Consider the following 57,671-nt stretch of genomic DNA (forward strand, 5'->3'; position numbering starts at 1 on the left):
CCATAGGGATTTACGCTGGTAACGCGGGGTGGAGCAGCCCGGTAGCTCGTCAGGCTCATAACCTGAAGGCCGCAGGTTCAAATCCTGCCCCCGCAACCACTGATACCGACACTCCCGTGAGTCCAGCTCCGGGAGTTTTCGTTTTTTGAGCCTTTTCAATAGTTTGCCGTTCAATCCAGTTCAGGATCGTACCTAGTTCTCCGTACAAGAGAGCGTCGATTTCGCCCCTTGCTTTACCAGGTGAAAGGATGATCTTTTCGATTAAGGTCCGCAGGACTTCTGCAGCCTGCACTCTGTCCTCCGGCTGATTGAGTGTTGCGGTGAGATCCGCTACTTTTTTCGCGTAGATTGCCGAAGCACTTGGCAACAAGTCGGGCACATCTTGCGGACTCTCAGCCAGAAGCTCTCTCAGTTCGTCCTTACGAGCTTCAAGCGCGTCCATCTCGCACTTCATACTGGGATGGAACATGCCTTCCTTGATCGCCTCGATCATTCCTCGGATTTGCTTGTCGACCTTGGCCTGTTCCGCTCGCCAAACCTCTGCATTCGACCGCCGCTCGCGGTTGAGGCGATTGATCTCTCTGGCATAAGCGCGCATCGCTTCTGCAGCGACTTCCGGCGCCATCATACGATCTTTAAGACCGGCGAGGACGCGTCGCTCCAGCTCATCGCGTGGAATTGTTCGGCTGTTGTCGCACGTCCCCTTACTAATATGGTTTGAGCAGGCGAAGCGGTCGGCGCCGCGCAGTGAGTAGGGGCCTCCGCAGCAGGCGCAGAATATTAGACCAGAGAGCAACGACTTCGGGCGCCGTGCGCCGTTTAATCGGTTTTCAGCGTGGTGCTGACGGACCGCCTCGGTAACATTGGCGGATCGGCTGGCGATCAATTCCTGTCGCGCGCGGACGGCCTGCCACAGCACGTCGTCCACGATGCGAAGTTCAGGCACCTCGGTGATAATCCATTCGGACTGCGGGTTTAGCCGGGAGACACGCTTTCCCGTAGAGGGATCTTTGATGTAGCGCTGCCTGTTCCAAATCAGCTTGCCGATATAGAGCTCGTTGTTAATCAGGCCGGTTCCGCGCTTGACGTGTCCTCGGATCGTCGTATCGCTCCATGGCCTCCCGTCCGGACCGGGAACGCCTTCCTCGTTCAAAGTCCGCGCAATTGTCCGCGGCCCGACCCCATCAGCGAAATCCTGGAAGATGCGCCGAATGGTGTTTGCTTCTTGCATATCGATCTCTCGATCACCTCGTACCGGCTCCCCGCGACCGTCTAGTTGCTTGACGACTTTGTAGCCATAGCAAAGACCGCCGCCTGATTTACCACCTTCAACCCGGCCTCTAATTCCACGATGGGTCTTTGCGGCGAGATCTTTGAGGAACAAAGCGTTCATTGTGCCTTTGAGGCCGACATGTAATTCATTGATTTCACCCTCAGCTAGCGTCACGATCAGCACGCCAGCGAACTTGAGATGTTTATAGAGGGTGGCAATGTCGGCTTGATCGCGAGATACTCGGTCTAGTGCTTCCGCTAGTATGACGTCGAAACGGCCGGACTGCGCGTCTTGCAGCAGAGCCTGAATACCCGGCCGCAAAATCATGCTCGCGCCTGAGAGGCTCGCGTCCTTGTAGGTGCCAACGATAGTCCAGCCATCGCGCTTTGCTTGTTCGCGGCAAATCCGAAACTGATCTTCGATAGAGGCTTCTCGCTGATTATCTGAAGAGTAACGGGCATAGATTGCAACACGTGTCATCGGGTGCTCCAATTCATGCAGAAGGTTCTAATCGGCTTGGCCGGATCAGAACATCAGCCGAAATGCCGAGGCGCTCATGTAGTTGACGGATCATTTCTATAGAGAGACCACGCCGGCGGTTCAGTATCTCGGACGTGCGATTACGCGTGCCAAAAATCGGCTCCAGGTCTTTACGCGTTAGGCCTTGCTGCTCCATTCTGAACTTGATTGCCTCTACCGGATCCGGTGGATCAATAGGGTAGTGCTTTGCCTCGTACGCGTTGATAAGAGTGGCCAACACTTCGAGTCTATCGCCTCTGGTTGTTCCGCTTTTTGAACCCCATAACTTATCTACTTCGGCAAGCGCCTCAAGATAGTCCGTCTCCGTCCGGATCGGTTTAAGTTCAGCAGGCATCTTAGTTCCCCGTACCGTATGTCCGATTGTGTTCGTCGGGTGTTCCGATCCACCTGATCCACACAATTCCCTTCTCGAAATCGACCTTCACATCAAGGCAGTAATCAGTTCCGAGGATGTTGAAGACGATGTGCCCGGCACTCAATGTCCGCGCCGTGGGATACAAACTCTTCACTTCTCCGATACTGGTCCAGCTTGCTCTGCCAACTTCTTCCACCCAGGCGCTTAGAGCACTGCTTGCGGCCAACTGACCTCCCATTTCATCGAGACTGTCGACAAACTGCTGCAGGACCCGACGGTCGATAACTATCATTTCCACCTCAATGATGATCCCGATTTGGGATCGTGTCAAGCATCGATGTTGCCGCGCGTTCTGGCGGGCGCGCGGCGGGAGGATTTATCTTTGGGAGCCCGGATCCGTAGCTCTGGATGGGGAATGTGAAGGGTACAGTCATCTAGACGCGACTGTAAGGTTATTCGCGACGGAATTCGATGCCCCAAGGTTCACGCGATCGAGTATGTCGCGGCGGAATATCAATCCACCCTGCGCTTCACCTCTACACGATTCTTCTCCGCCCGAAGATGGGCAATGTGTTCCCTTGCAATCTGTCGCCCAATCAGGCGGGCTATCTGCAAAACCGCGTCATGGCTCGCGTGGAATAAGTGACTCCCGCCGTTTTGTATTTCAGCGGTTTGGTCCTCATCGGTCCCTATCTGGTTGCGCTTCGGTGCCATCACTTAACAATCCAACTTTTCCACTTCATGGGCCATGAAGCCTTTCGGCAGATTGCTTGAGAAGAGGTCTGACGCTTGCGTGCGGAGATTGGCGCTTCGATCGCGTAAAAAGGACTGTTTTCTCTCGCACACGAGCTTGTGCCAGTTGAGCGCGGGTCCAGCACAAGGCCACCGTCCAGCGGGGCCGACCAACGACGCGTGCCGAGTTTTTGATCGCGTAATGGAGATCAGGATGTTCGACGTCAGCCTCAATATTCGGGCATATCCTGATCCGGTCCTTTTGCCCCGCGGTCGCTTTCGCTTATGCGAGGCGGGTGGCTTAGGGGTCTCCCCCCAGCGCGGCGCAAGGGATCGCTGACGCTCGTCCAGGACGGTATCCCCGACCTTCCGCGCGATTGTACCGGAACAACTATCAGCATTAGCTGACTTTCGCTTGTGCAGGACGGGTGATCCCCCTCCGTCCCGGCCGCCCTTGCACCTCGCACCCCCCGGTCTCGCCGACGGGCAGGGTTGCAGCGCAGCGCTGCGCTTCAACCCAAGCCCAAGAGGATTAAGACCATGAAGAATATCATCACAGCTGAAACGACAATCACTGTTCGCGAGGCTCCCGTAAATGAGAACGGCGAGGTTCTCCTGATCCCGTTAAACAAGCTCAAGAAATCGCCAAAGAATGCCCGCAAGACCGCGCATAGCCACGCCCATATCGAAGCTTTGGCGGCGAGCATCGGTGCAAAGGGGATGCTCCAAAACTTGGTCGTTGAGCCAGACACGAACGCCAAGGGCGAGCCGACCGGTTCCTATCTCGTCACCATCGGTGAAGGCCGAAGGCTTGCACAATTGCTTCGTGTGAAGCGCAAACAGATCAAGAAAACGGAGCCGATCCGTTGCGTTCTCGATATCGAGAATGATGCAGCCGAAATCTCTTTAGACGAAAACGTGACCCGTGAAGCGATGCACCCCGCTGACCAGTTCGAGCGTTTCCGCGAGTTGGCCGAGAACCGTGGGTGGGGCGCGGAGGAAATCGCAGCGCGCTTTGGGGTCACAGCTCATGTTGTAAAACAACGGATGCGTCTCGGCGCAATTAGCCCAAAGCTGATGCAAGTCTATCGCGAAGGCGGTCTGTCGTTGGACCAGTTGATGGCGTTTGCGATCACCGATGACCACGATCGCCAAGTGCATGTGTTCGAAAACCTCTCCTACAATCGAGATCCATCCTATATTCGGCGAGACCTGACGAGAATGAATGTAGCCGCGTCTGATCGACGCGCGCGCTTTGTAGGAGTGGAAGCGTACACGGAGGCTGGCGGGAGCGTTATCCGTGATCTCTTCACGGAGGATCAGGGAGGATATTTCGAAGATGCCGCACTACTGGACAGACTCGTCGCTGAGAAGCTGGAGAGCATTGCTGCCAAAGTGCAGGAAGCCGAGGGTTGGAAGTGGACCTCCGTCCAGATTGATTTTCCCCATGCACACGGCATGCGCCGGACTTACCCGCACGCAGTAGCCCTATCCGAGGAAGATGAGGCCGCCTACGCTGTTGCGCAAGACGACTACGTGCGGCTTTCGTCGGAATACGAGGGTTACGACGAACTTCCGGACCATGCGGATCAACAATTTGGCGAACTCGAAACGCTGATCGAACGGCTCGAAGCGAAACGCCATGCCTACGATGCAAAGGACACCATGCGCGGCGGCGTATTCGTCATTCTCAACCATGATGGCACCGCGCGGATTGAACGTGGCTTTATTCGCCCCGAGGATGAGGCGGCGGAGCTCAGCGAGGATGGTGAGGCAGTGATCGACGGTGTTCGCGTCAACGGCGACGGCGAGATTATTGAGGACGAAGACGCTGACGAAAGCGAGGAATCGGACACGTCAATGGAGGCCGAGGATGCAGTAGACGACACGAAGCCATTGTCGGACCTGCTAATTCGCGATCTGAGCGCGCATTATACGCTTGGCCTTCGCCTTATCGTAGGAGAGCAGCCGGAAATGGCATTGGTCGCCGTGGTCCACACGCTAGCGGCGCAGACCTTCTATAGGGGTTGCGGCGAAGCGCATTGCCTCGAAATCCGTCCCACTAGCGCCTACCTTGCTACCTACGCCGACGGTATCGAGGACACGGCAGCCGCGAAGATGCTCGCAGATCGTCATGCGGAATGGGCGGTGGATATGCCACGCGATATTGCTGACCTTTGGTCCTTCGTCGCCGGTCTTGATCATGCCAGCCTCATGGCGCTGCTGGCCCATTGCGCTTCGCTCACGATCAACGCTGTCAGGTTGCCTTGGGAGCAAACGAAGCGCCGGACCAACGATACGGCCGCAAAACTGGCAAGCGCGGTCATGCTCGACATGTCAACCCATTGGACCCCCACTGTTGGAGCCTATCTTGGTCGCATCACCAAGGCTCATATTCTCGCTGCGGTGAAGGAAGCGCATGGCGATGGCGTGGCGGACCGACTGAGAGGCATGAAGAAAACTGAAATGGCTCAGGCCGCCGAACATCTTCTTGCTGGAACAGGTTGGCTCCCGTCGCTTCTGCGTACAGAGCGCCCCGAGTGGTCACAAGCGAACGAAGAGCTTATCGAGCCAGAACACGACGCGTACATGCAAGCCGCTGAGTGAGCATCGAGCCGGGGCCGCGCAGGCGGCCCCGGTCTTACTGTGTCCATCCCGCCAAAATTTTCGGTCGCACGGGCGATCCCCGCGCGACCGGACCGACGGCCACGAAGGCCATCGGCGAAGGAGTGATATGCCATGATAGTGCTTCCATTATTGGCTCTCGTTTTGCTGATCGGTCTGTGTTTCGTTGTGTGGAGACTTGCGGTTTACGCGCTGCCATTCATGCTCGGTCTACAGGTGGCGCAATCCGCCTATGCTTCCAGCTCCTCATTCGTCGGTTCCTGCACTGTCGGCTTTGCGGCAGGAATCGCGACCTACGGGTTGCTGGTGACACTCATCCTGGTGCTACGTCCGACAATCGTGCGCATCGGCTTGGCGCTCGTCTTTGCTTTGCCTGCTGGTGCAGCCGGTTTTGCGCTTGTTCATGGGATGACCACCGAGGCGGTGTCGTCTGACGCCTGGCGCATAGGTTTTTGCCTGCTCGGCGGCGGCCTCACTGGTATGTCTGCACTGATGCGATTGGCTTCTGACATTTGCGGAGATCGCGGAGCTTGCCGCATGTTCAGGCCACGCTTTCGGGCATGATGGCACGGAAGTCACACGGCGAGACAATCAGCAGACAGGAAGAACCCGGGTTTCTCTCTCCGGCACGACCGAAACTCGAACCGGCCTATCCGCAAACTGAGAATGGCGAGCTTCGAGGCCGCCAAACGAGTCGCGCTCAATTCCACTGATGGTTCTTCCAGCTGACCTTGAGTACTTTAGGCACAACTGGTGAAGAGAATGGAACAAGCATTTGGCGGCTTGCGTCATATTCTGCGGCCCGCTGAGCTGTCTCTTCTGCATCATGTTGTGGAGAGGGACCCTTAAAAGCAACCCTTCTAAGCCGTTCTTCTTCCAACTTGAGAGAGCTGTCCAATCGTTGCCACGACGCGATTTCCCCACAACCAGCTGTCAGACCCACGTCCACGCAGGACTCGATAGAGCTGGTCTGACCGAAGAACGATCTCGCGAGAGCTCAATCTCGATCTTGATCCCGCAACGTTCGCTGGCTGCCTTTTTCCCCTGCCGCTACGCGGCATTCCTTGCCCGCCAAAAAGGCCGCCTTCGGCCGCCCTCCACTCCGTTACGGCCCCGCAGGGGTGCAGGCCGATCGTCCCCGGTCGAACGACCGCTATCGAGGCCGCGATGGGCGCGGCTCGGAAAGCAGAAGGACATCACATCATGGCAACGATCGGAACATTCACCCGCAATGAAAACGGCTTCACTGGCTCGGTTAAGACCCTCAACCTCAACGTAAAGGCAGTCAAATTTGTCCCGGCCGAGGGCGAAAACGAAAGCGGCCCAGATTTCCGGGTCTTCACCGGAACCATAGAATTCGGAGCCGCATGGAAGAAGCAATCAGACAAAGGTAATCCTTATCTCTCGGTGAAGCTGGACGATCCTTCATTCCCAGGTCCGATCTACGCAAGCTTGGTCGAAACAGAGGGAGAGGAACTGGCCCTCATCTGGTCGCGCCGCCGCTCGACCAACTGACACCGGTTCCAAGGGCCCCGCGAAAGCGGGGCCTTCCCATGCTCTGAACCGCACCTCTGGTGGCTGCGACGGCTGGCGCCAAACGCGGCACCCGCCTTACACAGCAGATCAAGTTGGTTGCAGTTTCCTGGTTTGCATTGCGATCGCCTCGTGCTGGAATAACGCTGCAGATCGAATGAGCGCTTGCTCCATTAGAGAGCGATAAACCGGGGGGTGTTGAGACGAGACGGCCGACTTCGTCTGTGGCCGAGAACAAAGGCGCACATGTTCCTTGCTTCCGAAGTGTCGTGAGCGGTGCGAGAACGATATCGAAAGCGAACTACCGACGAAAATTTCACGAGGGATTGGCGTCCTCTACGAGACGCGCTCTCGGCTGCGCCGGAACCACGCCATGGTCGCGTTTCCGCCATTCGGCTTCGATCACTGACGCACAAAGCTTGGGGGTTCTGCCCCCAGGCGCGGCGCAAGGGATCGCTTCGCTCGACCGGAACGGTATCCCCAACCTTCCTCCACGTCGTTCCTCCGTTCCGTGCAGGTCGGGCGATCCCCCTCCGTTCCGGTCGCCCTTGCTCCTTGCACCCCCCGGTCTCGGCGACGGCCAAGGTTGCAGCGCAGCGCTGCGCTCCAACCCAAGCCAACAAGGAATAGGACCATGACATTTCATCACCTCGCCACTCGGTTCGGCCGAAACTCCCATCAGATCAGCGGCCGTGAAGCTCTCGACAACGAAGCGCTTTTCCGCCACGTACCGTCCGTGTTCGCCCGCGAAGCACATGGCAGCAGGTCCGAGCGCTACGTTTATGTTCCCACCATAGACATTGTGGAAGGCCTTCGACGTGAAGGGTGGTTCCCATTCTTCGCCGCACAGGCGGTGCCTCGCGACGGCGACCGCATCGGTCACGCCAAACACATGTTGCGCCTGCGCAGGGATGACGGCATCGGCAAGCCGGAGGCGGCAGAGGTCATCATCGTCAATTCGCATGACGGAACATCGAGCTACCAGATGTTTGCAGGCATACTCCGTTTCGTCTGCACAAATTCCATGATTGCTGGTGAGCGTTTTGAGGAGGTGCGCGTTCCCCACACAGGTCGCATTCAGGATCAGATCATCGAGGGTGTTTATACCGTTGCGGAAGATTTCCCCAGATTGATCGACGCCACCGAGACCATGAAGGAAACCGTTCTTTCTCCCGCTGAACAGATTGTGCTTGCCGAAGCGAGCCTCGTCGCCCGCTATGGCGAAGAGGAAAGCCCAATACGTGCAGACCAGATCATCCAGCCGCGCCGTCGAGAGGATATCGGGCAAAGCCTTTGGCAGACCTTCAACGTCATTCAGGAAAACCTCGTTCGCGGCGGCTTGCAGGGTCGTCGCCAGACCGCTGACGGGCGCATCCGACGGAGCCAGACCCGCGCCATCAATGGGATCGATCAGAACGTTGGCCTCAATCGTGCCCTATGGACGCTGGCCGAAGGTATGGAGCGGATCAAATCCGCCTGATTTCAGAAAGAGCCGTGAAGCCGCACTTCGGTCGGACGGCTCTGGACCTCGCAGTGATTGTGGATGCCAACATTCGCGCCGATCCGCACGTGCGGATCGGCAAGGCTTAATGCGTTGAAGAAAACGCCGCTCGCCGGGCTCCGCCCGGCTCGCGACACACTCTCACGGATTGCTGAGAGTCCTTACCGACATTGATTGTGTTGCACGATCAACGTATCGGAAAACAGTATCTCCTAAACTGACCCATGGGTGTTCAAGATGCTTCACTCCAGCGCCGCGTAACAGGTGCAGGAGTGAAAGGTGACGCCATGTCGAGTTCTAATTGGCGCGCGCCGGCAGCTTATGCCGATAATGAGCATATCTCCGCTGCTGGCTTTGCTTGGGAATATCTCCGGCGCGATCCCGAATACCAGCGCGCCTTCCGCCTCGTAAGCGCTACTGCCAGCCTTGACGAGGCGACCCGAAATGCATTCTGCGAGCGCTGGGGGTTACGATTTCCCGGCTGATCCAGCGCAACCGGCAAATCTTGGCTCCCCATTCTGGCGACCCGACCTAATGCCAGCCGCTCTCCAGTTGCGTGCGGATTTATCCACAGTGGACGACCCAGCCGCAGTACCCATAAGCCTCGCAAATCTACGCGATCTCGATGTTCGCAATGACCTCGACGAAACCTGGCACGCGATCTGGCGCGTCGCCGATGCAACGCACCAGTTCTGGAGCGCAAGTGCGCCGCCAAGCGAAGCGATCCGATACTTCGTCATGCTGCCCCTCGACGCGCTCGTCGAGCTTCGCATTGAAGCGCTTTTGCGTTTATGGAGAGCACTGACCGGTCGGCCCGTCGGGAAACGTTTACACGATCTTCCAGCTCAGACCCGCGACCGCCATATCCTCATCTTGCGAGCCATGGATGGCCGTAGCGACGGTGCAAGCCATCGTGAGATCGCCGAGGCGCTCCTCGGCTTTCGAGGAAGTAAGGCGGATTGGGAAAACGATCCACGCCGAAACCGGACGCGGCGCTTGATCAACGACGGCGAATACTACAGGCGCGGCGGCTATCGTGATCTTCTACGCTATCCGCTCCGCGTCCCAACCCCCAAGCCTGACCTTAAGAAAGCGCCGTCGCTTCAAGCTCCGCTTTGAGGGCCGGAATCGCGACCCGGCAAATCCGGCCCGCTCGCATCTGCCGGTTCTCCGCCATGGTTCGCCATATCCCGCCGTCGCAGCCGACGGCCCGATACAAACGAACGGAGAACCGATGATGATTGACCCCAAAACGGGACTTCCACCCAGATACCTGCGCACACCCGACGCCGCGCGGTTTCTTGGAATTTCCATCCGCACCCTGGAAAAGCACCGTACCTACGGTACCGGTCCGCTCTACCGAAAGATCGGTGGGCGTATCGTTTACTCTTTAGACGACATTCAAGCCTGGACGTCAGCGGGCATTCGCAAGTCGGCTTCAGAGATAACCGCGACACGCGTTTTCCCAGCCCGCCCGCTCACGGCAGCCGAAAAGGCGTCCCGGTGAATGGCAGGCTTTCCTCATCAGAGCCGCCATCGCCTCACCAGCGACAGCGAGCGCCATCGGCTCGATCCTTTTGTGATTGCCACCGGCGACGCAAGCCCTCGCGATCAGCGTGACCTTATGGAGCGTCCTTTCTTCTCACTCGCCAAAGCCAGACGCGTCGCTCCCATTCTTTACGAAGTCGGTGATCAACGCGTCGAGGTTCACGCGCTTCCCGAACACGGGATGGCCACCATATGGGATGCCGACGTGCTCATATGGGCGGCGTCGCAGATTGTCGAAGCCGAAAACCGGGAACTGCGGACATCACGTTTTTTGCGCTTCACACCCTATCAACTCCTGCAAGCGGTCGGCCGCGCAACCGGTGCGCGCGAATATCGGTTGTTGAAAGGTGCTCTGGCCCGTCTGCAATCGACGGTAGTTCGCACCACGATCCGCCATGGGGAGCATTGGCGTCGGCATCAATTCTCCTGGATCAACGAATGGGAAGAGCTGACTACGCGTAATGGAAGGGTCGAGGGCATGGAGTTTGTTTTGCCCGACTGGTTCTATCGCGGAGTCGTTGACCGGTCTCTGGTCCTCACAATCGATCCGCTATATTTCAAATTGACCGGCGGCATTGAACGTTGGCTCTATCGCGTCGCTCGCAAGCATGCCGGCCACCAGAAACATGGTTGGTTGTTCGAGATCGCTCACCTACACCAGAAGTCAGGTAGCCTTGCGCGCATCTCCGATTTCGCATTGGATTTGCGCAGAATAGCCTCCCGTCAGCCGCTTCCCGGTTATCGCATCGACATCTGGCGCGACGGACGTGGTGAAATGCTGCAAATCTTTCCTTCGAACTCCCGCACAGTGCCTGTGAACAACGCTGTGGAAACACTCGTGACTTCCGGCGCAAAGGGTATCGTGACTTCGGGCGCAGCACCGTCGGGATTTCAGGCGCACGAGCGGCAGCTAAGGCTCTGGCCGGAAACGGAGATTTCGGCCGCTAACTTAGAATCTAACAAAGAATATAACTCTTCTTCTTTGACGCGCGCACGCACGAAGGCAAGTGCCGGTGCTAACCGGCGAGGTGCGTGATGGTCGTCCCGCACCCCAATCAGATCTGCAGTTTAAGCAGGTCACTTCTCACGCAAATTACCTTTGGAGAATGGGCGCAGACATCGGCGGACTCTGTGCCAATGGCTGAGGACCGTGCCTCAACAGAATTCACTAACTCGGTAGGTGCGATCAACGCTCTCAGGGCCGGAAGGACGTTCCAATGAAGAGGGATTGCCCCAAACACGACGGCAGGTCGATGCCCGCGAAGCAGCCATTGCACGACACCGAAAACGCCAACTTTGCCGCGCGGCTCACGATCGACGTGACACCAGAATTGCGCGGTCGGATCAAGATCGCAGCATTCCGGCAGGGTCTGACGGCTTCAGCTTTGCTGCGTGAGCTCCTCGAGCGAGGAATCTCTGCGGTTGAAGGAGAGCAATCATGAGAAGCAATTCAGCTTCCAGCGCGTCCGCAGCACTGCAGCGGAGCGAGCCAGCATCCAATGACTTCACGCGTGTCGAGTTGACCCACATCCAAAAGCGTGTCGAACACTGGATCAGGTTCGGTCGTCCTGCTGACGAAAAGGTTCTCGACCGGCGTCGCCGCGTTCTTGCCTTTCGACCGGACAGCGTCTTCGCCTTCGTCCGGTGGGCGGCCAATGACTACGGCACGATCATCTCCAGGATCGATATCGTGCGCGCCGTCGCGTCAGGGGAGCCCCATCAAACGCTGCCGTTCGTTCGCCCTGGCGGCGACATACTTCTGAAAATCACCGGCTGGCCGAAGGTAGAACAGGTACTTCGCCATATCGATGCCGTGGAACGTCTTGGTCTCGACGCGTGCGACGTTGCGCCAGACCACTGGCGACATGTTGGCAATCGAATTGTCGCTGGGGAAACGCCGAGACCGTACACACTCGACCGTCATCAGGCTTGGCTCAAGCGCTGCGCAGTGTTGCTCCAATCACAAAAAGGACCACAAGGACGTGATGACAAATCGGACGAGGCGATGCGATGAGCCGCTTCTCCTATTTTTTGATGACGTCTGCCTCCGTGATGGGCGTTTCTATTCCCGCTTACCTTCCAACGTCGCACCATCTCATTTGGAACGCGTCGGCCAGTGTACCGATCGGGCTATACGTCATCAATTCGCCGAGCGCTTTGAAGGTCGGCGACCTGGTCGCATTCATGCCCGAGGAGTCGCTAGCCGCTTTCATGGTGGGACGCGGATATGTCGGGCGCGACATACCCTTGATCAAACATGTGGCTGCTCTTCCAGGTCAGCAGGTCTGCCGGGCCGACAGCACCGTAACCGTAGACGAAATGTCGGTCGGCGATGCTCTCGACCGCGACCGACAAGGTCGACCGCTGCCTGTCTGGCGCGGCTGCAAACGCGTCGCGGAAGGGGAGATATTCCTGATGAACGGCAGCGTGCCGGACAGCCTGGATGGCCGTTATTTTGGCACGATCCGGTCTCGCGCCATCCTCGGTAGGGTAAGCCCCGTTTACACCGTCGATGACGGTGACGGCAGGTACATCTGGCGCGCAGCCGCACATTAAACCGCTTCGCCATCGGTGCGAGCGGTGCGCGCCGAGGCTACTCCCTGTCACCGCCGGAGCAGTCATCATGCCTCAAATCGGTAAGTTCATTCGCATGCAGTCCGGGTTTTCCGGTCGCATCCAGACGCTCACATTCGTGCGCGACATCGTCATCGCGGCGGCCGAGGCTTCCGACGCTGAAAGCGCGCCGGACTACCGTGTTCACATCGCTGCCAGCGAAGGCATGGAACTCCTTCAGGAGATTGGGGCTGCGTGGAAACGCACTGGCGAAAGGGCAGGAGACTACATCTCAGTCGTCATTGACGACCCCGCCTTGCCGCAGCCAATCCGCGCAAACCTGTTCTGCGATCGTGACACTGGCAATGAATGGTCTCTTCACTGGACACGCCCGGTCAAGCGCGACGCGAAGGACTGAAACCATGCGGAATTTCAGCCCTTCCGCCTGTGTGAATACACTGAAAAAGCTCATCCCTCTGTTCGCGACTAAGCCGTATCATCCCTCCGCCCCGCTCGACTTTCCGTCGGTCGACGCGCGCAGCGAAGGTCAAGGACGATCGAAGATCGGTGCGGCGTACGCATCCTTGACGGCAGTGAGCACGCTGGCAAACTCGCCTTTATTCGCGAAGGGATCGCATGTCAGAAGCGCTACGATCGTACTTGCGTGCGCTCTGCACTGTACGACGATACCGGATTTCGTCCGGGCAGAGGCCGCGCCCATCACCCGCGCATCAGGCGGCAACCTCTACCTCGATCATATAACAGTCGCGGCGAAGCGTTTTGATGTTCCGGTCGGATGGATCGCGGCAATCCTCCATGCTGAAAGCCGCGGGCGACATCGCGCAATATCCCCCAAGGGCGCAATTGGGCTGATGCAAATCATGCCCGCCACCTGGCAGTATTTGCGCATCCGTCACAGTCTCGGCAATGATCCATTCGATCCTCATGACAACATTCTCGCTGGCGCTGCTTATATTCGTGAATTGTTCGACCGCTACGGTTCGCCCGGTTGGATTGCCGCCTACAATGCTGGCCCAGGCCGTTACGAGGCGTCACTCAAGGGTCGTCAGCTTCCTGCAGAAACGAGAGCCTATCTCGCCAGTGTCGCGCCGAACATTGACATCGGCAATGCGGGCGGCAGCGTCACCACCGTGACGGTTGATCAATTTTCCTGGACCGGCGCACCGTTGTTTATTGCACCATCGGAGCGCGGTCCCGGTGCCGATCGCGAGCAGCACATGCAATCATCTCACGACAATCCGCAGGCTATTGATTCAGCACTTCCAACAGCTGTCGTTCCGTCGACGAACGCGCGCGACGTTTCAGCCATTGTACCACGCTCCGAGGGACTGTTTGCGGACCGGGCGAGAGCAGGCTCCAATCCATGAAGCCCACAATTCTGTCATTCGTGATGCCTTTCGCTCCGCAACTAGGGGCGACGAGTGGATAACTTTCAATGAGGGGAAGGGCGCAAAGGGTGCGGGAAGGGGAGGGCAAGATAAAGGGAACTGGCACTGTGCCAGGCCCCGTTCCGGGACAAGCCCTTGTCTGCACACTGTTTAGGGAAGCGTGTTGCGGCACCACGCTCTCCTTAGTTGGAGTGCCGCAATAGTCTGCAATGCCAACGCCCGCCGGGCTTTCGATGGCACTCCGGGAGGTTGTTCTGCAGTTTTTGCTCATTCTTGCAGGATCGATGCCATGAAAAACAACGACGACCCCAAGTTCAGAGTGAGACCCGGCCGCATCCGCACCAACGGCGACAATGTGGGCCGAACAAAAAGCTTCTTGACGAAAGCAAAGGCGCTTTCCCGCCAGCATGGAAAGAGCGCTACAACGCTCACGTCTCCCTCGTTATCGCGCCCCTCCAAAGACAGGAGAACAATCGCGCGAAGGCAGGCCGGCCCCCGCGTCAAACGGGGTCGAGGCTCAGCTTTTGTCCGGTCGCGTCTCCTCGCTGGTGGATGGCGTCACAGCGCACCGGGAATGCGCCGCGTAGTGGTCAAGGCGCGCTACGTCGAGAATGCTGGGCGCACCGGGAAAGCGGCTGCACATCTGCGCTATATCCAGCGTGATGGCACCTCGCGGGAAGGTGAGCGGGGTCAGCTCTATTCTGCGCGCGAGGATCAGGCAGACGAACGAGCCTTCCTCGAAAGGGGAAAAGGCGACAGACGGCAATTCCGTTTGATCGTCTCTCCCGAGGACGCCACTGATCTAGTTGACCTCACGAGCTATACGCGGGAACTGATGGCGCAAGTCGAACTCGACCTCGGTACCTCACTCGATTGGGTAGCGGTCAATCATCACAACACCGGCCATCCCCACGTCCACGTCATTGTTAAAGGCACAGACGATCGGGGCGAAAACCTCGTCATCAGCGGTGACTATCTTGCGAACGGTATCCGCGAACGCGGCAGCGAACTGGCGACGCTGGAGCTCGGTCCCGTCACGGAAATCGAACACCGCCGCAAGCTGATCGCTGAAATCGATCACGACCGCTTTACGAGCATAGACCGGGCGTTGATCGATGTGGCGGATTGCCGCTTCATCGACCTGCGTCCCTCGCCGCATGATCTCGCCAGCCAAGCGGAACGCACGCTGCGACTGCGGCGCCTCAGCAAGCTCGGCCAAATGGGGCTTGCCACAGAGCACGCTCCGAACGTTTGGGAGCTTGGCGAGCAAATGGAAGCGACCTTGCGCGAGCTGGGTGAGCGAGGCGACATTATCCGAAACATGCAGAAAGCACTGCGAGCGGAAGGCAGGGAGTGCGACCCGCTAAGCCTTGTCATCCACGATGCTGCACCGCCAACGCAAATCATCGGTCGTGTCATCGACAGACACCTGAACGACGAGCTCGGCGAGAGCCTGTCGCTTGTGATCGATGGCACCGACGGGCGGACACACTATGTTTCTGGATTCGATGCGGCTCGCCAGGAAAGCGTGCGCTTGGGCAGCATCGTTGAGATCAGCTCAACGAAGCTCGGCCGCCCGGTAGATCAAACGATCGCCGGAATGGCCGAAAACGGCGTCTACCGGCCGAGCCTGCACGTCGAGCAAGCTCGCTTCCACGGAAAAGTCCCAGGTGGAGATGACAAAGGTTTTGTTGACGCGCACGTGCGGCGTCTGGAAGCTCTGCGTCGCGTCGGTATCGCTGAGCGCATCGACGCAGATACGTGGCGTATCCCCCACGATTTTGCGGCAAGGGCCGCCGATTACGACGCTGGTCGTGGCCGCGCCAATATCCGTCTTCTCTCCAATTTCGATCTCGAGCGGCAGATCGCGTCGGACGGTCCCACTTGGCTCGACCGGCGTCTCATCGGATCCCACACCGCCGAACTCTCCAATCACGGTTTCGGCAGCGATGTGCGTGAGGCCATGATACGGCGACAGGAGAGACTGATTGAACGAGGGGATGCTGCTCGGCAACAAGACGGGACCGTTCGCTATCGAAGCAACCTGATCGCTACCCTTCAAGAGCGCGAGGTCGCTCGGATCGGCGCAGCGCTCGCGATAGAAAAACAACTGTCGTTCCGGGCGGCAGTCGATGGAGAAACCCTGACGGGAACGTTCTCCGGCACTCTCCAACTCTCCGATGGGAAGTTCGCGATCATCGAAAGGAGTCACGAGTTCACGCTCGTGCCCTGGCGCCCTGTAATTGACCGCCAGCTCGGCCGGGAGGTTGTCGGAATTTTCGATAGAGGCTCGGTGTCCTGGCAACCAGGGCGGCAGCATGGGCTGAATCTCTGACTGCAGCTTTCCTGCAAACTGACCCAGGTAACGACGGAGGGTCCGCTCCGACACGTCGAACCGCTCTGCAACCTTGCGGATGTTTGCGTTGTAGAAGTGCATTGCTTGCAGAACTTGCGCGAGTTGGTTTGCCTGCAAAGCCTTGGGTCGACCCAATGCCGCACCTCGAGCCCTCGCCTGCGCAAGTCCTGCGCGGGTCCGTTCACTGATAACCGCTCGCTCAAACTCGGCAAGCGCTGCCATCATGTGAAACATCAAGCGTCCACCGGGCGAGCTGGTGTCGATGTTTTCCATGACCGACCGGAAATGAACACTGGACTTGCCAAGCCGGTCAATCAGGTCGACCAGTCCCGAAAGCGAGCGGCCGAGCCGATCGAGCCTCCATACGATCAGCGTGCCGCCGGGCTTGAGGCTCGCGAGCGCCGCATCAAGCCCATCTCGATCAAAGCGTGATCCTGAGCAACCGTGGTCCTGGTAGATCCTGTTGCAACCCAATGTCCGCAAGGCCTCGACCTGCATGTCGAGACGCTGCTCCTCTGTTGATACCCGTGCATACCCTACGATCATGGTCCTCCTAACCCCAACCATCGTGCGGCGACGGTCGGGATCGAGACACTGTTCAAGGGCAGGCGTGAATGCCGGCACGTTGGTGCTGATCGACCGTGCCTGTTCCATTTCTACCCTGTCGGAGGTGGGATACTGATCTGTCGGTCACCATTTCCGGCACCTGGACAGGCGACCAGCAGATAATCATTTCTCTGGGTGCGTGGTAAGAATAAAAATCCGTATCGTAAAATTTTTACTTCGGGAGGGGGCGCTTTTTAAAGGAATCTATTGTCGACTTCTAAAGACTTTCTGCCGCCTGCATGCACCCGATACGGGCCTAGCCCGGATTATGGGGTGTAAGCCTGTTGATGTGGCGTTGGAGCGTACGAGGCGAAACCTTGAGTTCGCGTGCGATCCTTTTCCGGCTGGCGCGACCGCGCTCAATCTCTTTCTTCGCAACGTGGACTTGTTCGGGTGTGAGGACAGCAGGACGCCCGAGTTGCCGACCATCCGCCTTCGCCGCGGCCATTCCCGCACGAGTACGCTCACTGATAATCGAGCGCTCGAATTCCGCCAGCGCCGCCATCAGATGAAACATAAATCGGCCTCCAGGTGAGGTCGTGTCGATCTTCTCCATCACAGACTGAAAATGAACCTGCCGATGACCCAGCTCGTCCACAAGTTTAACGAGGCCTGACAAAGACCGGCCAAGTCTGTCCAGCCGCCATACAACAAGCGTATCGCCGGGATTGAGCTCACTCAGCGCATTCTGCAAACCCGTTCGACCAAAATGCGAACCCGTTTGACCCAAATCTTCGCAAATCATGTCACATCCGGCCTGTTCGAGCGCCTGAACCTGCAGATTGAGTTTCTGATCTTCCGTCGAAACGCGCGCATATCCGATAATCATTTGAGACCTCTTTTGTCTGTGTGAGAAGATGAAGACGGTTTAAGAGCTGCAGACCCCACGCCTTACGCGGCAAAAGGGGTGAATCTCCCGTCTCAAATGTTGACATTAAGGTTCCTTTTTGCCGGTACGTCCGCCCAGCAGCTCATCGAGTTAAAAACCTAACGATTCCAATGGCCGAGAAGTCGGAAATACGCGGAATCGTATAATCATCTTCTTATTGCCCAAATCGAACGTTTTTGACTGGCAATATATTCATCAAAAACAACAACTTAATTTGCTCCAGGCGATTTCGTTTCGGCCGTTCTGCCGTCACGATTTCCCGAGTTAAAGCATACGCGTCATTGTGGCTTCGCGTTGAGGTGTCGCTATGACCCGGCACGTGCCAAAATTTCCAGTCGATGAGGTGGAAAGCCGGCATCACGGGCGGTCCGAGGTTGTCATCTCAATCAGCGCAGGCGGTGTTTCCGGCGCTATAATTGGATTCTTCCTGGCAGGTGAGCTCAGGCTGGCGGTGGGCGTCTTTGCGGCCCTAACCTTGGGCCTGCTCGCGGGCTGGTGGGCGCGCGGCGTTTCGATCAAGGGCACGCGCGAGGGTGTCGAATGACGATCGACACCGTTTCATCGATGTATTGTCAGCCCGACAGCAATCTTGCGACGCGGTTGAGTGTCGAGGTGAGAAACCATCCCGACATCGTCAACGCTTATGGCTGGCACTTTGCTGTCCGGGCGGTACGCGCGTTGTCCGCCTCGGTCGCTGAGGCTTTCGGCCAAGGCAGCACATCTCTCCGAGCGGATGGTCTTCGGCGCTTCATCGATATCGATCTTCCTGTTGCCGAGAAAGAAATTGGCGCTCGCGTCGAGGCTTTGCTTGTGGCGCTGGCAAGCGAGCCTGTTGTCATCGAGGGAGTTGCCGTACTCCTCGCGCTTTGTGTGAGCTCTGAATGTTCGCAGACATACAGCCCGGCGGATCGAATTGTTGGTTTCGTCTTCCGGCAACACATGGAAAAGGCTGTCGCGGCCCATGAGGCGATACGGTCGGGTCGCCTCACGTTCGAATTCGAGCCGGTTCGCGCCGCTGATGCCGAAAGCGTTCTCTACTGGGAAGCGCTCGCACGGATGATTCCATCCGATGGCAGTAACCGGCATATCTCTCCGGGCGCCTTCATACCCTCTCTCGAAACACTGGGTCTGACGCGCATCTTTGACCGGCATGTGGTGTTGATGGCGATCGATGTGCTGCACACCAATCCCGCAGTACGGATCGGATGCAATATTTCGGCACTAAGCGCGGTCGACGATGAATATTGGCAATCGGTCTACACTGCGCTCGCGGAGCGACCACACGTCGCTTCACGCCTCGTCATCGAGATCACCGAAACGGCGAGTATTCCCAATCTGTGGTTGGCGCAGTCGTTCGCCTCATGCCTCAAGCAACTTGGATGCCAAGTCGCGCTCGACGACTTTGGTGCAGGCCACACGTCAATCGCGCAAGCGGTGGCCCTGCGGCCTGACGTCATCAAAATTGATCGGTCCTGCTTGCGCGAATCCCGCAGCCAGGTCTTTGGCTGCGAGCTGTTTGTCCGTTTAATTCAACTCTGCGCCCACCTTGCAGCGCAGGTCGTCGTTGAGGGCGTTGAGGATGAACATGATGTTTCCTTCGCTCACCTGTCAGGCGTCCGCTGGGTACAGGGTTATCACATAGCCGCATCTGTAGCACGCACCCCCTCAAATTTTGGGGGTTCGCAGCCATGAGGTCGCACACTCTTCCCAACTGGTCCGTGCTCTCGGGTTCGTCAGTTCTTTGTACGGGCACCTCACTGGCAGGCCTCGCTCATAAGTACGAAAGGCTCCCGACTGACGATGCTCAAAGCGTCATTCGGTGGTTGTCTTTGATCCGCCCCCTTCAGGCGCCGAACGACTCTCCCTGGATGCAGCTCCATCACTGCCGGATGCGCGCGAGGGAGGTTCTAGACCATCCGGAGATTGGCCTTCCGTCCGATCCAGCGTGCGACTTGGTGGCGATTTATGAGGCTGCGCTTTCGGCCGGTTTCGACGACCTCTTCTACTGCGTGCCAGAGGGCGTGGGCGAGTTGTTTGGTTGTGACGTGCCGGAACATGCAGCAGCGCTCGGTTGGCGTCATGGCGCAGCAATACGGGAATGGTGGGCCAGCTATGCAAGGCTTGTCGATGTCTTACTCGGCAAAGGTCAATTCATGAGCGAGACTCCCGAAGCCGAAAGTGACGAGACGTGCGACCGCTTGAAACGGCGGGACTCGGTAACTCCGTCATCGCACCAGCGCGCTTTCCTTCTCGCGCGCAGGCTCCGCCATTTCTCGCAATCGGTAATCGTGTTGACGGTTTTCCTAGGCGGCGCGCTGTTCGCTCTGGGGTTGACTGTCATCGCCGCTCATCTGGTCGTGCTCTGGATTGCAGGCTCCGTCATTTTACTCGCGCTCAGCAAGCTCTTCGGTGAACCCCAGGAAAAACAATCTCCATCACGCAGACTCCGTCCGATAGGCGCACTCACCTGCGTCGCCATCGCTGGCGTGGCAGCAGTTGCCGGTAGTTTTTTCCTTGTCGGCGTGCCTTACGCCGGTGGATTGGTGTTCGCGGCCGCAGTCATCTCGGTCACTCTCGTTCTTTTAGCGGGCGCGCAATGACGATGGTGCGACCCTTTGGAAGGCGAGGAAATAGAACTCTCAGCGCAGGACTGCCGCGCGTCTCGCGGCCATTTGGAAAGCTTGGTCTGAGCGGCCTCGAAACGCCTGACCAAACCGCGTCAAAGTCGCAATCCTGCAAAAAGCCGAATTGCAGACAAGCCGTTGATACCGAGCACCATCTGCAGGGCGGCGACAACGCGGTTCTAAGCTTTGATGAGGCGGCCGGGCTCTATGTCCTGACAATTACAGCTCGAACATTGTCCTACACCGTAACCACGGCTGATGAAGGAGTGCTGCTCGATCAGCTCATCGTTCATTGTGCGTTTAGTCACAGCTGCCCGCTCTGGTCTTTAGCCCAACGCCATTCCGCCCTGATTCTGGAAACGCTCCGCCAGCATCGGTTCAACCGCGACCGAATGGCGGAAGTGCTCGGCGTGTCGGTTCGCACGATCCAAAGCAAAATCCGGGGCTTTCGCGACGAAGTCGCTGACGGAGGAACGGCGGGTGTCGGCCCCTCGTGCGGCTCGCCGCCTTGAACCCGACCACTCAGGATCGTCCTGCACAACACACTCATTTCGAAATTCAATCAAAGACTAAATCAAGGTAGACACACATGAAAATCAGTACAGATGGTCAAAGCCGTTCCCACTCCCTAAAAGATCTGCTGCTTTCAAGTGTGTGTGCCAGCGTTTTGGCTCTGTCCTGCGTTCCTGAGATCGCGCGTGCGGATGAAAACGTTGTCAATGCCATCGGTACGACGATCAACGTAACCGGAGGTGACATTTCAACCACTGGTGACGGAGATCCAACGGTCACGGCAGACCATCAGGGCACGGTGACCCTATCTGACGTCACGATCACGACGCAAGGACATAGCTCCCACGGGCTTTACGCTAACGATGGTTCCACCATTTCGATCACCGATAGCGCGATCACCACAGAAGGATACAATGGACGTGGTGTTTACGCCATCGGTGGATCCTCGATTACCCTGACAGATACGAATATCTGGACGTTTGGCGGTGCAGCTGCTGGTATCTTTGCGGTTGGAAGCGGTACAAATGTTGACGCAACGAACGTGAATATCTCGACCACAGGAAGCTCTGGAAATGGAGTTTTCGCTTTTGAAGATGCTGTAGTCACGATCGACGGCGGGAAGCTGGATGTGGCGGGTGATGGTGTCCCCTTAAACTTTATTGATGTTGTCGGTTTGAGAGCTTCATTTGGCGGGCAGATTAGCGCCGAAGATCTCGAAATCAATATGGCGGGCCAAAACGTCATAGGGCTTTCGGCTTCCGGTGTATCGGGAAGCCTAGTGTCGCCCTCCGTTACACTAACCGGGAGTAGCGGCACTTTTACCGGGATGAATAGCACGGGCGGAAAAGTTGCCGACGGCGGTTCCATTACACTAACCGGGAGTAGCGGCACTTTTACCGGGATGAATAGCACGGGCGGAAAAGTTGCCGACGGCGGTTCCATTACACTGGATCACTCGAAGTTGACGGTGGAAAACGGCGTTGGTTTCGTCATGATCGACGATGCTTCGGCGACTTTGATCAACTCAACGGTCACATCGAGTGCGCGGACTTTTGATACCACGTTTTTCGAAAGCGGGATGTCCCAGCAAATTATAGTCGATGGCGAGTCTCGTATCATCAACACAGAGGATCTTACGCTTCTCCAGGTAGGTCGCCTGAATGATGGATCGGACGGTGAGGTGAAACTTACGATCCGGGGCGGTTCTTCAGTTGAAGGGAGCGTTTTTGATGAAGATTATAGAGACGGGAATGGAAATACGACCGTCGTAATCGAAAATGCTTCTCTGACCGGTATGATGAAGGGCGTTCAAAACTTGGAACTGTCCAAAGGTGGTGCGTGGAATGCCACATTTGACAGCACTGTCGACCAGATTTCGCTCGGAGAAGGGGGCGGAAAGATCGGTGCCACAGGTTTCGATGTAACGCTAGCGGCGCCTATTTCCGGCCCTGGTGGGCTCACCACGACGGGAGACAAAATATTAACGCTCACCGGAAACAGCACTTTCGAAGGCGGCCTAACAATCGAGTCGGGCACTGTTCGTTTCGGCAATGGAGGGACCAGTGGAGCCTACGGCGGCAACATCGTCAATAATGCAACCCTGGTGATCGACCGCTCCAATGGCATCATCTACAACGGTGAAATTTCTGGGAGCGGGAACGCGATCAAGAAGGGTTTGGGCACTCTCACACTGACCGGCGAAAATTCATCCGACGGAGTTTTAACCATAGAGCGTGGCACAGTAAGGGTCGGGGACGGTGGCACCACTGGCTCGATCGCGGGCGACGTTATCAACAATTCTAGCTTGGTGTTCGATCGGTCTAACGCCGTTAACTTCGCCGGCGATATATCGGGCGACGGGAAGGTTATCAATCAGGGCGATGGCAATGTGACGCTAGGAGGTGCCAATACCTACAAGGGCGGCACGACGATCAAGACCGGTGCTCTGACCGGTACGGTCAAGAGCTTTGGTTCCGGCGACATTGCCGACGATGGTCTATTGGTCATCAATCAGGCGACCGACGCCAGCTTTTCCAATGTCATCTCCGGCGACGGCAAGGTGACCAAGGAGGGTGCCGGCAATGTGACGCTGGCCGATGCCAACACCTACAAGGGTGGCACGACGATCAAGACCGGTGCTCTGACCGGCACGGTCAAGAGCTTCGGCGAGGGTAACATTGCCGACGATGGCACTCTGGTCATCAATCAGGCAACCGACGCCAGCTTCTCCAATGTCATCTCCGGCGACGGCAAGGTGACGAAGGAGGGTGCCGGCAATGTGACGCTGGCCGATGCCAACACCTACAAGGGCGGCACGACGATCAAGACCGGCGCTCTGACCGGTACAGTCAAGAGCTTCGGCGAGGGCAATATCGCCAACGGTGGTACCCTGGTGATCAATCAGGCAACCGACGCCGTCTTCTCCAATGTCGTCTCCGGCGACGGCAAGGTAACCAAGGAGGGTGCCGGCAATGTGACGCTGGCCGATGCCAACACCTACAAGGGCGGCACGACGATCAAGACCGGTGCTCTAACCGGTACGGTCAAGAGCTTCGGCGAGGGCAATATCGCCAATGATGGTGGCCTGGTGATCGATCAGGACGATGACGCCCGCTTCTCCAATGCCATCACCGGAAGCGGCAAACTCACCAAGGACGGTGCGGGCAACGTGACGCTGGCCGATGCCAACACCTACAGTGGCGGCACGACGATCAAGACCGGCGCACTGACCGGTACCGTAGCCAGCTTCGGCGAGGGCAATATCGCCAACGGTGGTACCCTGGTCATCAATCAGGCAACCGACGCCGTCTTCTCTAATGTCGTCTCCGGCGACGGCAATGTGACCAAGGAGGGTGCCGGTAATGTGACGCTGGCGGAAGCTAACACTTACAAGGGCGGCACGACGATCAAGACCGGCGCTCTGACCGGTACGGTCAAGAGCTTCGGCGAGGGCAAAATTGCCAACGATGGCACCCTGGTCATTAATCAGACGACCGACGCCAGCTTCTCCAATATCATCTCCGGCGACGGCAAGGTCACCAAGGAGGGTGCCGGTGATGTGACGCTGGCGGATGCCAACACCTACAAGGGCGGCACGACGATCAAGACCGGCGCTCTGACCGGTACAGTCAAGAGCTTCGGCGAGGGCAATATTGCCAACGATGCCACCCTGGTGATCAATCAGGCGACCGACGCCAGCTTCTCCAATGTCATCTCCGGCGACGGCAAGGTCACAAAGGAGGGTGCCGGCAATCTGACGCTGACCGGCGACAATACCTATACCGGTGGCACGACCGTCTCTGCTGGAATGCTGCGCATCGGCAACGGTGGTACGACCGGTTCGATCGTTGGCAATGTCGTTGATAACGCCAGCCTGATCTTCGACCGCTCCGACACCCTTACGTTTGGCGGTGTTATCTCCGGCGCGGGCGACCTGAAGCAGGCCGGCACTGGCACTCTAACCCTGACCGGCGAGAACACCTTCATCGGTGGCACGACGGTTGCGGCCGGAACACTGCGCATCGGCAACGGTGGCGAGAGCGGCTGGATTGTCGGGAATGTCCTCGATAACGCCAGCCTGGTTTTCGACCGCTCTGACGAACGGACATTCGGCGGGGTTATCTCTGGCGACGGTAAGGTCACGAAAGAAGGCGGCGGCACCCTGACCTTGACCGGCGAGAACATCTACGCCGGTGACACCACCGTCTCGGCTGGAACGCTTCGCATCGGGAATGGCGGTACGACCGGCTCCATCGTTGGGAATGTGATCGACAACGCCGACCTCGTCTTCGATCGCAGCGCCGATCTCGCCTTCGCAGGCGACATCTTTGGTAGTGGCCGTTTGGGTGTCAATGGCGGCATGACCTTGACGCTAACAGGCGACACCTCAATCCTCGGTGACACGACGGTTCTGGGCAGCACGCTCAAGATCGGCAACGGCGGAACCACCGGCTCGATCAGCGGCAATATTGCCACCGACGATCCGGACTACACCGGATCGGCAGGCCATGTGGTCTTCGACCGCTCCAATGCAATCACCTACGGCGGAGCCATCTCCGGCGCGGGCGACCTGAAGCAGGCCAGCATCGGCACTCTGACCTTAACTGGCGAGCACACCTACACTGGTGGCACCACTGTCTCGGCTGGAACGCTGCGCATCGGCGAAGGCGGTGTAAGCGGTTGGATCGTCGGGAACGTCTTCGATAACGCCAGCCTGATCTTCGACCGCTCTGACGAACGGACGTTCGGCGGTGTCATCTCCGGCGATGGCCAGGTGACCCAGCAGGGCATCGGCACTTTGACCTTAACTGGCGAGAACACCTACACCGGTGGCACGACCGTCTCGGCTGGAACGCTTCGCATCGGCAACGGTGGTACGACCGGCTCCATCGTTGGTGACGTTGTCGACAACGCCGACCTCGTCTTCGACCGCAGCGACGATCTCGCTTTTGCCGGCGATATTTCCGGCAGCGGTCGGTTCGCAGTCAATGGCGGCATGACCTTGACGCTGACCGGCGACAACACCGTGACCGGTGGTACGACGGTTCTGGGCAGCACGCTCAAGATCGGCAACGGCGGAGCCACCGGCTCGATCAGCGGCAATATTGCCACCGACGATCCGGACTACACCGGATCGGCAGGCCATGTGGTCTTCGACCGCTCCGATGCAATCACCTATGACGGAGTCATCTCCGGCGCGGGTGACCTGAAGCAGGCAGGCACTGGCACACTGATCGTGACCGGCGAGAACACCTTCACCGGTGGCACGACTGTTGCGGCTGGAACGCTGCGCATCGGCGATGGCGGTACGAGCGGCTCCATTGTTGGCAATGTCGTTGATAACGCCAGCCTGGTCTTCGACCGCTCTGACGCCCGTACGTTCAGCGGTGTCATCTCCGGCGATGGCCAGGTGACAAAGCAGGGCATTGGCACTCTGACCTTAACTGGCGAGAACACCTTCACCGGTGGCACGACTGTTGCGGCTGGAACGCTGCGCATCGGCAACGGTGGTGAAAGCGGTTGGATCCTCGGGAATGTTCTCGATAACGCCAGCCTGGTCTTCGACCGCTCCGACGCCCGTACGTTCGGCGGGGTTATCTCCGGCAACGGTCAGATGACAAAGCAGGGCGACGGAACCCTAACGCTCACTGCCGACAATACCTATGCCGGTGGCTCGACCGTCTCGGCTGGAACGCTGCGCATCGGCAACGGTGGTACGACCGGTTCGATCGTCGGGAACGTCCTCGATAACGCCAGCCTGGTCTTCGATCGCTCTGACGAACAGACGTTCCGCGGTGTCATCTCCGGCAACGGTCAGATGACCCAACAGGGCATCGGCACTTTGACCTTAACTGGCGAGAACACCTACACTGGTGGCACGACCGTCTCGGCCGGAACGCTTCGCATCGGCAACGGTGGTACGACCGGCTCCATCGTTGGCGACGTCATCGACAACGCCGACCTCGTCTTCGACCGCAGTGCCGATCTCGCCTTCGCAGGCGATATCTCCGGCAGTGGTCGGTTCGCAGTCAATGGCGGCATGACTTTGACGCTGACCGGCGACAACACCGTGACCGGTGGCACAACGGTTCTGGGCAGCACGCTTAAGATCGGCAACGGCGGAACCATCGGTTCGATCAGCGGCAATATTGCCACTGACGATCCGGACTACCCAGGATTGACAGGCCATGTGGTCTTCGACCGCTCCAATGAGATCACCTACGGCGGCGTCATATCCGGCGCGGGTGACCTGAAGCAGGCCGGCACTGGCACACTGACCCTGACCGGCGAGAACACCTTCACCGGTGGCACGAGGGTTGCGGCTGGAACGCTGCGCATCGGCGATGGCGGTACGAGCGGCTCCATTGTTGGCAATGTTGTTGATAACGCCAGCCTGGTCTTCGACCGCTCCGACGCCCGTACGTTCAGCGGGGTTATCTCTGGCAACGGTCAGATGACAAAGCAGGGCGACGGAACCCTGACGCTCACTGCCGACAATACCTATACCGGTGGCACCACTGTCTCGGCAGGAACGCTTCATATCGGCAACGGTGGTACGAACGGTTGGATCGTCGGAAACGTCCTCGATAACGCCAGCCTGGTTTTCGACCGCTCTGACGAACGGACGTTCGGCGGGGTTATCTCTGGCGACGGTAAGGTAACGAAAGAAGGCGATGGCACTCTGACCTTTACCGGCGAGAACACCTATGCCGGTGGCACGACCGTCTCGGCTGGAACGCTTCGCATCGGCAATGGCGGTACGACCGGCTCCATCGTTGGCGACGTTGTCGACAACGCCGACCTCGTCTTCGACCGCAGCGCCGATCTCGCCTTCGCAGGCGATATCTCCGGCAGCGGTCGGTTCGCAGTCAATGGCGGCATGACCTTGACGCTGACCGGCGACAACACCGTGATCGGTGGCACGATGGTTCTGGGCAGCACGCTCAAGATCGGCAACGGCGGAACCATCGGTTCGATCAGCGGCAATATTGCCACTGACGATCCGGACTACACTGGATCAGCAGGCCATGTGGTCTTCGACCGCTCCAATGAGATCACCTACGGCGGAGCCATCTCCGGCGCGGGTGACCTGAAGCAGGCAGGCACTGGCACACTGATCGTGACCGGCGAGAACACCTTCACCGGTGGCACGACGGTTGCAGCTGGAACGCTGCGCATCGGCAACGGTGGTGAGAGCGGCTGGATCATCGGGAATGTCGTCGATAACGCCAGCCTGGTCTTCGACCGCTTTGATGACCGTACATTTGGCGGCGTCATCTCGGGAGCAGGGCACGTTCGGAAGACTGGTTCTGGCACCCTGACGCTAACCGGCCTCAACACCTATGCCGGTGGCACCATGATTGATGCCGGCACGCTAATTGGTTCCGTTACCAGCTTTGGCTCAGGTCGTATCACCGACAACGCTGCTTTGATCATCAATCAAACAACGGACGCCACATTTGCCAATGTCATCGATGGCGACGGTTCCCTGACCAAGACAGGGTCTGGCACTCTCGAATTGACTGGGAACTCGTCATCATTCACCGGCTCGACCGACCTGTCTCAGGGCGGTCTCAAGGTGAACGGCTCGCTTGCTGGCTCCATTGTGACTGTCCGCAATGGCACGGTTCTGTCCGGTTCGGGTACGGTTGGTGGAGTTGTGGCCTTGTCCGGCTCAACGATCGCACCGGGCAACAGCCCTGGCACGCTGACAGTGGTCGGGAACTACAGCCAAGCAGTTGGCTCGACCTACCAAGCCGAGTTGACCCCCCGCACAAGCATTTCTGACAAGATTGCGGTGGGCGGCACAGCCGAGATTGTCAACGGAGCGATCCTTAACGTGTCCAAGTATGGCTCAAACTCGCCTTACGCGCTTGATGCCCATTATACGGTTTTGACTGCGACCGGAGGGGTGACCGGGACCTACATCCTGACCGGCAATACGTGGATTTCGACCTTCTATTCGATGGTTGCCGATTACGACGTGTCCAACGTCTACGTCGACGCCAAACAGACACGAGCCTTCTCAAGTGCTGGGAAATCGCGGAACCAGGTTGCCGTTGCGGACGGACTGCAGAGCCTGCCGACGGGCAATACCCTTCGCGATACGATCGCGATGTCGCAGACCGACGAGGAGGCACGCTCGGCCTTCAACCAGCTGACCGGGGAAGTCCACTCGTCGATCAAGGGAGCGGTTGTCGAGGATAGCCAATTCATTCGCAGCGCCGCGATTGATCGCCTCCGCTCAGCGTTCGAGACAGTCGGCGCGTCCGCAAACTCATCAGCGGCATACGGGGTTGACGGCCTTAGCGTTTGGTCGAACGGTTATGGATCTTGGCGCCAGACCGAGGGTGACGGCAATGCCGCAAGCATGAGCCACAACCTCGGCGGGTTTGTCGCAGGCGCGGATGCTCCAGTATTCGACAACTGGCGCCTTGGTGTTCTCGCGGGCTATGGCCATTCGAACTACAATGCCAATGAAAGGGCCTCATCAGGCAGCAGCGATAGCTATACCGTTGGCGCGTATGGCGGCACCCAGCTCGGCAATATCGGCCTTCGCTTCGGCACGGCCTATAGTTGGAACGACATCTCAACCAGCCGGAACGTCGGCTTCGCCGACCTCACCGACAGGCTCTCCGGCAAATACGACGCCGGTCTGTTCCAGGCCTTTGGTGAAGCGGGCTACCGGATGGATCTCGGCTCAGTCGCTTTCGAACCGTTCGCTGGCCTCGCTCATGTGAGCCTCGACAGTGACGGCTTCACCGAAAAGGGTGGCCTCGCTGGGTTGGCGACCAATGGCGGCTCTACTGACGTCACATTCTCAACGCTCGGGCTGCGTTCAGCAACCACCTTCGCGGTTGGCGAGTACTCCTTGACTGCCGCGGGCTCAGTCGCTTGGCGTCATGCCTATGGAAACACAACGCCGACGACCAACTTCAATTTTGCAGGCTCAGATGCATTTGGCATTGCCGGCCTGCCGATCGCCACGGATGCGGCCCTCATCGATCTGGGCCTCTCCACCAACCTCAATCCGAACGTATCGCTTGGCATCTCCTATACAGGCCAGTTTGCCAACGGCTCGCAGAGCCAGGGCGTTCGTGGAAACCTCAACGTGAAGTTCTGAAAATGACCAAAGCGAATTCAAAAACGATTGAACCCTCCAGCGATCTGCCGCTGTTTTACAAGAACCCGGTCCTGCTCCGCTTCGAGGAGCATCGGAATAAGGCGCTGAAACCGGAAAACGGTTTTGGCTTCAGCGCCGGAGCAAATGCAGTCCCGCTGCTCGTCGGCGAGTTTGCGCAGGCCGCCCGGTTCTTCCCAATCGTCTTCTCCAGCGCCGCACTTGCCAGACCTATGGCTGTGCTCGGGCTGAAGGAAGGCCAGAATCTGTTCCCCGCCCGGACCGGATTCTGGAAGGCCGGGACCTATGTCCCGGCCTACCTCCGCCGTTACCCGTTTATCGTAACCGACTTCACGGATCAGAGCGGTCAGCTGCTCGCCATTGACACAGCAAGCGACCGGTTCACCGACATCGGTTCAAGCGATGACGCCGAACCCCTTTTCGACGAGAAGGGTGGCCCGTCGCGAATGACTGCGGAAGCAATGGCCTTTTGCAACGCGTTCCACCAGGATCACCTGCGCGGCGAGAAATTCGGGGCCGCACTTCTCGATCAGGGGCTGCTGGTTCACCGCCACGCGAACATGCAGTTTCCCGATAACAGCCGTTACACACTGGATGGCTTCCAGGTTGTCGATGAAGAGAAATTTCGCTCGCTGGCCGATCCGGATCTTCTGCTCGACTGGCACCACAAAGGTTGGCTCGCCGCGATTACCCTTCACCTAGCTTCGATGAACAATTGGGAGACCTTGCTGCTCCTCAACGCCGAACAGAACACAGCCGAACAGGGAGCGGCATGAATATCATGGCCAAAATTGCTATTGCATCTCTTGCCGTCGCCACCCTTGGCGCAGCGGGAGCATTCTTCATGATAAACGTTCCAGAGGGCATGGCGAATTCCGGAACAGATACGGAGGGCGGTAAGCACATGCTGCGCCCGGCCGTCTCCGATACGGCCTCCCGCTTCGAGGTTGCGCAGGCGGCCACACCGCAAACGGCGAACCAGACATCGACACTGCCCGGCGGGGCGTCCTCCCTTCAGGAGAGCTACCAGGACTGGACAATCGTCTGCGCGACACAAGCCGCAGCGGATGGCAAAGCACCGGTGAAACGATGCGCGATGACCCAGCAGCAGACAACCCAGCAAGGTGGCCAACGGGTGTTGGCTGTTGAACTCAAGTCGGTCGGAGCCAACTTTGAAGCGTCCTTGTTTCTCCCGTTCGGCCTCGCATTGGAAAAGGGGGTGACGTTGCAGATCGACGATGGTCAGGTCACGCAGCCCTACCGCTTCCGCACTTGCCTCCCGGCAGGATGCTTGGTGCCCCTCACGTTCGATGCCGCGTACATTACTGCCTTGCAAAAGGGGATGTCGCTCAAGCTGAAAGCGGCCGCTGACGGTGGCGCTGACACACCATTTGCAATTTCCCTAAAGGGGTTTGGCACGGCGACGGCGCGATTAGCGGCGCTGGCCAAGTAAGACATAGGGAGCGCAGATGATCACACCAACTGCGCTCCAAAAACATCCAGCAGTGCCGCAATCTGAGGGAGCGTGTCGACGCAAGCGACATGCCAACGATCCCTTTGTGATCGCGATGATCTGCATTTGAAAATTTCCTTTAACAGAGACGCGCCGAGACAAGAGGTCGTCTCTGTGCGGGCAAAAAGGGGGAAGTCCATGTTGCGCATCAATCTTCTGCCGATCGCCATGTCGAGGAGAGAAAATCGGCTTAAGCGGGCATCCAGCGGCTCTCTTCGTGTTCGAGGAGGCTTCCGTTGAGGTGTGCGCAAGAAGCTGCAGTGAACCTCATTCAAAGCAGGGACGCGGAACATGACCGTCGTCTGCGGTCGGTAGCGCAGATCGTTGGGGCATTTGTTGCATCAAACCACGTGCAGGCAGAAGCTTTAGCTAATCTCATTCAATCCGTCGCGTCCTCGATCGATGCATGCCACGCGCGGATGTCACCGCACCAACAGCAAACCGTCCAGATCCCACGCAGCCCCGCCGTTCCCGTTGATCAGTCGGTCACAGACGACTGGATCATTTGCCTCGAAGACGGCGGCCGCTTCAAAAGCCTGAAGCGGCATCTTTCAAGCCACTATAATCTGACGCCTGACGAGTATCGCACCCGTTGGAAGCTACCCCCAAACTATCCGATGGTCGCGCCATCTTATGCCCGTCAACGTTCCATGCTTGCGAAGAAGTCAGGTCTCGGCAAGATCAGACAGAAAAGTCGCTCGAGTTCCCGTTTCCAACAGTCAACTTCCGGACTTGAGCCGGTGGAGGAGACCAACTGAATGCGCTGGGGCCGGTCGAGCCGTAAGCTCATGAAGCAGAACACGCCTGTAGACACACTTCGCGGAATTCCATTGATATCCTTGCGCTATGCGGTGGTGGTGTCCGAGGTGCTCAACTTTCGTCATGCAGCCAATGTTTTGGGCGCAACACAGTCGAGCGTCAGCGCGCGTATTAAGGGGCTGGAAGACGCGTTAGGGGTCATCCTCTTCGAACGCCGTTCTCGTGGCGTCCAGTTGACAGAGGCCGGACGGCGTTTTGTCGCCGAGGTCTCCGTTGGCATCGGTCATCTCGACCACGCGACTCTCACGGCAGGTGCCATTTCCTCAGGCGCCAAAGGCAAGCTTGCTATTGGCCTGATTTCTTCTCTCATGGGCAGTTTTGTCTGCGAATTGCGTTCGCGCTTCCGGGCTGCATTTCCCGACGTAGAACAAATTGTCATTGAAGGCGCCTCGGCGCAGATGGTGGCACTGGTTCGCAATGCGCGACTCGATCTGGCGCTCGTGCTCGATCCGATTGAAGCACCGGACTGCCATTCCTCCCGACTCTGGACCGAGTCTTACTTGGTCGCATTGCCGTCCTCGCACGCGCTCGCCAGGGCTGACGCTGTTAACTGGATCGATCTCGCGGCTGAACCTTTCCTATTGCGAACAGTTGGAGCTGGTCCGCAGCTTTTCGAGCATATCGTCCGGCGCATGGCCGAGCGAGGAAGGTCGCCTCATGTTCGCCGCTGTGAGGTCGGACGAGACACACTTTTTCACATGGTCGCCAATGCCGAGGGTGTTACGCTGGCTAGCGAATCTGTCCGTCGCTTGAACTGTCCTGATATCGTTCTCCGAACAATCGACGATGAAACCGAACGCGCTTGTTTCAGTGCGATATGGTCGCCCAATAACCATAATCCCGCATTGCGAAACATGCTTGATATTGCTTTCGCTCAGAGCAAGGCACACCCGTCCCACTAGCCCGAGCGGCTGTTTCGTTGCTGGTAGTCGCATAAGCTAAGGCTTCACGCTCACGCGACCTCCGGGCGCTTCTTCGGTGGGTTCGGCTCAATCTTAGCAAGGAGATCGCCGGCTGAAACGCTAAGAACTGAGGTGACATCTACAAATTCGACGACATCGAGACGCCGCTCGCCACGCTCATACTTGGCAACGAAGGATTGCGGTTTGCCGAGTGCGTCCGCCAACTCAGCCTGTGTCAGCCCTTTGGCCTTGCGCGCGTCCACGAGTAGAGATTGCAATAGGATCTGTCGGGGCGTACGCAACGATTTTTGCATCCAGGGCGGCTCTCCGTTGAAAAGGGGAAACCGTTCCGCTAATCCTGTTTTAGGATTATCCCATTTTGGGATTTAGCGGGACCAAACGTCCCTGGAGTGCCGTGCAATGCGGGAGCGTCCCGAGCTTGACCCGGATGTAGATGACCATGCGCCAACCGCGGACGTGATCACGGCTTATGACGAGGCACATTTCATAACTTATCTGCGCCTCCTGGACGCCGAACAGGAGGGGGCCGATTGGCAGGATGTCTCAATGGTTGTGCTCCACCGTGACCCGATCGCAGAAGCAGAGCGCACACGGTCCTGTTGGTGCAGCCATCTAGATCGCGCGCGCTGGATGACATCGACAGGCTATCGCAAGTTGCTCGAGCGGGCGGCAGCTAAGGCGCGACCTAAGGTACGCTGACCTTCCGTTTTCCGCTCAATTGTAACCGATACCCGCATGGCAGATATCGTCTCTTGCATCTCCATCTAACAGCTATTGTCTGATCGGCTCCGCATCGTTAGCGATTGGAGTTCTCTATGTCCGGAAGCCGTGTCCTGTGGGGACAAGTCACCACCGTTCTGTTGATCGTGCTTGCGGCGATTTGGATCGCTACGGAATGGACGGCGTGGCGCTTGGGCTTTCAGACCCAGCTCGGCCCGCCATGGTTTTCGATTGCACGCTGGCCGATCTACTATCCGCCGATCTTCTTCTGGTGGTGGTATTGCTACGATGCCTATGCGCCGTCGATTTTCGTAGAGGGCGCTTGCATCGCGGCATCCGGCGGTCTGATCGCAATCGTTGTCGCCATCGGCCTTTCGGTAATTCGCGCGCGAGCGGCGAAGAACATCACCACCTATGGCTCTGCACGGTGGGCCGAACACGATGAAATAAGTGCTGCTGGTTTGCTGGGTTCAGATGGCGTCGTGCTCGGGCGTCTGGAACATGAGTATCTCCGTCACGATGGGCCAGAGCATGTGCTGTGCTTCGCTCCGACCCGATCCGGGAAAGGCGTCGGCCTCGTCGTACCCACCCTACTCACTTGGCCGGGGAGCGTTATCGTTCACGACATCAAAGGCGAGAATTGGGGATTAACAGCGGGTTTTCGGGCGCAACATGGCCGCGTTTTGCTTTTTGATCCAACCGATCCAGGCTCCTCGGCTTACAATCCCTTGTTAGAGGTGCGGCGAGGCGACAAGGAAGTCCGCGATGTCCAGAACATTGCCGACATCCTCGTGGATCCCGAAGGCGCGCTCGATAAGCGGAACCACTGGGAAAAGACCAGCCATTCACTTCTGGTCGGCGCGATTTTGCATGTCCTCTATGCTGAGACGGACAAGACACTCGCCGGCGTCGCAAATTTCCTTTCCGATCCAAAGCGTCCCGTTGAGGCGACACTACGAGCCATGATGAGCACCCCGCATTTGGGGAGCGGCGGCGTCCATCCCGTGATCGCATCCTCGGCCCGCGAACTACTGAACAAGAGCGACAACGAACGGTCAGGCGTACTTTCTACAGCAATGTCGTTTCTCGGTCTCTACCGGGATCCGGTCGTTGCAAAGGTGACGGCTCGATGTGACTGGCGCATCGCAGATTTGGTAGGGTGTAGACAGCCGGTCAGCCTTTACCTCGTCATCCCACCGTCCGACATAAACCGCACCAAACCGCTCATCCGCCTCCTGCTCAACCAGGTCGGCCGTCGCCTTACAGAGGATCTGAGGGGGTCGGCGGACCGGCATCGCCTTCTCTTAATGCTGGACGAGTTTCCGGCTTTGGGTCGGCTGGACTTCTTTGAAAGCGCGCTCGCCTTCATGGCTGGCTACGGCATCAAGAGCTTTCTTATTGCGCAAAGCCTCAACCAGATCGAGAAAGCCTACGGTGTGAACAATAGCGTACTGGACAATTGTCATGTGCGCGTCGCATTCGCCACGAATGATGAACGCACCGCTAAACGAGTTTCTGATGCCCTCGGTACCGCGACCGAGATGCGCGATTCAACCAACTACGCCGGGCACCGCCTATCGCCTTGGCTCGGTCACCTGATGGTGTCGCGGCAGGAGACTGCTAGGCCACTACTGACGCCTGGAGAGGTCATGCAGCTTCCGTCGACTGACGAGTTGCTGCTTGTAGCAGGCGTGCCGCCTGTCCGAGCCAAGAAGGCGCGCTATTACGAAGATAGCCGCTTCCGTCAACGTATTCTGCCACCGCCAATGCCGAACGTTGCGGCAACGTCCGCGCCAGCACCGAATGATGATTGGTCCACACGGGTGATCCAAGCCACGTCGCCCAACTCTGGCCAGGTCGATTGGAATGGCACGTTCGCTGACCCGGCCAATTCCGGTATTCGACGCGAACCTGAACTCCCGGAATATGAAGAGATCGCCCCGGAACCGCGTCCTGATTTCAACGAGTTTGACGTCCTTGACGAGGATCCCGATCTCGATGCCGCCAAGGCCCGTCGCCTCCGAGTCCAGGTTATTTCGAATGCTCGACGTGCGGCGATGGACCCTGATGACGGGATCGAATTGTGAGGATCGATAGCATGCAAAACAAAACTCGTATGAATGTCTATTTCGCCCCGGACTTGCTCAAGAAGGTTGAAGGGCTGGCGCTCCGACGCAACGTTTCCAAATCGGCCGTGATCGAAGCAGCCGTTGCTTCTTTCCTCTCGGCAGACGCGTCAGAACGCCTGGAAGCGGTGTTTGCCCGCCGCATGGATCGAATGGGCCGCCAGATTGAGGGGTTGGATGAAGACCTCGCTATCCTCGGTGAGACACTTTCGTTGTTCATTCGTTTCTGGATGACTCTGACACCGCCTTTACCTGACAGTGCGGAAGCATCAGCCCGCGCGAAAGGCAACGAGCGGTTTGAGCGATTTCTTCAGTCGCTCGGTCGTAGGCTTGCGACTGGGGATCGTTTTCTCAGGGAGCGGTCGCGCGACATCGATGCGAAACGGGGAAGGGAGCCAGAATGAGTTTCGCAACTCCAGGAAACAAGATTATGGTTCCCGCCGTTGCTTCGGTGCGCCTCACCGCTTTGCTACAGACGCGCGACAGTTCGGCTGCCACATCGTTCTAGGTCTTCGTGAGAACGAGCGACGTGACACGTCAACCGGTTGGCTGACGGCCTAAAGCCAATGACCAAACTCTGAAGAATTGCTGCGGTGGCTCTAGGCGCCCGAAATTCCCAACCGCGCCGATTCTCGCCTTCTCCCGCCGGTCCCCGCAAGCCACCAGATACTTGTTGAACTAGCCCAAATTCGGGCTCTTTTAATCATCCCCATCGGGGGAGCGATTGTTTCCTCCCCGGCAAACCTTGGGGATCGGACAGTGGTGGCTCATTACAATAAGGATGGATTCACACGCGGCGCGCGGATGCTGCGCACCGCGCTTGGACCAGCCATTGCCCGCTTCCTCGAGGACCGCTCTGTTGTTGAGGTGATGCTCAATCCGGACGGGCGTATTTGGATCGACCGACTGGCCGAAGGACTTTCGGATAGCGGTGAGCGCCTCTCTCCGGACGATGGCGAACGAATTATTCGACTGGTCGCGCATCATGTTGGCGCAGAGGTTTACGCCGGAAGCCCACGCGTATCCGCTGAGCTGCCCGAAACGGGAGAGCGCTTCGAGGGGCTCCTTCCTCCTGTCGTGGCAGCTCCCGCTTTCGCAATCCGCAAGCCTGCGGTCGCCGTGTTTACCCTTGAAGACTACGTCCGCTCAGGAATTATGAGCGAACACGAAGCCAACATGTTGCGTGAGGCTGTCGCTTCCCGCGCCAACATACTTGTGGCTGGTGGCACCTCAACAGGCAAAACAACGCTCACCAACGCGCTCCTCGCAGAAGTCGCTAAGACCGGCGACCGCGTCGTCATCATTGAAGATACCCGCGAGCTGCAGTGTGCAGCGCCGAACCTTGTAGCGATGCGGACAAAACACGGTATCGCCTCGCTTTCCGACCTCGTTCGATCATCGCTACGACTTCGGCCCGACCGTATTCCGGTGGGCGAAGTGCGCGGTGCCGAAGCGCTCGACCTCCTCAAAGCGTGGGGCACTGGCCATCCCGGCGGCGTCAGCACGATCCACGCTGGAAGTGCAATCGGCGCGCTTCGTCGTCTGGAACAACTCATCCAAGAAGCGGTCGTCACCGTGCCACGCGCGCTGATCGCCGAGACGATCGATCTCGTGGCTGTCCTCACAGGTCGTGGTTCGCAGCGCCGCTTGTCAGAGCTCACTCGCATTGAGGGTCTCGGTGCCGACGGCGATTACCACGTCGTGCCCGTACGCGCTGCTGCGCTTTCTGTGGGCGCAACGGACCCTTCTCAACAACTCTTCATGCCAACCTCAATCGGAGAACACTCGTGACCCAGCCTCCGCGCGTTTTGCGCTTCCCCTCCCGTTGCCCACGCATCGCTATCGCCATGCCAGTCGCTTCATTGAGCGTGCTGGTCGTCGCTCCAGCTTACGCCTCCGGCTCGTCAATGCCCTGGGAGCAGCCGCTGCAACAGATCCTGCAGTCTATCGAAGGTCCAGTCGCCAAGATCATCGCTGTTATCATCATCATCTCAACGGGGCTCGCGCTCGCCTTTGGCGACACGTCAGGCGGTTTTCGTCGCCTCATCCAGATTGTCTTTGGCCTGTCGATCGCTTTTGCGGCGTCGAGCTTCTTTCTTTCCTTCTTTTCCTTCGGTGGTGGGGCGCTCGTCTGATGGCACGCTTCGTTGATCACACCTCCGACGTGCCGGGCTTTTCCATACCTCTCCATCGGGCGCTCAGCGAGCCAATCCTACTCGGTGGCGCACCCCGCGGCATCGCAATACTCAATGGCACGCTCGCTGGCGCGGTAGGTCTCGGACTGCGCCTCTGGTTGGTCGGCCTCGCCATCTGGCTGATCGGACATCTAGTTGCCGTTTGGGCGGCTCGCCGCGATCCCCTCTTCGTTGAGGTGGTGCGCAGGCATCTGCGCATCCCCGCGCACCTGTCGGTTTGATGGGAGCGCTCCTGATGATGAACTTCGCTGAATACCGTCGGACCGCAACCCGCCTCGCCGATTTCCTCCCTTGGGTGGCGCTGGTTGGCCAAGGCATCGTGCTCAACAAGGACGGAAGCTTCCAACGCACCGCACGCTTTCGCGGACCCGATCTCGACAGCGCAGTCCCTGCCGAGCTTGTTGCCGTCGCTGGCCGCCTCAACAATGCCTTCCGACGCCTTGGCTCCGGATGGGCGATCTTCGTGGAGGCGGAACGCCACGCTTCTAAGCATTATCCAGATAGCCGCTTTCCGGACCCTGCCTCCGCACTGGTTGACGCAGAGCGCAAGGCAGACTTTGAAGGCGAGGCCGAACCTTCTCCCGTGGATGATCGCCGGACCGGCAATGCACATTTCGAGTCATCCTACTTCCTGACATTTGTCTGGCTACCACCGGCAGAGGACGCGGCCCGTGCCGAGAGCTGGCTTTACGAGGGACGCGATCAAGCGGGAGTCGATCCTCACGAGGCGCTTTCTGGCTTCGCGGACCGTACTGACAGGTTGCTTAGGCTGGTTGAGGCCTTCATGCCTGAATGCCATTGGCTCAACGACGGCGAAACGTTGACCTACCTGCACGCGTGCGTCTCTACGCATCGCCATCGTGTTCGGGTTCCCGAGACGCCAATGTACCTGGACGCGCTCCTTGCCGACCAGCCCCTGACTGGTGGTCTGGAGCCCCGGCTTGGCGATCAGCACCTCCGTATCCTCACGATCACCGGTTTTCCAACCGCGACAACACCCGGCTTGCTCGACGAGTTAAATCGCCTGGCCTTCCCCTATCGTTGGTCTACCCGCGCAATCCTGCTCGACAAGACCGATGCGACCAGGCTGCTGACGAAGATCCGCCGCCAATGGTTCGCCAAACGCAAGTCAATCGCCGCGATTCTCAAGGAAGTTCTCACCAACGAACAATCCGTGCTGGTCGACAGCGATGCCGCAAATAAGGCCAGCGATGCCGACGAAGCCTTGCAGGAACTGGGAGCGGATTACGCCGGCATCGCCTATGTGACGGCAACCGTTACAGTTTGGGATGCGGATCCCCGCACCGCTCAAGAGAAGCTGCGGCTGGTTGAAAAGGTGGTGCAGGGTCGCGACTTCACCGTCATGGCTGAAACGATCAACGCCGTGGATTCCTGGCTTGGAAGTCTACCCGGCCATGTCTACGCAAATGTGCGGCAGCCACCTGTCTCGACGCTGAATCTTGCCCACCTCATTCCGCTAAGCGCAATCTGGGCCGGGCCAGAGCGGGATGAGCACTTTTCTGCGCCGCCGCTCCTGTTTGGAAAGACTGAAGGGTCGACCCCGTTCCGGTTTTCCCTCCACGTTGGTGACGTCGGGCACACTTTGATCGTAGGTCCGACGGGCGCGGGTAAATCGGTCCTGCTTGCGCTTATGGCACTTCAGTTTCGCCGATACAAAAACGCGCAAGTATTTGCCTTCGACTTTGGTGGCTCAATCCGTGCCGCAGCGCTTGCTATGGGCGGCGACTGGCACGATCTCGGCGGCGGTCTTACCGACAGTAGCACCGACAGCGTTTCCCTACAGCCATTCGCTCGCATCCACACCACTGTGGAAAGGGCATGGGCCGCGGATTGGATCGTCGCGATCCTCACGCGTGAGGGCGTGCCGATCACCCCGGAAGTAAAGGAACATATCTGGACAGCTTTGACCTCGCTCGCTTCCGCTCCGATCGAAGAGCGAACGATCACTGGACTTTGCGTCCTCCTTCAATCCAACGACCTGAAACAGGCGCTCCGGCCGTATTGCGTCGGGGGCGCATGGGGCAGGTTGCTCGATGCCGAAATCGAACATCTGGGGACCGCCACTGTCCAGGCATTTGAGACAGAGGGCCTGATCGGAACGGAAGCGGCACCCGCCGTACTCTCCTATCTCTTCCATCGCATCGAGGACAGACTCGACGGATCGCCAACGCTACTCATTATCGACGAGGGCTGGTTGGCGCTGGATGATGAAGGGTTTTCAGGACAGATACGTGAGTGGCTGAAGACGCTGCGCAAGAAGAATGCGTCCGTCGTTTTTGCTACCCAATCGCTGAGCGACATTGATGGTTCAGCTATAGCACCGGCGATAATCGAAAGCTGCCCTACACGGCTATTGCTTCCGAACGAACGGGCGATCGAGCCGCAGATAACCGCCATCTATCGCCGCTTCGGCCTCAACGACCGGCAGATCGAGATTGTCGCCAGGGCCATGCCCAAGCGTGACTACTACTGCCAGTCCCGACATGGAAACCGTCTCTTCGAGCTTGGTCTTTCGGAAGTCGCGCTCGCCATCTGCGCAGCATCGTCGAAAACCGATCAGGCAAAAATCGCATCAGTGCTGGATGAACACGGTCCGGATGGATTTCTCGATGCCTGGCTACGCCAACGCGGCGTTTCCTGGGCCGCCGACCTGATCCCAAACCTTACAAATCTGGAGATACCCCAATGACCCATCGTCGCTCCTGCGCGGCACGGCTCGTCGCTGCTTTGCTCTTGTCACCAGTTATGATCGCCCCCAGCATTTCGCGGCAGGCTCACGCACTCACCGTGTTCGACCCCTCTAACTATGCGCAGAATGTCATTCAGGCCGCACGGGCGCTCCAACAGATCAACAATCAGATCACCAGCCTGCAGAACCAGGCACAGATGCTGATCAATCAGGCAAAGAATCTGGCGAGCCTCCCGATCTCGTCGCTTCAGGAAATCCAGCAGTCAGTCCAGAGAACGCAACAGCTGATCAATCAGGCGCAGAACATCGCTTTCGACGTAAAGCAAATCGACCAGGTCTTCAGCCAAAAATATTCGACGGCATCCATGTCGGCCTCTGACCAGCAGCTTGTCGACGACGCCCGATCGCGCTGGCGTAACACCGTCGGCGGACTTCAAGACGCATTGAAGGTGCAGGCCGGTGTCGTCGGAAACATTGACGGAAATCGCGCGGAGATGTCGAGGATCGTCGATGCCAGCCAGAACGCAACCGGTGCGTTGCAAGCCACGCAAGCTGGCAACCAGCTCTTGGCGCTTCAGTCACAGCAGCTCACCGATCTCGTTGCAGTGATTGCCGCGAATGGTCGCGCGCAGGCACTTACCGATGCCGAGCGGTCGGCCGCAGCAGAGCAGGGCCGCGAGCAACGACGCCGCTTCTTGTCACCGGGCGCGGGCTATCAGCCGGGGTCGGCAAAAATGTTCTACGGCAACTAGGGGGCTTCTGATGCACGCCAAGACCCTCTTACAGTCCGGTGCCATCTTCTTTGTCTGCGTGGCAATCGGCGTCACCGTCATCGAGTTGACACGCGATGAGCCAGAGTTGCCGCTCTATCGCACGCTGGCCCCTCCAACAAATATCGCTGCGGACCCCTTCCGCGCCGCATTACGCCAGTGCCGCGATATGGGGGAAGCGGCAATTCAAGACGCCGGGTGCCGCAAGCTCTGGATGGAGGCACGCGACCGCTTTCTCGGTCGCCAGCACGCGCCGGCTGCGCCGGAAGGACGGTGATCTCATGGGCGGCTCAGGCGTCATTGACCACTTCCTTGAAGTTTTCACTCGCTACATCGACGGGGGCTTCGGGCTCCTCAAGCCGGAAGTGGCTTTCATTGCCACAACGCTGATCGTGATCGACGTGGTGCTCGCAGCACTCTTTTGGACTTGGGGTGCCGATGAAGATGTCGTCGCGCGACTCGTGAGGAAGACGCTGTTTGTCGGCGTCTTTGCCTGGATCATCAGCAATTGGAACAATCTGGCGAAAATCGTCTTCGAAAGCTTCTCCGGGCTCGGACTGAAGGCTTCAGGCACTGGATTTTCGCCAAGCGACCTCCTGCACCCCGGCAGGGTTGCTCAGACCGGCCTCGACGCGGGGCGGCCGCTTCTCGCTTCCATCTCCGACATGATGGGGTGGATATCCTTCTTCGAGAATTTCATACAGATCGTCTGCATGCTCTTCGCCTGGGCATTGGTCCTTCTCGCCTTCTTCGTCCTCGCCATTCAGCTCTTCGTCACTCTCATCGAGTTCAAGCTGTCGACACTCGCCGGCTTCGTGCTGATCCCGTTCGGTCTATTCGGCAAGTCTGCATTCATGGCCGAGCGTGTCCTTGGCAACGTAGTCTCCTCCGGAATCAAGGTTCTGGTGCTTGCTGTCGTGATTGGCATTGGTTCGACGCTTTTCTCCGAGTTCACCAAAGGGTTTGGCAACAACACGCCATCTATCGACGACGCTATGGCGATCGTGCTTGCGGCGCTCTCCTTGCTCGGCCTCGGCATATTCGGTCCAGGTATCGCCAACGGCCTCGTTTCCGGCGGTCCCCAGCTTGGAGCAGGAGCCGCGGCCGGAGCAGGTCTGGCCGTAGGCGGTCTCGCGGTTGCTGGTATGGCCAGCGTCGGTTTTGGAGCTCGCGGTGCCGGTGCTGCTTTCTCCAGAACAGCTGCTGCTGCCCGCGCCGGTGTTGAACTCGCCGGTGGTGCCTCTGCTGCCTACAGTCTCGGCGCATCTACCGGTCCGCGCTCGTCTACCGTGGCCAATGGTCTCGGCGGGGTAGCCAGAGCGGGAATGTCGGCTGCGTCGTCGTCGCTGAAGCCAGCCGCTGAAAAGCTCAACGAAGGCATGAAGTCGGCCTGGCAGGCCGGAAAGTTCGCCGCGGTCGAGAAAACCGGAGGCACCACGACCATGGGTACGGTGGGCGGCGCGTCCGAAAGCACATCTGCATCGTCCGTCGGTTCCGCGGCGCATTTGAATGCGGCGGGCCAGCCCAACTGGGCGAAGAGAATGCAGCGCTCACAGAAATTCTCTCACGGCATCCAGGTCGCAACACACGCCGTGAAATCCGGTGACGCCCATGGCGGCGGCACCTCCGTCAACCTCGATCAAAGCGAATGAGCCATGAACATCTTCAAACGACCTTCCACGCATTACGGCAAATCCCCACAACTCGACACACCCTACCATCGGGCAGCCCAGATTTGGGACGACCGCATCGGCTCCGCGCGAGTCCAGGCCAAGAACTGGCGGTTGATGGCTTTTGGTTCGCTGATCCTTTCCGCCGGGCTCTCCGGTGCGCTCGTCTGGCAGTCATTCAATGGCTCCGTCGTCCCCTGGATAGTGCAGATCGATAAACTCGGACAGGCGCAGGCTGTCGCGCCAGCAACTGCCGATTTCAAACCGTCCGACCCGCAAGTCGCCTTCCAACTGGCGCGCTTCATTGAACAGGTCCGTTCGATCCCCGCCGATGCGGTAGTTGTCCGCCAGAACTGGCTGCGTGCTTACGATTTCACCACCCAAGCCGGCGCAATGGCCCTGAACGACTACGCCCGCGAAAACGATCCATTTTCCAAGGTCGGTAAGACGCAGGTTGCCGTCGATGTCTCGAGCGTGATCCGCGCCTCACCAAACTCGTTCCGTGTCGCTTGGGTGCAGCGGACCTATCAGGACGGCTCCCTGGCCTCGACCGAACGCTGGTCCGCAATTCTCACCGTCGTCGTGCAAACACCGCGCGACCCCGAAAAACTCCGGGCCAATCCGCTCGGCATCTACATCAACGCCATCAACTGGTCGAAGGAACTCGCACAATGACGCCCTCGCTTCGCAAAGCCCGCCTGCAGGGTTTAGGTTTAGCCATCACGACGCATATCAATCCGGTGTTTTCAATTCAGCGACAGCCGGATCTCAGAAGCGTGTCGATCGCTGTTCTTCTGCTTACGGCCTCTTCAATAACAGGATGCGCCGGGCATACACCGCCACCTGACATCACCTATGACGATGCCACTCCCGCGATCCAAAGAGCCGATCAACCCAAGCCGGTGCAAGTCGTTGAGCTTGCCAAGCCTCTACCGCTTCCTGGTCAACTGAAGCCGCTCGGCAAAGACGGCAAGCCTGTCCCGGAAGCCGCTGATCCTGCAATACGCGTCAATGAAGCGAACGCCGCTGCCCGCGTTCAACCTGTCCGCAACGGCTTCATCAATTCAATGCAGGTCTATCCGTTCGTCGATGGAGCTTTGTACCAGGTCTATGCTTCGCCGGGGCAAATCACCGATGTCGGCTTGCAACCTGGCGAGCAACTTGTTGGCTCTGGCCCGGTCGCTGCTGGTGACACTGTTCGCTGGATCATCGGCGACACCGAGAGCGGGACGGGGGTCGGCAAGCGGGTCCATATTCTCGTTAAGCCCACCCGCGCGGATTTGGTGACCAACCTTGTCATAAATACCGATCGCCGCACCTACCATATGGAGTTGCGCTCGACACCCTCAACCTACATGGCGTCGGTCTCATGGCAATATCCGCAGGATCAGCTGATTGCGCTGCGCCGCCAGAACGCGCAAGCCGAAGCCGCCCAGCCCGTCTCCACTGGCGTCGATCTCTCTAAGGTCAACTTCCGATATGCAATCACAGGCGACCGCGCCCCGTGGAAGCCACTGCGCGCCTTCGATGACGGCAAGCAGGTGTTCATCGAATTCCCGCGCGGCATAGCTCAAGGAGAGATGCCACCGCTATTCGTTGTTGGGCCGGGAGGCGCGACATCTGAATTGGTGAATTATCGGGTACGGGCGAATTACATGATCGTGGATCGGTTGTTCGCTGCTGCCGAACTCCGCTTTGGCGCAGACAGGAATCAAAAGCGCATCCGTATCTCGCGCACAGACGGAAGGCCGGCATCATGAGTGCGACGGGATCCGGACAAAGTGAAGGGGTCGAGCGCGAACTGACTGGCGAGCCGGTCGCTCCAATGCGGCTGCGCCCCATCCCGCCGCGGGTTACTCGACTGTCGCGTCGCGTCATCATAGGTCTCGGCACGGCGAGCGGTCTCTTCATCAGTGGGACACTCTTTTACGCACTGCAGACGCGCCATTCCGGTGACGGGCAGGAGCTTTATTCCACCGACAACCGCACGACACCGGATGGGCTTGCCGGGCTGCCGAAAGATTATACGGGTCCGAAACTCGGGCCACCACTGCCCGGCGATCTTGGCCGTCCGATCCTCAATGCGCAGACCACAGCCTCCCCGGTCGATAAACCTGATCCGGGCCTCAGCGCCGAGGAGCAACGCCGTCTTCAGGAAATGGAGGCCGCGCGTGTCGCAAAACTCTTCGCGCAGACGGAAACGCGCCCAACCAACTCGGAAACGCCGCAGACAATGATGGACGCGACCCGCTTGCCGTCGAACGATCTGGCGAGCCTTGGCCTTGGGCCGCAACCATCGACGCCCACAGCTTTGGATCGACAACTCGCCTTCCTCAACCAGACACCTGACAAGCGTACGGTTGCGGCGGATCGCATTGCAGCGCCAGCATCCTCCAACATCCTTCAGGCCGGTTCAGTCATCGCTGCCGCGCTCATCACAGGCATCCGGTCCGATTTGCCCGGCCAGATCACCGCACAGGTGACGGAAAACATTTATGACAGCCCGACCGGCAGGATCCTGCTGATACCGCAAGGTACACGCGTCATAGGACAGTATGACAATGATGTCGGTTTCGGACAGCGTCGGATTCTGCTCGCATGGAGCCGGCTCATCTTTCCGAATGGCCGCTCGATCGTCCTCGAACGGCAACCGGGTGCCGATGCTCAAGGCTATGCCGGCCTGGAAGATGGCGTTGATTATCACTGGGGTGAGCTGTTCAAGTCCGCGGCGCTTTCGACCTTGCTATCAATGGGCTCTCAATTCGGCTCCTCTAACCAGGACAGCGATATCGTCCGGGCGATCCGGCAGGGCTCATCCGATAGTTTCAGCCAGATCGGTCGCCAAATTGTTGGCCGCCAGCTCGACATCGCTCCAACTTTAACCGTCCGACCCGGCTTTCCGGTTCGCGTCATTGTAACGAGAGACCTCGTGCTCGAACCCTACCGGGGCGAGCCATGACCAAACTGAAACTCGGCCCAATCCTGGACGACAAGCCCGTCAAGGTCACCGTCGAATTGCCGGCTTCTCTGCATCGCGACCTCTGTGCCTACGCCGAGATCCTTGCCCGTGACGCAGGGCAACCGCTCGCCGATGCCGTGCGCCTGATCGTCCCAATGCTCGAACGCTTCATCGCTACAGATCGCGGCTTCGCCAAAATCCGCCGCGCTCCCCCTGCCATCCCTCAAAGAAAGGTACACGAATGACCAGACAAGATACTGTAAAAAGTGGCCGGCCTAACGCGCCAGTTCTCCTCTCACTTTTCCTTGGTGGCATTGCCATCCAATCCATCCTTGCATCGCCATCCTTTGCCAACAACTACGGCGAAAGCTTTGGCTGGCAGTTCAAGACCTCGGCGGATCGCGCCAATCAGGCGTTCGTGCTCGATCTTTTGGAAAAAAGGCGCGGGGGAGCATATCGTGCGCCAAACTATACGACGACAATCCAGCGTCAGTATAACTGCGGCGTGTCCGCAAGCGCGGTCGGCAATGAGGGTTCGCAAGGAGCCACCGCCAATTCGCCGTCCGTCGTCGGCCCTAATGCAATCGCGACCGGAAACGACGCCGACACCACTCTGAATGGTGGCGAAAAAAGCGCAGGGGACCACGCGAAAAGCTTGCAGTCGAACGGTGGCACGGTTTCGTCTGCCGTCAACGGATCGGCCTCATCCTCAGTCAGCGGAAGTCCGACACAAGCCCTTAACTCTACCCAGACCAACAGCGGTGCGCAGCATGCGAGCGTCTCTGGCGCAAACGGTTGCAGCTTCGGAGGTGCGCGATGAAGGCGACCGGTTTACGTTTCGCTGCCCTCGGCGCTCTGGGCTTGTCGCTTGCCGCCTGCACTGCGATCCGTACTGAACAAATGGCAGCTGGAGAGGCCGTCCAACCAGTGGGACCGCCTGTCCGCGATAATCGTACGCCGATTGATCCCGTCTTCGCCTGCTATCGAGCAGGACTGCCCGCAAAGGCAAAGGCACCTGTCATCGGTGTCGGCGACGTTCGCGACTACACCGGCAAGTTCTCAAACCTTGAGGGCAATGCTGTTACTCAAGGTGGCGCGTTGATGGTAACCTCGGCGCTTGGGAAACTTGGAGATCGCGTGCGCCTCGCCGAACGCTTCGATCCGGCCGTCGCCGAGCGAGAGCTCACATGGATGGACAAGCGACAGCTTGGTGACGGAGAGACCCATAAACTACCGGGGCAGAAGGGCGATCCAGTTAGGTGGCTACCCTATTTTGGCGGGTCGCTGATCGGTTCCGACTACTTCATCGTAGGCGGAATAACCGAGGTCAATTACGATCTCCATTCCAGCGGGGCCGAAATCGGTATCAACAATATCGGACCCAAGATGCGTACCTTCACCCAGTCCGTCGCGATCGATCTGCGTATCGTTGATACGCGCTCGCTGATTGTCCAGAAGACGGTAAGCCTCACCAAGCAATACACCGGCTATGAGATCGGAGCCGGGACCTTCCGCTTCTTCGGCTCAAGTCTCTTCGACATCAACATCGGCGCAAAGGGACAGGAGCCGCTCCAGCTCGGCATCCGCACAGCGCTGGAGGAAGCAACGCTTCGCCTTGTCGGTGCAGTTCTTCGCTCCGATCCGGAGGCGTGCTTAACTCGACTGCGACCCGGCCAGAAACCCCATTCAAACGACGATCCGGTGGCTGCGCGGCAAAGTGTAAATTCGCGAGGAATGACCCTTTCGATGGTTAGTGATCCACAGGCAAGGGTCCGCTCGACGGCCCGCCTCACCACTCTCGGTTCGCTGCCGTGACCGTCGCACGCACCGCTTTTCATCCCACGCATCCATTCTCGAGCCACTTTTAAAGGAGATCCGTATGACCTACCTCCGTTCACGCCTCACAACCACGCTTATCGCGAGCACTGCCGTCGCAGTGTTGGCTGGCGCCCTCGCTTCACCTGCTCCTGCGGCAGACTTGCAGGGTCAGCACACCGTTATCACTCACCAGACATTACAACAGGCATGGGCCGACGACGGAAGGCCGATTGCGACGCAAGCGACTGCCAATGGCGTCTACACGGTGAAAACCGGTGCATCCACAGCCTGGGCCACGATGTTGATGTTCGACGGCAATCGCCAGTCGGCCGAAATCGCGGGCAATGCCGGGTTAGGCACGTTGACGGCCAGCACCGTCCATGCCGAGGATGGCGATGGCACCGTTGAGCCGGGACCATTCGCTCTCCTCAGCAACAATCAAGTCGGCGACAACATCGTGTATGCCCTGTCTGACATGACCATTTCTGTCCCCGGTGAAGTCGGCAATTCCCACGTTACCATTTCAGCTAACACGAACACCGCGCGCGCCCGCATGAACGACGCCTCGAACACGCTATCGCTTGACGTTGTCGATTTCTCCGGCAAATCGCTCTTGTCAAGTTCGCAGACATCTACCGGGAGCGTGACAGCCGATGCTGTCAGTCATTTTGGAAAGAGCGACGCCAACTTCGCTGTGCAGAGCTCAAAGCTGCTGGTGCATGACAACAGCACAATCTCTGAAGCGGGCGGCAATCGTGTTCTCAACAATGTGAAAGTTGATGCGGCGATTGTCACAGGAAGCCAACCGGTCCTCGACAGTCTGCAGACAAATTCCGCTCTTGTTTCCGCGAGCTCAGACACAGCACTAAACCTCGACGGTCGGGGTGCGTTTCAGTCCAGGCTCGAAGTCGATCACAACAACGCTTCGTCGTTGGCGCACGGCAATTTCGCTGAAAATCGCATGGGCGTCACTGCCGGATTTGGCGTCAGACAGAGGGCGGGGGATGACACGCCGCAACTGACTGCGGCCATTCCCGCGCAGCCAGTGGTTGGCGCGGTCCTATCAAACCGGCAATTGAACTCGGGCGCAGTCGCGGCGCAAACCCGCCTCAACACTGGCATGGCGCTAAATTGCGACTGCACGACGGATAGCCAGAGCGGCAACACCCAAAACTCCGGCGCAGCATCTGCCTATGGCAATGCCGCCCTCAATGCCTTTGTCGCAAAAGGTGTGGCCGTGGCAATGGTCAGCAACACGCAGGAAAACCGCGGCCCGGTCTCTGCGACGGCCACCGGGCGCTTCGGTGCATCCATGTCCGAGGGCGTCAGCGGCTCGATGGTCTCGATCTCCGGCAACGGTATGGCTGCGGTCGCAATCGGAAATCAGGCGGTTAATACGTTGACAACCATCGGTGCCAGAGGTGCCGCACCGGTTGATATCCCTCGCTAATTTCTCGGCCCGTCACGGGTGAGCTTGCAATAGCCGTGGTGCCGTGAATGGCGCCGCGGCCTTCTGAGTTTCGAACGGAGTAGGTCGCCAAGCTAATTTTGTGAGACGGTGATCGCTGACGCCATCCAAGGCGCGATCGCTACGAGTTGTGGCATGTAGTGCTTCTGGATTGTCCTCTTGCAAAGCGTGGAAAGTTGTTTGGCGAAACTTCCAAACTCTCCCCGTCGGACGACAAGATAAATGTGTCGGGAAAATCCCGCACCAGGCAATTGGAGAACCTGGATCGCTGGGGCGAGAGCGACGCATTTGCGTACGCAGACCGGCGTGAGGATCGACCATCCAATGCCCGACGCGACAAGGCTGATTATAGACTCGATCGTCTCGCAGGAGAATGCGTGCGGCACCTCCAGTCGCATGCGCCGAAAATGCTGATCGACCCGCTGAGCTATCCCTGTCGTACTGCCCGAGCGGATGATCGGGAAACGCTGAGCAAAATTGCGGAACTCGATCTCGTCCCCAAACGGCGCTTCGCCGCGTGTAGCAACGACCACGAATTGCTCCGCGAAGAGCTCGAATCTTTCGAAGCCATCAACATCGTCGAAGGGATCTGCGGAAATGACGGCGTCGAGCTCGCGCTTCAACAGGCGCTGCCGAAGTGGCTCCATAAAACCCGTCGCCACCGAAATAGAGGCCACTCGGTCGCGAAGCGACTTGATAAGAATAGGGACCAGCGGGTCGGAAAGGGAGTCTATCAAGCCAAGACGCAATTGGGGAATAATCCCGGCATCAACGCTCTGAAGAAGAGCCGGTACGCCCGCAGCCTCAGCAAGAAGGTGGTCGGCAGCGCTGACGAGCTTCTGGCCAGCAAGGGTAGGTTTCAACGGCCGCGAGCCACGCTCGAAAAGCGTCACACCAAGGCGCTGCTCAAGGTTGAGAATTTGACGCGAGACTGCCGATTGCGTCATTCCAGTTTGTGTGGCGGCGGTGGTCATGCTGCCGGTTCGACAGACCGTCACGAAGATTTCGAGGGATTGGAGATCAAATCCCAGGCGGCGGATGACCGACGGATCGCTCACGGGCGCTTTCACTGTACCAAAACCTCCATATCATGATCTCAACGCATAAAGTTCAGAAATATCGGTCATCGTCAACCTGTCGGCAACGTGAGGTTCTCTAGTTTCTCGACAGGGGAGAAGTGAAACAACCAATTGTTTTCTTTTTAGTTTGTGAACCTGTTCATCCGCTATTGGCACCGAGAAAGACCCCAATGCGACCGCTTTTGGCGTTCCTAACCTAAGATGTCCTGAACGCATTATGTTTGCTTAGGGAACGCGTCATTGGTATTCCGTCACCATGGTTTTTGGAGGAATGACCACATGTTCAAAAGACGTTTGTTTGGCATTTTGGCAATAGGCTTGGCCTGCGCGGCTTCTCACGCCGCGCCCACCTTGGCTGAAACAACGCTCGAAAAAATTCAGCGTACAAAAAAGGTAACCGTAGGAACCGAGGCAGCCTATCCGCCTTTTGAATTCATCAAGGACGGCAAGATCGTCGGCTTTGGCAGAGATGTGCTCGACGAGATTGCCAAACAATGGGGCGTAGAGGTCCAACAATTGGATCTGCCGTTCCAGGGAATCCTGCCTGGACTAATCGCTGGCAAGTTCGATTTCGTAGCAACGTCTGTCGGTATCAATCCAGAACGCGCTAAACGCTACGCCTACACCTTGCCGATTGCTGACAGCACCGCCTACGCAATGAAAAAAACCGGTAACGGAGAGATCAAGACGGTTGAGGATCTGAGGGGCAAGGTTGTGGCAACCCAACTCGCTTCGGCTGTCGATCCGGTCGCAAAGGCACTTGATAAACGCCTGCAGGCCGCCGGCGGCGGATTCGCCGAGCTCAAGTTATTCCCAACTTTCAATGACTCATTCCTGGCCGTCGCCAACGGTACGTCGGACGCTGCACTTGCGGGCCTGCCGGTTTTACAAAACTTGATGAACGAAAGACCCGGCATCTTCGAACTCGTGGGCAAAGCCGCTGTGGTGCCAAGCTATAATGCCTGGGTCGTGCGTCCCGAGGATCAGGATCTTCGCGATGCGATCAATACCGCGCTTCTCAAGCTTAAACAGAGCGGTAAGTTGGCAGAACTTCAGCAAAAATGGCTCGGCATGACCTATGATCTGCCTGAGAAGGACTATCTTCCCGAAGGCGCTCGCTAACGGTCCCTAACGGTCCCCGATCACCGCTCAACGGATGAGCGGGGCCATTTCCGGTTCACACGCTTGAAGCGCCTCTCTGCGTCCCGAAAACGCCTAAGCAATTCAGGCTATCAATCCACCCCGACGTCGGAGGAGACGACGATGGACTTCAGCGTTGGCGCCCTGAGCGGAGCCTTTCCCCAACTTCTGCCCGCCATGGGCATCAACTTGGCCATTGCCGTTGTCGCGATGGTCCTTGCGCTGATCGGTGGGACGGCGTTGACCATCCTACGCACACTGGGCATTGCATCGCTTAACGCAGCGATCGGCGTCATGATAAGTTTCATCCGAGGTACGCCGATCCTTGTGCAAATTTTCTTGTTCTATTACGGCTTGCCAGCTCTCGGACTTGACCTTTCGCCGATCCAGGCGGGTATCCTGGCTATTGCCTTTAACAGCTCGATATTTATCACCGAAATCATGCGTGGCGGATTGTCAGGCATGGATTCCGGTCCGGTCGAAGCGGCGATCGCTCTTGGAATCAAGGGAAAGGTCATCTGGACGAAGGTGATCCTTCCGCAGCTTTATATTCGGATCATGCCGCCGCTGGTCAACGAATTAACCACAATTGTGAAGGGGACAGCTCTGCTGTCCGTGATCACTGTGGTCGAAGTGCTTCGCACCGCGCAGCAAGTCGCGAATGCTTCGTTCAGGCCGCTCGAAACTCTGCTTTCCGCAGCCATCATCTTGTTTGCCGTAAATTTTGTCATCAGCCAGAGCGGCAGATTTCTGGAGACGCGCTTTGCAGCGCGTAGGGGTTAAGCCATGGCCTTCGATTTCAACGTCATTCTCGATAATTGGACGCTCTTTGCACGAGGCGCGTGGCTTACGATTGCCAGTGCGGCCGTAGCCGTAGCGACCGGTTTCTTGATCTCCATCCCGATTGCGCTGATGGCACTGTCCCATCGTCGGGCACTTCGCTGGATCGCTACAGCCTATGTCGAGTGGTTCCGCAACATCCCCTTTATCGTGGTCCTCTACCTGTTCTTTTACGGCTTGCCGTTCGTCAACGTACGTTTGCCAGAGGCTATAGTCGGCACGATCGCGCTCGCCTTTTTCGCGAGCTCTTACTTCTCCGAGATCATCCGCGGTGCGATCCTTGCCGTTCCGAAAGGGCAGATGGAGGCAGCGCGGGCAATCGGCATGTCGTACTTCCAGGGAATGTGGGAGATCGTCGCCCCGCAAACCGTCCGCCTGCTTCTGCCTCCTTCGACCAACACGAGTATCTCGATGGTCAAAGAAACCTCGGTACTCAGCACCATTACCGTAGGCGAACTAACTTATCAGGGTCTTGTCGTACAGGGAGAGACCTTCGCGCCTTTCGAAGTCTTCCTGGCCACTGCTGCGATCTACTGGATAATCACCGCGATTTTCGCCCACTTCATGCACCGCACGGAAAAAGCATTTGGAGCCGCTCAAGGCGCCAATCAGTCGCGAGCCAGTCTAGCGGACAAATATCTGTTGATCGGCGCACGGAGGCCAGCATGAGCAAGACTCTCCTAAAGGTTTCCAATCTCGCCAAGACCTTCGGAAACGCCACTGCGTTGCGCGACATCAGTTTCGAAGTCACTGCCGGCGAAGTGGTGTGCATCATCGGGCCAAGCGGTTGCGGCAAGAGCACGCTTCTGCGTTGCATCAATCATCTGACATTTCCAGATAGTGGCTTTGTCGAAGTCGCAGGCGACTACATCGGCCGAGAGCCGAAGTCCGATGGTACCGTGCGCATGCAAACCCATGGCGAGATTGACCGCAGGCGTCCAAGAATGGGCTTCGTCTTCCAATCGTTCAATCTGTGGCCGCATCTCAGCGTCCTTGAAAACATCGTCAAGGGACCTGTTAAAGTTCAGAAGCGCTCTCGTGAAGAAGCGGAAGAGCAAGCCCTCTCTCTGCTGCAGCGCTTCGGTTTGCGCGACAAAGCCAATATGTTTCCGTCGGAGCTCTCAGGTGGCCAGAAACAACGCGTCGCAATTGCACGCGCGCTGGCAATGGGCCCGGAACTGATGCTTTTTGACGAACCGACTTCTGCACTCGATCCTGAGATCGTCAAGGAGGTCTTGGTGTTTCTCCGGGAGTTGGCCGAGTCCGGCATGACGATGGTCATTGTGACCCACGAAATCGGATTTGCGCGTCATGTCGCTGACCGGGTGATCTTCCTCGATCGGGGTGTCGTTGCAGAAGCCGGTCCATCCAAAACCGTGCTCGTCAATCCAACCAATCCGCGTCTGCGTGAATTCCTCTCGCAGATCACATCCGACCAGCCAATCCCGGACGATGGTTCTTCGTCCCTTGCGAAACCGCATGTTCACTAAAAAGGACACTGAAATGACCAAGCAGCTTACCTCAGCACCGAAGCATGGCCACACGAGCATGCTCTATTCCAAGGTGCATACGGATCTTGATTCACTGGATGCTCACATCGCCTTTCTCGGTATCCCCTACGGATCCGCATATACGATAGACGAAGTAACGAACGACCAGACGCGTGCGCCAACGGCCGTTCGGCAGGCGACTGACCGGGCAGTCCGGAACCTTGACCGCTACGACTTTGATATCGGTGGTCCGCTCTATGACGACCGTGCGATTAAGGCAGTGGATTGCGGCGATGTGGTTGGTGATCCGAAGGATCCTGCTGCTCATTCGCGCAATGCGGAAGCCGCCGTCCGAAAGATTCTGGCTGCCGGCGCGCTGCCGCTCATCATCGGTGGAGACCACGGCATCCCGATCCCGGTGCTGCGCGCCTATGATGATCAGGGGCCGATCACACTGATCCAGATCGATGCCCATCTCGATTGGCGCGACCAGATCAATGGAGTGCATGATGGCCTCTCGAGCCCGATCCGCCGTGCCTCCGAAATGGCGCATGTGAAAGACATCTTCCAGATCGGTATCCGTGCCCAGGGGACTGCCCGCCCTGAAGAATATGAGGCTGCCAAGGCCTATGGTTCGAACATCATCACGGCTTACGAACTTCACGATGTCGGTATGGACGCCATCCTCGACCGCATTCCGGATGGGGGACGCTACTACATTACGATTGATGCAGATGGCATCGATCCGTCGGTAATGCCCGCTGTCGCTGGCCCAGCGCTTGCTGGTGTGACATATGCGCAAACCCGTAAACTTCTGCACGGCCTGGTTAAAAAGGGGCGAGTCGTCGGAATGGACATCGTCGAGATAACGCCGTCCAAGGATGTCAACCAACTGACGGCGATCGCAGCAGGGCGGTTCTTTGTAAACCTGATCGGAGCTGCGGTCCGGGCCGACTATTTCGGTACAAAGTCGGAACTCGAAGCAGCCCCTACGACGGCAGCAAGACCCGCCCACGTAGCAGCCTGAGAAGCATCATGATTGAACAGACAGACAATCGCTCGCGTACACGGCGCGAGCGGGATTCCCTCGGCGAGCGAGAAATCCCGATTGATGCCTATTTTGGCATCCAGACGCTACGCGCCATCGAAAATTTTTCGCTTTCCGATATCGCGCTCAGCCATTTTCCAACCCTTGTTCGCTCTCTTGCTATGGTCAAGAAGGCCGCGGCCATCTCGAACCATGCTGCAGGACAACTAACCGAGTCCAAATGCACGGCAATCGTTAGGGCATGTAACGACGTCATCGAAGGACGTCTGATTGATCCGTTCATCGTTGACGTGTTTCAGGGAGGTGCGGGAACATCGAGTAACATGAACGCAAATGAGGTTATCGCCAATCGAGCGCTTGAGCATCTTGGGCGACCAAAGGGGGAATACGAGACACTTCACCCCAACGACGATGTGAACATGTCCCAGTCCACGAACGATGTCTATCCGACAGCGATAAGACTGGCGCTCCTGCTTAGCCGCGCAGACCTTCAGGCAGCTCTCGCCACCCTAATCGCAGCTTTTGAGGCAAAAGGGCGGGAGTTTTCCAATGTGGTGAAGATTGGCCGCACGCAATTGCAAGATGCCGTTCCGATCACGCTGGGGCAGGAGTTTGAAGCTTTCGCTGCAACACTCCGGGAAGACACAGCGCGGCTCGAGGAAGTCGCTTCCTTCTTTCAGGAGGTGAACCTCGGTGGCACGGCTGTCGGCACGCGCATAAACGCGTCGAATGCCTATGCCAAACGTGCAATCGAAGAACTTTCAACGATATCGGGCCACGAGTTAAAGGCTGCAAGCAACCTTCTCGAAGCCAGCTGGGACACCGGCGCCTTCGTGACTTTTTCCGGTATCCTGCGGCGCATCGCAGTGAAGCTTTCCAAGATCTGCAATGACCTTCGATTGCTGTCCAGCGGGCCAAGAAGCGGATTGGGTGAAATACGACTACCACCGGTGCAACCTGGTTCGTCGATCATGCCCGGTAAGGTCAATCCGGTTATCCCGGAATCCGTGAACCAGGTCTGCTATCAGGTGGTCGGCAACGACTTGGCGGTCACCATGGCGGCCGAAGGAGGACAGCTGCAGCTCAACGCATTCGAGCCGCTGATCGTCTACAATCTTCTGACCTCGATGCGGCTACTCGGACGAGCAATGACCAATCTTGCCGATCGATGCGTCTGCGGTATTGAGGCCGATCTTGGCCGGTGCCGCGACGGTGCGCTCGGCAGCATCTCACTTGCTACGGCACTCGTGCCGGTCGTCGGCTACACCAAGGCTGCGGATATCGCCAAGCAAGCGCTCGCCTCAAGACGAAGCGTCCTGGAAGTCGCTCTGTCGCTCGGATTGGGTGTCGACGCACTTGAGGTCCTATTAGACCCCTTGGGTATGGCAATCCCTCAAGCAATGCAAAATGAGGAGCTTAAGAATGCTCATGCCGGCTAAATCTACTGACGCTGCGGTCGTCATGCGGTCCGTCAGCAAGTGGTACGGGCATTTCCAGGTGCTCAAGGATATCGATTTCGACGTGGCGAGGGGCGAACGGGTGGTGATCTGCGGGCCGTCCGGGTCGGGTAAGTCGACCCTCATCCGTTGTCTTAATCGCCTGGAGTCCTTTCAAAGCGGGAATATCGCCGTTGACGGGATCGCGCTGACAGAAGATGCGAAATCCGTGGAGGAGGTGCGACGCGAAGTCGGAATGGTGTTCCAGCACTTTAATCTTTTCCCTCATCTGACGCTTCTTGAAAACTGTACGCTCGCACCGATGTCGGTGCGTGGTATGAGCCGGAAGGCGGCAACCGAAATCGCCATGGCCTACCTTTCTCGGGTTCGAATTTCCGACCACGCCAACAAATATCCTTCCCAAATCTCGGGAGGGCAGCAACAACGTGCCGCGATTGCTCGCTCGCTTTGCATGAACCCAAAGATCATGCTCTTTGACGAACCGACATCTGCGCTCGATCCAGAGATGGTGACGGAAGTTCTGGACACGATGGTCGGCTTGGCTCAAGACGGCATGACGATGATTTGCGTTACCCATGAAATGGGCTTTGCACGCCGCGTTGCAGACCGCGTCATTTTTATGGATCGAGGACAAATCGTCGAATGCGCTGAACCGGGTGCATTCTTCGATGATCCACAGCATGATCGAACACGGCTGTTTCTACGACAAATCCTCCACTAGGCGCGGCTTGATAAAGACGAAGCAGTCGAGCAAACGCAAAGCACCTTGGAGCGACCTATGGGCGCAGGAAATGCCGCCAGAAAAACGATCCTGCTGATGTCGACGGGGGGCACGATTGCCTCCCGCTATGACGCCGTGGCTAAGGCACTGATCAGCGTTGCTGGCGGTGATGAGCTTTTGGCGGCGATGGGGTCGCTCGCACCGGACGTCAACATCATCCATGAGGCGTTCAGCATTGTTGGCAGCAATCGGATCAATCTCGAAATGCAGCTGCGGCTGGCGCGCCGCGTTGATGAACTGCTTGATAATGAGGCGATCCACGGTTGCGTCATCACGCACGGGACCGACACCCTTGAAGAGGGTGCGTTCCTGTCGCGCCTCGCTCTCACCACGCAAAAGCCGGTCATTTTCACAGGCTCACAACGTGGTGCCGATGAACCCGACGCTGATGGGCCACGCAACCTTGCAGATGCCATCACTGTTGCAGCGTTAGACGATGCCGCCGGC

54 protein-coding genes, 1 tRNA gene and 1 pseudogene (1 of these 56 running past the window's edge) are annotated in these 57,671 nt (G+C 58.2%); 49 read left to right on the top strand and 7 right to left on the bottom strand.

Annotation, left to right across the window (positions count from 1 at the left end):
- The first annotated feature begins 22 nt into the window (after window positions 1-22).
- A tRNA-Met gene (locus ACQZ5F_RS18360) sits at window positions 23-99 on the top strand.
- Here ACQZ5F_RS18360 and ACQZ5F_RS18365 read toward each other — a convergent pair.
- The 3 genes from ACQZ5F_RS18365 to ACQZ5F_RS18375 are packed head-to-tail and all read right to left on the bottom strand — an operon-like array spanning window position 56 to window position 2,460.
- The gene (locus ACQZ5F_RS18365; protein ID WP_448731296.1) at window positions 56-1,753 is read right to left on the bottom strand and encodes a recombinase family protein; all 1,698 of its coding nucleotides are present in this window, start codon (window positions 1,751-1,753) and stop codon (window positions 56-58) included. The genes ACQZ5F_RS18360 and ACQZ5F_RS18365 overlap by 44 nt on opposite strands.
- A 13-nt stretch (window positions 1,754-1,766) precedes the next feature.
- Window positions 1,767-2,147 (bottom strand): helix-turn-helix domain-containing protein, encoded by a 381-nt coding sequence (locus tag ACQZ5F_RS18370; protein WP_448731276.1) that lies wholly within the window; start codon window positions 2,145-2,147, stop codon window positions 1,767-1,769.
- Between the two features lies 1 nt (window position 2,148).
- Entirely contained in the window at window positions 2,149-2,460 is a 312-nt protein-coding gene (locus tag ACQZ5F_RS18375) for a type II toxin-antitoxin system HigB family toxin (RefSeq protein ID WP_448731277.1), read from the bottom strand.
- A 980-nt stretch (window positions 2,461-3,440) separates the two neighbouring features.
- On the opposite strand from ACQZ5F_RS18375, the gene ACQZ5F_RS18380 reads away from it, so the two are divergent.
- The 14 genes from ACQZ5F_RS18380 (at window position 3,441) to ACQZ5F_RS18445 (ending at window position 16,404) form a co-directional block, all read left to right on the top strand.
- Window positions 3,441-5,507 (top strand): ParB/RepB/Spo0J family partition protein, encoded by a 2,067-nt coding sequence (locus ACQZ5F_RS18380; RefSeq protein ID WP_448731278.1) that lies wholly within the window; start codon window positions 3,441-3,443, stop codon window positions 5,505-5,507.
- Window positions 5,508-5,639: 132 nt separating this feature from the next.
- A complete protein-coding gene (locus tag ACQZ5F_RS18385; RefSeq protein WP_448731279.1) occupies window positions 5,640-6,089 on the top strand; it encodes a hypothetical protein in 450 nt (149 codons plus the stop codon).
- A gap of 639 nt (window positions 6,090-6,728) precedes the next feature.
- A complete protein-coding gene (locus ACQZ5F_RS18390) occupies window positions 6,729-7,040 on the top strand; it encodes a DUF736 domain-containing protein (RefSeq protein WP_448731280.1) in 312 nt (103 codons plus the stop codon).
- A gap of 652 nt (window positions 7,041-7,692) precedes the next feature.
- Window positions 7,693-8,538, top strand: a complete 846-nt coding sequence (locus ACQZ5F_RS18395) for a DUF932 domain-containing protein (protein ID WP_448731281.1) — start codon at window positions 7,693-7,695, stop codon at window positions 8,536-8,538.
- A gap of 308 nt (window positions 8,539-8,846) precedes the next feature.
- The gene (locus ACQZ5F_RS18400; protein ID WP_448731282.1) at window positions 8,847-9,044 is read left to right on the top strand and encodes a transcriptional regulator domain-containing protein; all 198 of its coding nucleotides are present in this window, start codon (window positions 8,847-8,849) and stop codon (window positions 9,042-9,044) included.
- Window positions 9,045-9,132: 88 nt separating this feature from the next.
- Window positions 9,133-9,678 (top strand): DUF2285 domain-containing protein, encoded by a 546-nt coding sequence (locus ACQZ5F_RS18405; RefSeq protein ID WP_448731283.1) that lies wholly within the window; start codon window positions 9,133-9,135, stop codon window positions 9,676-9,678.
- Window positions 9,679-9,796: 118 nt separating this feature from the next.
- On the top strand, window positions 9,797-10,066 hold the full coding sequence (locus tag ACQZ5F_RS18410; protein WP_448731297.1) for a helix-turn-helix transcriptional regulator: 270 nt from the start codon (window positions 9,797-9,799) through the stop codon (window positions 10,064-10,066).
- Entirely contained in the window at window positions 10,067-11,143 is a 1,077-nt protein-coding gene (locus ACQZ5F_RS18415; RefSeq protein ID WP_448731284.1) for a replication initiator protein A, read from the top strand. It begins immediately after the preceding gene.
- 235 nt (window positions 11,144-11,378) lie between these two features.
- A complete protein-coding gene (locus ACQZ5F_RS18420) occupies window positions 11,379-11,549 on the top strand; it encodes a hypothetical protein (RefSeq protein WP_448731285.1) in 171 nt (56 codons plus the stop codon).
- Window positions 11,546-12,121, top strand: a complete 576-nt coding sequence (locus ACQZ5F_RS18425) for a DUF2840 domain-containing protein (protein WP_448731286.1) — start codon at window positions 11,546-11,548, stop codon at window positions 12,119-12,121. The genes ACQZ5F_RS18420 and ACQZ5F_RS18425 overlap by 4 nt, the downstream gene beginning before the upstream one ends.
- Complete coding sequence (locus ACQZ5F_RS18430) at window positions 12,118-12,663, top strand: S26 family signal peptidase (RefSeq protein WP_448731287.1); 546 nt, start codon at window positions 12,118-12,120, stop codon at window positions 12,661-12,663. The genes ACQZ5F_RS18425 and ACQZ5F_RS18430 overlap by 4 nt, the downstream gene beginning before the upstream one ends.
- 67 nt (window positions 12,664-12,730) lie before the next feature.
- Window positions 12,731-13,078 carry a DUF736 domain-containing protein gene (locus ACQZ5F_RS18435; protein ID WP_448731288.1) on the top strand — a complete coding sequence of 116 codons (348 nt, stop codon included), beginning with the start codon at window positions 12,731-12,733 and terminating at the stop codon, window positions 13,076-13,078.
- Window positions 13,079-13,082: 4 nt separating this feature from the next.
- Complete coding sequence (locus ACQZ5F_RS18440) at window positions 13,083-14,048, top strand: lytic transglycosylase domain-containing protein (protein ID WP_448731289.1); 966 nt, start codon at window positions 13,083-13,085, stop codon at window positions 14,046-14,048.
- Window positions 14,049-15,288: 1,240 nt separating this feature from the next.
- The gene (locus ACQZ5F_RS18445) at window positions 15,289-16,404 is read left to right on the top strand and encodes a DUF3363 domain-containing protein (protein ID WP_448731298.1); all 1,116 of its coding nucleotides are present in this window, start codon (window positions 15,289-15,291) and stop codon (window positions 16,402-16,404) included.
- A gap of 219 nt (window positions 16,405-16,623) precedes the next feature.
- On the opposite strand, the pseudogene ACQZ5F_RS18450 reads toward ACQZ5F_RS18445, so the two are convergent.
- Window positions 16,624-17,079 (bottom strand): annotated as a pseudogene (locus ACQZ5F_RS18450) (recombinase family protein); the annotation flags it as partial.
- A gap of 208 nt (window positions 17,080-17,287) precedes the next feature.
- Window positions 17,288-17,860, bottom strand: a complete 573-nt coding sequence (locus ACQZ5F_RS18455; RefSeq protein ID WP_448731290.1) for a recombinase family protein — start codon at window positions 17,858-17,860, stop codon at window positions 17,288-17,290.
- Window positions 17,861-18,227: 367 nt separating this feature from the next.
- Between ACQZ5F_RS18455 and ACQZ5F_RS18460 the strand changes: the two genes are divergently transcribed.
- The 9 genes from ACQZ5F_RS18460 to ACQZ5F_RS18500 all read left to right on the top strand — a co-directional run bounded on the left by ACQZ5F_RS18460 (window position 18,228) and on the right by ACQZ5F_RS18500 (window position 32,932).
- A complete protein-coding gene (locus ACQZ5F_RS18460; RefSeq protein WP_448731291.1) occupies window positions 18,228-18,464 on the top strand; it encodes a hypothetical protein in 237 nt (78 codons plus the stop codon).
- A complete protein-coding gene (locus ACQZ5F_RS18465; RefSeq protein ID WP_448731292.1) occupies window positions 18,461-19,612 on the top strand; it encodes an EAL domain-containing protein in 1,152 nt (383 codons plus the stop codon). The genes ACQZ5F_RS18460 and ACQZ5F_RS18465 overlap by 4 nt, the downstream gene beginning before the upstream one ends.
- Window positions 19,613-19,872: 260 nt before the next feature.
- The gene (locus ACQZ5F_RS18470) at window positions 19,873-20,520 is read left to right on the top strand and encodes a hypothetical protein (protein WP_448731293.1); all 648 of its coding nucleotides are present in this window, start codon (window positions 19,873-19,875) and stop codon (window positions 20,518-20,520) included.
- Window positions 20,517-21,056 carry a helix-turn-helix domain-containing protein gene (locus ACQZ5F_RS18475; RefSeq protein ID WP_448731294.1) on the top strand — a complete coding sequence of 180 codons (540 nt, stop codon included), beginning with the start codon at window positions 20,517-20,519 and terminating at the stop codon, window positions 21,054-21,056. Before ACQZ5F_RS18470 ends, ACQZ5F_RS18475 begins: the two co-directional genes overlap by 4 nt.
- 77 nt (window positions 21,057-21,133) lie before the next feature.
- A complete protein-coding gene (locus ACQZ5F_RS18480; protein WP_448739322.1) occupies window positions 21,134-29,680 on the top strand; it encodes an autotransporter-associated beta strand repeat-containing protein in 8,547 nt (2,848 codons plus the stop codon).
- A gap of 2 nt (window positions 29,681-29,682) precedes the next feature.
- Window positions 29,683-30,474, top strand: a complete 792-nt coding sequence (locus tag ACQZ5F_RS18485) for a SapC family protein (RefSeq protein WP_448730644.1) — start codon at window positions 29,683-29,685, stop codon at window positions 30,472-30,474.
- A complete protein-coding gene (locus ACQZ5F_RS18490) occupies window positions 30,471-31,151 on the top strand; it encodes an invasion associated locus B family protein (RefSeq protein WP_448730645.1) in 681 nt (226 codons plus the stop codon). The genes ACQZ5F_RS18485 and ACQZ5F_RS18490 overlap by 4 nt, the downstream gene beginning before the upstream one ends.
- 320 nt (window positions 31,152-31,471) lie before the next feature.
- Window positions 31,472-31,969, top strand: coding sequence for a MucR family transcriptional regulator (locus ACQZ5F_RS18495; protein ID WP_448730646.1), 498 nt, complete (start codon window positions 31,472-31,474; stop codon window positions 31,967-31,969).
- Complete coding sequence (locus tag ACQZ5F_RS18500; RefSeq protein ID WP_448730647.1) at window positions 31,970-32,932, top strand: LysR family transcriptional regulator; 963 nt, start codon at window positions 31,970-31,972, stop codon at window positions 32,930-32,932.
- Between the two features lie 50 nt (window positions 32,933-32,982).
- On the opposite strand, the gene ACQZ5F_RS18505 is transcribed toward ACQZ5F_RS18500, so the two are convergent.
- Window positions 32,983-33,246 (bottom strand): helix-turn-helix domain-containing protein, encoded by a 264-nt coding sequence (locus ACQZ5F_RS18505; RefSeq protein WP_448730648.1) that lies wholly within the window; start codon window positions 33,244-33,246, stop codon window positions 32,983-32,985.
- 106 nt (window positions 33,247-33,352) lie between these two features.
- On the opposite strand from ACQZ5F_RS18505, the gene ACQZ5F_RS18510 reads away from it, so the two are divergent.
- From ACQZ5F_RS18510 to ACQZ5F_RS18590, 17 genes are all read left to right on the top strand, one after another.
- Window positions 33,353-33,652 carry a DNA -binding domain-containing protein gene (locus ACQZ5F_RS18510; RefSeq protein ID WP_448730649.1) on the top strand — a complete coding sequence of 100 codons (300 nt, stop codon included), beginning with the start codon at window positions 33,353-33,355 and terminating at the stop codon, window positions 33,650-33,652.
- A 116-nt stretch (window positions 33,653-33,768) separates the two neighbouring features.
- The gene (locus ACQZ5F_RS18515) at window positions 33,769-35,760 is read left to right on the top strand and encodes a conjugal transfer protein TraG (RefSeq protein ID WP_448730650.1); all 1,992 of its coding nucleotides are present in this window, start codon (window positions 33,769-33,771) and stop codon (window positions 35,758-35,760) included.
- Window positions 35,761-35,771: 11 nt separating this feature from the next.
- On the top strand, window positions 35,772-36,203 hold the full coding sequence (locus tag ACQZ5F_RS18520) for a ribbon-helix-helix domain-containing protein (protein WP_448730651.1): 432 nt from the start codon (window positions 35,772-35,774) through the stop codon (window positions 36,201-36,203).
- Between the two features lie 400 nt (window positions 36,204-36,603).
- Window positions 36,604-37,590, top strand: a complete 987-nt coding sequence (gene trbB / locus ACQZ5F_RS18525; RefSeq protein WP_448730964.1) for a P-type conjugative transfer ATPase TrbB — start codon at window positions 36,604-36,606, stop codon at window positions 37,588-37,590.
- 56 nt (window positions 37,591-37,646) lie between these two features.
- Window positions 37,647-37,934, top strand: coding sequence for a TrbC/VirB2 family type IV secretion system protein (locus ACQZ5F_RS18530; protein ID WP_112980778.1), 288 nt, complete (start codon window positions 37,647-37,649; stop codon window positions 37,932-37,934).
- On the top strand, window positions 37,934-38,215 hold the full coding sequence (locus ACQZ5F_RS18535) for a VirB3 family type IV secretion system protein (RefSeq protein ID WP_112980779.1): 282 nt from the start codon (window positions 37,934-37,936) through the stop codon (window positions 38,213-38,215). The genes ACQZ5F_RS18530 and ACQZ5F_RS18535 overlap by 1 nt, the downstream gene beginning before the upstream one ends.
- 14 nt (window positions 38,216-38,229) lie before the next feature.
- Window positions 38,230-40,704, top strand: coding sequence for a conjugal transfer protein TrbE (gene trbE / locus ACQZ5F_RS18540; RefSeq protein WP_448730652.1), 2,475 nt, complete (start codon window positions 38,230-38,232; stop codon window positions 40,702-40,704).
- The gene (gene trbJ / locus ACQZ5F_RS18545; protein WP_448730653.1) at window positions 40,701-41,456 is read left to right on the top strand and encodes a P-type conjugative transfer protein TrbJ; all 756 of its coding nucleotides are present in this window, start codon (window positions 40,701-40,703) and stop codon (window positions 41,454-41,456) included. Before trbE ends, trbJ begins: the two co-directional genes overlap by 4 nt.
- Before the next feature lie 10 nt (window positions 41,457-41,466).
- Window positions 41,467-41,751 carry a putative entry exclusion protein TrbK-alt gene (gene trbK-alt, locus ACQZ5F_RS18550; protein ID WP_448730654.1) on the top strand — a complete coding sequence of 95 codons (285 nt, stop codon included), beginning with the start codon at window positions 41,467-41,469 and terminating at the stop codon, window positions 41,749-41,751.
- Window positions 41,752-41,755: 4 nt separating this feature from the next.
- On the top strand, window positions 41,756-43,126 hold the full coding sequence (gene trbL, locus ACQZ5F_RS18555; protein WP_448730655.1) for a P-type conjugative transfer protein TrbL: 1,371 nt from the start codon (window positions 41,756-41,758) through the stop codon (window positions 43,124-43,126).
- Between the two features lie 3 nt (window positions 43,127-43,129).
- Entirely contained in the window at window positions 43,130-43,819 is a 690-nt protein-coding gene (gene trbF, locus ACQZ5F_RS18560; protein WP_448730656.1) for a conjugal transfer protein TrbF, read from the top strand.
- Window positions 43,816-44,904 (top strand): P-type conjugative transfer protein TrbG, encoded by a 1,089-nt coding sequence (gene trbG, locus ACQZ5F_RS18565; protein WP_448730657.1) that lies wholly within the window; start codon window positions 43,816-43,818, stop codon window positions 44,902-44,904. The genes trbF and trbG overlap by 4 nt, the downstream gene beginning before the upstream one ends.
- Complete coding sequence (locus ACQZ5F_RS18570; RefSeq protein ID WP_448730658.1) at window positions 44,901-46,103, top strand: TrbI/VirB10 family protein; 1,203 nt, start codon at window positions 44,901-44,903, stop codon at window positions 46,101-46,103. The genes trbG and ACQZ5F_RS18570 overlap by 4 nt, the downstream gene beginning before the upstream one ends.
- Complete coding sequence (locus tag ACQZ5F_RS18575; RefSeq protein ID WP_448730659.1) at window positions 46,100-46,348, top strand: DUF2274 domain-containing protein; 249 nt, start codon at window positions 46,100-46,102, stop codon at window positions 46,346-46,348. The genes ACQZ5F_RS18570 and ACQZ5F_RS18575 overlap by 4 nt, the downstream gene beginning before the upstream one ends.
- Window positions 46,345-46,923, top strand: a complete 579-nt coding sequence (locus ACQZ5F_RS18580; protein WP_448730660.1) for a hypothetical protein — start codon at window positions 46,345-46,347, stop codon at window positions 46,921-46,923. Before ACQZ5F_RS18575 ends, ACQZ5F_RS18580 begins: the two co-directional genes overlap by 4 nt.
- Window positions 46,920-47,918: a CsgG/HfaB family protein gene (locus ACQZ5F_RS18585; protein ID WP_448730661.1), complete on the top strand. Its 999-nt coding sequence runs from the start codon at window positions 46,920-46,922 to the stop codon at window positions 47,916-47,918. The genes ACQZ5F_RS18580 and ACQZ5F_RS18585 overlap by 4 nt, the downstream gene beginning before the upstream one ends.
- Before the next feature lie 64 nt (window positions 47,919-47,982).
- Window positions 47,983-49,371 (top strand): hypothetical protein, encoded by a 1,389-nt coding sequence (locus tag ACQZ5F_RS18590; protein ID WP_448730662.1) that lies wholly within the window; start codon window positions 47,983-47,985, stop codon window positions 49,369-49,371.
- A gap of 92 nt (window positions 49,372-49,463) precedes the next feature.
- On the opposite strand, the gene ACQZ5F_RS18595 is transcribed toward ACQZ5F_RS18590, so the two are convergent.
- Window positions 49,464-50,447 (bottom strand): LysR family transcriptional regulator, encoded by a 984-nt coding sequence (locus ACQZ5F_RS18595; RefSeq protein ID WP_448730663.1) that lies wholly within the window; start codon window positions 50,445-50,447, stop codon window positions 49,464-49,466.
- Between the two features lie 300 nt (window positions 50,448-50,747).
- On the opposite strand from ACQZ5F_RS18595, the gene ACQZ5F_RS18600 reads away from it, so the two are divergent.
- The 8 genes from ACQZ5F_RS18600 to ACQZ5F_RS18635 all read left to right on the top strand — a co-directional run.
- Window positions 50,748-51,590 (top strand): transporter substrate-binding domain-containing protein, encoded by an 843-nt coding sequence (locus tag ACQZ5F_RS18600; RefSeq protein WP_353415496.1) that lies wholly within the window; start codon window positions 50,748-50,750, stop codon window positions 51,588-51,590.
- A gap of 141 nt (window positions 51,591-51,731) precedes the next feature.
- On the top strand, window positions 51,732-52,391 hold the full coding sequence (locus tag ACQZ5F_RS18605) for an amino acid ABC transporter permease (RefSeq protein ID WP_448730664.1): 660 nt from the start codon (window positions 51,732-51,734) through the stop codon (window positions 52,389-52,391).
- A 3-nt stretch (window positions 52,392-52,394) separates the two neighbouring features.
- A complete protein-coding gene (locus ACQZ5F_RS18610; RefSeq protein ID WP_448730665.1) occupies window positions 52,395-53,117 on the top strand; it encodes an amino acid ABC transporter permease in 723 nt (240 codons plus the stop codon).
- Window positions 53,114-53,938, top strand: coding sequence for an amino acid ABC transporter ATP-binding protein (locus ACQZ5F_RS18615; RefSeq protein ID WP_448730666.1), 825 nt, complete (start codon window positions 53,114-53,116; stop codon window positions 53,936-53,938). Before ACQZ5F_RS18610 ends, ACQZ5F_RS18615 begins: the two co-directional genes overlap by 4 nt.
- Window positions 53,939-53,951: 13 nt before the next feature.
- Window positions 53,952-54,965 (top strand): agmatinase, encoded by a 1,014-nt coding sequence (locus tag ACQZ5F_RS18620; protein WP_448730667.1) that lies wholly within the window; start codon window positions 53,952-53,954, stop codon window positions 54,963-54,965.
- An 8-nt stretch (window positions 54,966-54,973) separates the two neighbouring features.
- Complete coding sequence (locus ACQZ5F_RS18625) at window positions 54,974-56,425, top strand: aspartate ammonia-lyase (RefSeq protein WP_448730668.1); 1,452 nt, start codon at window positions 54,974-54,976, stop codon at window positions 56,423-56,425.
- The gene (locus ACQZ5F_RS18630; protein WP_448730669.1) at window positions 56,409-57,164 is read left to right on the top strand and encodes an amino acid ABC transporter ATP-binding protein; all 756 of its coding nucleotides are present in this window, start codon (window positions 56,409-56,411) and stop codon (window positions 57,162-57,164) included. Before ACQZ5F_RS18625 ends, ACQZ5F_RS18630 begins: the two co-directional genes overlap by 17 nt.
- Before the next feature lie 57 nt (window positions 57,165-57,221).
- A protein-coding gene (locus ACQZ5F_RS18635) for an asparaginase (protein WP_448730670.1) crosses the window boundary here: on the top strand, window positions 57,222-57,671 show its start. It continues 549 nt past the right edge of the window; the window shows 450 of its 999 coding nt (coding positions 1-450); the start codon lies at window positions 57,222-57,224; its stop codon lies beyond the right edge, outside the window.

It is taken from the genome of Agrobacterium sp. 22-210-1, from assembly GCF_053522525.1.

Coding starts and splice junctions, on each gene's coding strand:
- ACQZ5F_RS18365 (WP_448731296.1), bottom strand. CDS start 1,753: ATGACACGTGTTGCAATCTATGCCCGTTACTCTTCAGATAATCAGCGA.
- ACQZ5F_RS18485 (WP_448730644.1), top strand. CDS start 29,683: ATGACCAAAGCGAATTCAAAAACGATTGAACCCTCCAGCGATCTGCCG.
- ACQZ5F_RS18570 (WP_448730658.1), top strand. CDS start 44,901: ATGAGTGCGACGGGATCCGGACAAAGTGAAGGGGTCGAGCGCGAACTG.
- ACQZ5F_RS18395 (WP_448731281.1), top strand. CDS start 7,693: ATGACATTTCATCACCTCGCCACTCGGTTCGGCCGAAACTCCCATCAG.
- ACQZ5F_RS18480 (WP_448739322.1), top strand. CDS start 21,134: ATGAAAATCAGTACAGATGGTCAAAGCCGTTCCCACTCCCTAAAAGAT.
- trbE (WP_448730652.1), top strand. CDS start 38,230: ATGATGAACTTCGCTGAATACCGTCGGACCGCAACCCGCCTCGCCGAT.
- ACQZ5F_RS18465 (WP_448731292.1), top strand. CDS start 18,461: ATGACGATCGACACCGTTTCATCGATGTATTGTCAGCCCGACAGCAAT.
- ACQZ5F_RS18380 (WP_448731278.1), top strand. CDS start 3,441: ATGAAGAATATCATCACAGCTGAAACGACAATCACTGTTCGCGAGGCT.
- ACQZ5F_RS18455 (WP_448731290.1), bottom strand. CDS start 17,860: ATGATTATCGGATATGCGCGCGTTTCGACGGAAGATCAGAAACTCAAT.
- ACQZ5F_RS18385 (WP_448731279.1), top strand. CDS start 5,640: ATGATAGTGCTTCCATTATTGGCTCTCGTTTTGCTGATCGGTCTGTGT.
- trbL (WP_448730655.1), top strand. CDS start 41,756: ATGGGCGGCTCAGGCGTCATTGACCACTTCCTTGAAGTTTTCACTCGC.
- ACQZ5F_RS18615 (WP_448730666.1), top strand. CDS start 53,114: ATGAGCAAGACTCTCCTAAAGGTTTCCAATCTCGCCAAGACCTTCGGA.
- ACQZ5F_RS18605 (WP_448730664.1), top strand. CDS start 51,732: ATGGACTTCAGCGTTGGCGCCCTGAGCGGAGCCTTTCCCCAACTTCTG.
- ACQZ5F_RS18475 (WP_448731294.1), top strand. CDS start 20,517: ATGACGATGGTGCGACCCTTTGGAAGGCGAGGAAATAGAACTCTCAGC.
- ACQZ5F_RS18440 (WP_448731289.1), top strand. CDS start 13,083: ATGCGGAATTTCAGCCCTTCCGCCTGTGTGAATACACTGAAAAAGCTC.
- trbJ (WP_448730653.1), top strand. CDS start 40,701: ATGACCCATCGTCGCTCCTGCGCGGCACGGCTCGTCGCTGCTTTGCTC.
- ACQZ5F_RS18370 (WP_448731276.1), bottom strand. CDS start 2,147: ATGCCTGCTGAACTTAAACCGATCCGGACGGAGACGGACTATCTTGAG.
- ACQZ5F_RS18590 (WP_448730662.1), top strand. CDS start 47,983: ATGACCTACCTCCGTTCACGCCTCACAACCACGCTTATCGCGAGCACT.
- ACQZ5F_RS18610 (WP_448730665.1), top strand. CDS start 52,395: ATGGCCTTCGATTTCAACGTCATTCTCGATAATTGGACGCTCTTTGCA.
- ACQZ5F_RS18410 (WP_448731297.1), top strand. CDS start 9,797: ATGATTGACCCCAAAACGGGACTTCCACCCAGATACCTGCGCACACCC.
- trbF (WP_448730656.1), top strand. CDS start 43,130: ATGAACATCTTCAAACGACCTTCCACGCATTACGGCAAATCCCCACAA.
- trbG (WP_448730657.1), top strand. CDS start 43,816: ATGACGCCCTCGCTTCGCAAAGCCCGCCTGCAGGGTTTAGGTTTAGCC.
- ACQZ5F_RS18510 (WP_448730649.1), top strand. CDS start 33,353: ATGCGGGAGCGTCCCGAGCTTGACCCGGATGTAGATGACCATGCGCCA.
- ACQZ5F_RS18585 (WP_448730661.1), top strand. CDS start 46,920: ATGAAGGCGACCGGTTTACGTTTCGCTGCCCTCGGCGCTCTGGGCTTG.
- ACQZ5F_RS18530 (WP_112980778.1), top strand. CDS start 37,647: ATGCCAGTCGCTTCATTGAGCGTGCTGGTCGTCGCTCCAGCTTACGCC.
- ACQZ5F_RS18390 (WP_448731280.1), top strand. CDS start 6,729: ATGGCAACGATCGGAACATTCACCCGCAATGAAAACGGCTTCACTGGC.
- ACQZ5F_RS18445 (WP_448731298.1), top strand. CDS start 15,289: ATGGGGCTTGCCACAGAGCACGCTCCGAACGTTTGGGAGCTTGGCGAG.
- ACQZ5F_RS18400 (WP_448731282.1), top strand. CDS start 8,847: ATGTCGAGTTCTAATTGGCGCGCGCCGGCAGCTTATGCCGATAATGAG.
- ACQZ5F_RS18580 (WP_448730660.1), top strand. CDS start 46,345: ATGACCAGACAAGATACTGTAAAAAGTGGCCGGCCTAACGCGCCAGTT.
- ACQZ5F_RS18520 (WP_448730651.1), top strand. CDS start 35,772: ATGCAAAACAAAACTCGTATGAATGTCTATTTCGCCCCGGACTTGCTC.
- ACQZ5F_RS18505 (WP_448730648.1), bottom strand. CDS start 33,246: ATGCAAAAATCGTTGCGTACGCCCCGACAGATCCTATTGCAATCTCTA.
- trbB (WP_448730964.1), top strand. CDS start 36,604: ATGCTGCGCACCGCGCTTGGACCAGCCATTGCCCGCTTCCTCGAGGAC.
- ACQZ5F_RS18460 (WP_448731291.1), top strand. CDS start 18,228: ATGACCCGGCACGTGCCAAAATTTCCAGTCGATGAGGTGGAAAGCCGG.
- ACQZ5F_RS18625 (WP_448730668.1), top strand. CDS start 54,974: ATGATTGAACAGACAGACAATCGCTCGCGTACACGGCGCGAGCGGGAT.
- ACQZ5F_RS18425 (WP_448731286.1), top strand. CDS start 11,546: ATGAGAAGCAATTCAGCTTCCAGCGCGTCCGCAGCACTGCAGCGGAGC.
- ACQZ5F_RS18500 (WP_448730647.1), top strand. CDS start 31,970: ATGCGCTGGGGCCGGTCGAGCCGTAAGCTCATGAAGCAGAACACGCCT.
- trbK-alt (WP_448730654.1), top strand. CDS start 41,467: ATGCACGCCAAGACCCTCTTACAGTCCGGTGCCATCTTCTTTGTCTGC.
- ACQZ5F_RS18430 (WP_448731287.1), top strand. CDS start 12,118: ATGAGCCGCTTCTCCTATTTTTTGATGACGTCTGCCTCCGTGATGGGC.
- ACQZ5F_RS18435 (WP_448731288.1), top strand. CDS start 12,731: ATGCCTCAAATCGGTAAGTTCATTCGCATGCAGTCCGGGTTTTCCGGT.
- ACQZ5F_RS18415 (WP_448731284.1), top strand. CDS start 10,067: ATGGCAGGCTTTCCTCATCAGAGCCGCCATCGCCTCACCAGCGACAGC.
- ACQZ5F_RS18630 (WP_448730669.1), top strand. CDS start 56,409: ATGCTCATGCCGGCTAAATCTACTGACGCTGCGGTCGTCATGCGGTCC.
- ACQZ5F_RS18375 (WP_448731277.1), bottom strand. CDS start 2,460: ATGATAGTTATCGACCGTCGGGTCCTGCAGCAGTTTGTCGACAGTCTC.
- ACQZ5F_RS18575 (WP_448730659.1), top strand. CDS start 46,100: ATGACCAAACTGAAACTCGGCCCAATCCTGGACGACAAGCCCGTCAAG.
- ACQZ5F_RS18535 (WP_112980779.1), top strand. CDS start 37,934: ATGGCACGCTTCGTTGATCACACCTCCGACGTGCCGGGCTTTTCCATA.
- ACQZ5F_RS18490 (WP_448730645.1), top strand. CDS start 30,471: ATGAATATCATGGCCAAAATTGCTATTGCATCTCTTGCCGTCGCCACC.
- ACQZ5F_RS18620 (WP_448730667.1), top strand. CDS start 53,952: ATGACCAAGCAGCTTACCTCAGCACCGAAGCATGGCCACACGAGCATG.
- ACQZ5F_RS18515 (WP_448730650.1), top strand. CDS start 33,769: ATGTCCGGAAGCCGTGTCCTGTGGGGACAAGTCACCACCGTTCTGTTG.
- ACQZ5F_RS18600 (WP_353415496.1), top strand. CDS start 50,748: ATGTTCAAAAGACGTTTGTTTGGCATTTTGGCAATAGGCTTGGCCTGC.